At 66.3% G+C, this 56,936-nt stretch carries 50 protein-coding genes (2 of these 50 running past the window's edge); 22 read left to right on the top strand and 28 right to left on the bottom strand.

Annotated features, from left to right (window positions below):
* The 3 genes in view from ACQY4Y_RS13465 to ACQY4Y_RS13455 are tightly spaced (each overlapping or abutting the next) and all read right to left on the bottom strand, a layout consistent with a single transcriptional unit that may run on beyond the window.
* A protein-coding gene (locus tag ACQY4Y_RS13465) for a type IV pilus modification PilV family protein (RefSeq protein ID WP_428491124.1) crosses the window boundary here: on the bottom strand, window positions 1-419 show its 5' portion. It extends 10 nt beyond the left edge of the window; only the first 419 of its 429 coding nucleotides appear in the window; the start codon lies at window positions 417-419; its stop codon lies off the left edge, out of view.
* Window positions 416-1,639, bottom strand: a complete 1,224-nt coding sequence (locus tag ACQY4Y_RS13460) for a type II secretion system F family protein (RefSeq protein WP_428491123.1) — start codon at window positions 1,637-1,639, stop codon at window positions 416-418. The genes ACQY4Y_RS13465 and ACQY4Y_RS13460 overlap by 4 nt, the downstream gene beginning before the upstream one ends.
* On the bottom strand, window positions 1,636-3,333 hold the full coding sequence (locus ACQY4Y_RS13455) for a GspE/PulE family protein (RefSeq protein WP_428491122.1): 1,698 nt from the start codon (window positions 3,331-3,333) through the stop codon (window positions 1,636-1,638). Before ACQY4Y_RS13455 ends, ACQY4Y_RS13460 begins: the two co-directional genes overlap by 4 nt.
* 433 nt (window positions 3,334-3,766) lie before the next feature.
* On the opposite strand from ACQY4Y_RS13455, the gene ACQY4Y_RS13450 reads away from it, so the two are divergent.
* The gene (locus tag ACQY4Y_RS13450) at window positions 3,767-4,654 is read left to right on the top strand and encodes a ferritin-like domain-containing protein (RefSeq protein ID WP_428491121.1); all 888 of its coding nucleotides are present in this window, start codon (window positions 3,767-3,769) and stop codon (window positions 4,652-4,654) included.
* A gap of 144 nt (window positions 4,655-4,798) precedes the next feature.
* Here the strand turns inward: ACQY4Y_RS13450 and ACQY4Y_RS13445 are convergent, their stop codons facing one another.
* The 3 genes from ACQY4Y_RS13445 to ACQY4Y_RS13435 all read right to left on the bottom strand — a co-directional run bounded on the left by ACQY4Y_RS13445 (window position 4,799) and on the right by ACQY4Y_RS13435 (window position 10,258).
* On the bottom strand, window positions 4,799-7,666 hold the full coding sequence (locus ACQY4Y_RS13445; protein ID WP_428491120.1) for a bifunctional diguanylate cyclase/phosphodiesterase: 2,868 nt from the start codon (window positions 7,664-7,666) through the stop codon (window positions 4,799-4,801).
* 253 nt (window positions 7,667-7,919) lie between these two features.
* Entirely contained in the window at window positions 7,920-8,879 is a 960-nt protein-coding gene (locus tag ACQY4Y_RS13440; RefSeq protein WP_428491119.1) for a hydroxymethylglutaryl-CoA lyase, read from the bottom strand.
* A 176-nt stretch (window positions 8,880-9,055) separates the two neighbouring features.
* Window positions 9,056-10,258, bottom strand: coding sequence for an aldo/keto reductase (locus ACQY4Y_RS13435; RefSeq protein WP_428491118.1), 1,203 nt, complete (start codon window positions 10,256-10,258; stop codon window positions 9,056-9,058).
* Between the two features lie 100 nt (window positions 10,259-10,358).
* Between ACQY4Y_RS13435 and ACQY4Y_RS13430 the strand changes: the two genes are divergently transcribed.
* A complete protein-coding gene (locus ACQY4Y_RS13430) occupies window positions 10,359-10,898 on the top strand; it encodes a TetR/AcrR family transcriptional regulator (protein WP_428491117.1) in 540 nt (179 codons plus the stop codon).
* On the opposite strand, the gene ACQY4Y_RS13425 is transcribed toward ACQY4Y_RS13430, so the two are convergent.
* The 5 genes from ACQY4Y_RS13425 to ACQY4Y_RS13405 are packed head-to-tail and all read right to left on the bottom strand — an operon-like array spanning window position 10,895 to window position 15,153.
* A complete protein-coding gene (locus ACQY4Y_RS13425; RefSeq protein ID WP_428491116.1) occupies window positions 10,895-11,236 on the bottom strand; it encodes an antitoxin in 342 nt (113 codons plus the stop codon). The two genes, ACQY4Y_RS13430 and ACQY4Y_RS13425, sit on opposite strands and share 4 nt — an antisense overlap.
* A gap of 18 nt (window positions 11,237-11,254) precedes the next feature.
* Complete coding sequence (locus tag ACQY4Y_RS13420) at window positions 11,255-12,349, bottom strand: ABC transporter ATP-binding protein (protein WP_428491115.1); 1,095 nt, start codon at window positions 12,347-12,349, stop codon at window positions 11,255-11,257.
* 5 nt (window positions 12,350-12,354) lie between these two features.
* A complete protein-coding gene (locus tag ACQY4Y_RS13415; protein WP_428491114.1) occupies window positions 12,355-13,419 on the bottom strand; it encodes an extracellular solute-binding protein in 1,065 nt (354 codons plus the stop codon).
* A gap of 10 nt (window positions 13,420-13,429) precedes the next feature.
* Complete coding sequence (locus ACQY4Y_RS13410; RefSeq protein ID WP_428491113.1) at window positions 13,430-14,230, bottom strand: ABC transporter permease; 801 nt, start codon at window positions 14,228-14,230, stop codon at window positions 13,430-13,432.
* On the bottom strand, window positions 14,227-15,153 hold the full coding sequence (locus tag ACQY4Y_RS13405) for an ABC transporter permease (protein WP_428491112.1): 927 nt from the start codon (window positions 15,151-15,153) through the stop codon (window positions 14,227-14,229). The genes ACQY4Y_RS13410 and ACQY4Y_RS13405 overlap by 4 nt, the downstream gene beginning before the upstream one ends.
* Window positions 15,154-15,557: 404 nt before the next feature.
* Between ACQY4Y_RS13405 and ACQY4Y_RS13400 the strand changes: the two genes are divergently transcribed.
* From ACQY4Y_RS13400 to ACQY4Y_RS13385, 4 genes are all read left to right on the top strand, one after another.
* On the top strand, window positions 15,558-17,723 hold the full coding sequence (locus ACQY4Y_RS13400) for an amylo-alpha-1,6-glucosidase (RefSeq protein ID WP_428491111.1): 2,166 nt from the start codon (window positions 15,558-15,560) through the stop codon (window positions 17,721-17,723).
* 62 nt (window positions 17,724-17,785) lie between these two features.
* The gene (locus ACQY4Y_RS13395; RefSeq protein ID WP_428491110.1) at window positions 17,786-18,085 is read left to right on the top strand and encodes a hypothetical protein; all 300 of its coding nucleotides are present in this window, start codon (window positions 17,786-17,788) and stop codon (window positions 18,083-18,085) included.
* Window positions 18,086-18,114: 29 nt separating this feature from the next.
* A complete protein-coding gene (locus ACQY4Y_RS13390) occupies window positions 18,115-19,209 on the top strand; it encodes a mandelate racemase/muconate lactonizing enzyme family protein (RefSeq protein WP_428491109.1) in 1,095 nt (364 codons plus the stop codon).
* A 3-nt stretch (window positions 19,210-19,212) separates the two neighbouring features.
* Complete coding sequence (locus tag ACQY4Y_RS13385; protein WP_428491108.1) at window positions 19,213-19,593, top strand: VOC family protein; 381 nt, start codon at window positions 19,213-19,215, stop codon at window positions 19,591-19,593.
* A gap of 8 nt (window positions 19,594-19,601) precedes the next feature.
* Here the strand turns inward: ACQY4Y_RS13385 and ACQY4Y_RS13380 are convergent, their stop codons facing one another.
* A complete protein-coding gene (locus ACQY4Y_RS13380; RefSeq protein WP_428491107.1) occupies window positions 19,602-20,390 on the bottom strand; it encodes a class I SAM-dependent methyltransferase in 789 nt (262 codons plus the stop codon).
* Between the two features lie 176 nt (window positions 20,391-20,566).
* On the opposite strand from ACQY4Y_RS13380, the gene ACQY4Y_RS13375 reads away from it, so the two are divergent.
* A complete protein-coding gene (locus ACQY4Y_RS13375) occupies window positions 20,567-21,946 on the top strand; it encodes an MFS transporter (RefSeq protein ID WP_428491106.1) in 1,380 nt (459 codons plus the stop codon).
* A gap of 270 nt (window positions 21,947-22,216) precedes the next feature.
* Here ACQY4Y_RS13375 and ACQY4Y_RS13370 read toward each other — a convergent pair whose 3' ends face one another.
* Window positions 22,217-22,648 carry a GlcG/HbpS family heme-binding protein gene (locus ACQY4Y_RS13370; RefSeq protein ID WP_428491105.1) on the bottom strand — a complete coding sequence of 144 codons (432 nt, stop codon included), beginning with the start codon at window positions 22,646-22,648 and terminating at the stop codon, window positions 22,217-22,219.
* Between the two features lie 101 nt (window positions 22,649-22,749).
* On the bottom strand, window positions 22,750-23,946 hold the full coding sequence (locus ACQY4Y_RS13365) for an acyl-CoA dehydrogenase family protein (protein ID WP_428491104.1): 1,197 nt from the start codon (window positions 23,944-23,946) through the stop codon (window positions 22,750-22,752).
* A gap of 367 nt (window positions 23,947-24,313) precedes the next feature.
* On the opposite strand from ACQY4Y_RS13365, the gene ACQY4Y_RS13360 reads away from it, so the two are divergent.
* The 3 genes from ACQY4Y_RS13360 to ACQY4Y_RS13350 all read left to right on the top strand — a co-directional run bounded on the left by ACQY4Y_RS13360 (window position 24,314) and on the right by ACQY4Y_RS13350 (window position 27,899).
* Window positions 24,314-25,282 carry an OmpA family protein gene (locus tag ACQY4Y_RS13360; protein WP_428491103.1) on the top strand — a complete coding sequence of 323 codons (969 nt, stop codon included), beginning with the start codon at window positions 24,314-24,316 and terminating at the stop codon, window positions 25,280-25,282.
* The gene (locus tag ACQY4Y_RS13355) at window positions 25,279-26,424 is read left to right on the top strand and encodes a flagellar motor protein MotA (RefSeq protein WP_428491102.1); all 1,146 of its coding nucleotides are present in this window, start codon (window positions 25,279-25,281) and stop codon (window positions 26,422-26,424) included. Before ACQY4Y_RS13360 ends, ACQY4Y_RS13355 begins: the two co-directional genes overlap by 4 nt.
* 173 nt (window positions 26,425-26,597) lie before the next feature.
* Window positions 26,598-27,899 carry a peptidoglycan -binding protein gene (locus ACQY4Y_RS13350; RefSeq protein ID WP_428491101.1) on the top strand — a complete coding sequence of 434 codons (1,302 nt, stop codon included), beginning with the start codon at window positions 26,598-26,600 and terminating at the stop codon, window positions 27,897-27,899.
* Window positions 27,900-28,051: 152 nt separating this feature from the next.
* On the opposite strand, the gene ACQY4Y_RS13345 is transcribed toward ACQY4Y_RS13350, so the two are convergent.
* The 6 genes from ACQY4Y_RS13345 to ACQY4Y_RS13320 all read right to left on the bottom strand — a co-directional run bounded on the left by ACQY4Y_RS13345 (window position 28,052) and on the right by ACQY4Y_RS13320 (window position 37,036).
* Window positions 28,052-28,594, bottom strand: coding sequence for a DedA family protein (locus tag ACQY4Y_RS13345; protein WP_428493636.1), 543 nt, complete (start codon window positions 28,592-28,594; stop codon window positions 28,052-28,054).
* Between the two features lie 80 nt (window positions 28,595-28,674).
* Window positions 28,675-30,237: an alkaline phosphatase D family protein gene (locus ACQY4Y_RS13340; RefSeq protein WP_428491100.1), complete on the bottom strand. Its 1,563-nt coding sequence runs from the start codon at window positions 30,235-30,237 to the stop codon at window positions 28,675-28,677.
* Between the two features lie 274 nt (window positions 30,238-30,511).
* Window positions 30,512-32,137 (bottom strand): APC family permease, encoded by a 1,626-nt coding sequence (locus tag ACQY4Y_RS13335; protein ID WP_428491099.1) that lies wholly within the window; start codon window positions 32,135-32,137, stop codon window positions 30,512-30,514.
* Between the two features lie 275 nt (window positions 32,138-32,412).
* The gene (gene ligD, locus ACQY4Y_RS13330) at window positions 32,413-35,067 is read right to left on the bottom strand and encodes a DNA ligase D (protein WP_428491098.1); all 2,655 of its coding nucleotides are present in this window, start codon (window positions 35,065-35,067) and stop codon (window positions 32,413-32,415) included.
* A gap of 136 nt (window positions 35,068-35,203) precedes the next feature.
* Window positions 35,204-36,523, bottom strand: a complete 1,320-nt coding sequence (locus ACQY4Y_RS13325; protein WP_428491097.1) for an acyl-CoA dehydrogenase family protein — start codon at window positions 36,521-36,523, stop codon at window positions 35,204-35,206.
* 99 nt (window positions 36,524-36,622) lie between these two features.
* Entirely contained in the window at window positions 36,623-37,036 is a 414-nt protein-coding gene (locus ACQY4Y_RS13320; RefSeq protein ID WP_428491096.1) for a globin family protein, read from the bottom strand.
* Window positions 37,037-37,255: 219 nt separating this feature from the next.
* On the opposite strand from ACQY4Y_RS13320, the gene ACQY4Y_RS13315 reads away from it, so the two are divergent.
* The 6 genes from ACQY4Y_RS13315 to ACQY4Y_RS13290 all read left to right on the top strand — a co-directional run bounded on the left by ACQY4Y_RS13315 (window position 37,256) and on the right by ACQY4Y_RS13290 (window position 45,418).
* Window positions 37,256-37,720: an Rrf2 family transcriptional regulator gene (locus tag ACQY4Y_RS13315; protein ID WP_428491095.1), complete on the top strand. Its 465-nt coding sequence runs from the start codon at window positions 37,256-37,258 to the stop codon at window positions 37,718-37,720.
* Window positions 37,721-37,991: 271 nt separating this feature from the next.
* Window positions 37,992-39,083, top strand: a complete 1,092-nt coding sequence (gene dusB / locus ACQY4Y_RS13310; protein WP_428491094.1) for a tRNA dihydrouridine synthase DusB — start codon at window positions 37,992-37,994, stop codon at window positions 39,081-39,083.
* Window positions 39,080-40,219: a two-component system sensor histidine kinase NtrB gene (locus ACQY4Y_RS13305; RefSeq protein WP_428491093.1), complete on the top strand. Its 1,140-nt coding sequence runs from the start codon at window positions 39,080-39,082 to the stop codon at window positions 40,217-40,219. The genes dusB and ACQY4Y_RS13305 overlap by 4 nt, the downstream gene beginning before the upstream one ends.
* Entirely contained in the window at window positions 40,216-41,673 is a 1,458-nt protein-coding gene (gene ntrC / locus ACQY4Y_RS13300; protein ID WP_428491092.1) for a nitrogen regulation protein NR(I), read from the top strand. Before ACQY4Y_RS13305 ends, ntrC begins: the two co-directional genes overlap by 4 nt.
* 168 nt (window positions 41,674-41,841) lie before the next feature.
* A complete protein-coding gene (locus ACQY4Y_RS13295; RefSeq protein ID WP_428493635.1) occupies window positions 41,842-44,031 on the top strand; it encodes an ATP-binding protein in 2,190 nt (729 codons plus the stop codon).
* A complete protein-coding gene (locus tag ACQY4Y_RS13290) occupies window positions 44,021-45,418 on the top strand; it encodes a sigma-54-dependent transcriptional regulator (RefSeq protein WP_428491091.1) in 1,398 nt (465 codons plus the stop codon). Before ACQY4Y_RS13295 ends, ACQY4Y_RS13290 begins: the two co-directional genes overlap by 11 nt.
* Before the next feature lie 40 nt (window positions 45,419-45,458).
* On the opposite strand, the gene ACQY4Y_RS13285 is transcribed toward ACQY4Y_RS13290, so the two are convergent.
* The 6 genes from ACQY4Y_RS13285 to ACQY4Y_RS13260 all read right to left on the bottom strand — a co-directional run bounded on the left by ACQY4Y_RS13285 (window position 45,459) and on the right by ACQY4Y_RS13260 (window position 49,670).
* Window positions 45,459-46,271 carry an ABC transporter permease subunit gene (locus ACQY4Y_RS13285; protein WP_428491090.1) on the bottom strand — a complete coding sequence of 271 codons (813 nt, stop codon included), beginning with the start codon at window positions 46,269-46,271 and terminating at the stop codon, window positions 45,459-45,461.
* A gap of 46 nt (window positions 46,272-46,317) precedes the next feature.
* Window positions 46,318-47,157 carry an undecaprenyl-diphosphate phosphatase gene (locus ACQY4Y_RS13280; protein ID WP_428491089.1) on the bottom strand — a complete coding sequence of 280 codons (840 nt, stop codon included), beginning with the start codon at window positions 47,155-47,157 and terminating at the stop codon, window positions 46,318-46,320.
* A gap of 122 nt (window positions 47,158-47,279) precedes the next feature.
* Window positions 47,280-47,615: a hypothetical protein gene (locus tag ACQY4Y_RS13275; RefSeq protein WP_428491088.1), complete on the bottom strand. Its 336-nt coding sequence runs from the start codon at window positions 47,613-47,615 to the stop codon at window positions 47,280-47,282.
* A 45-nt stretch (window positions 47,616-47,660) separates the two neighbouring features.
* Entirely contained in the window at window positions 47,661-48,752 is a 1,092-nt protein-coding gene (locus ACQY4Y_RS13270) for a D-alanine--D-alanine ligase (protein ID WP_428491087.1), read from the bottom strand.
* Window positions 48,749-49,330, bottom strand: coding sequence for a DedA family protein (locus ACQY4Y_RS13265; RefSeq protein WP_428491086.1), 582 nt, complete (start codon window positions 49,328-49,330; stop codon window positions 48,749-48,751). Before ACQY4Y_RS13265 ends, ACQY4Y_RS13270 begins: the two co-directional genes overlap by 4 nt.
* A 136-nt stretch (window positions 49,331-49,466) precedes the next feature.
* Window positions 49,467-49,670: a hypothetical protein gene (locus ACQY4Y_RS13260; RefSeq protein WP_428491085.1), complete on the bottom strand. Its 204-nt coding sequence runs from the start codon at window positions 49,668-49,670 to the stop codon at window positions 49,467-49,469.
* Between the two features lie 18 nt (window positions 49,671-49,688).
* On the opposite strand from ACQY4Y_RS13260, the gene ACQY4Y_RS13255 reads away from it, so the two are divergent.
* The 3 genes from ACQY4Y_RS13255 (at window position 49,689) to ACQY4Y_RS13245 (ending at window position 52,827) form a co-directional block, all read left to right on the top strand.
* Window positions 49,689-50,555 (top strand): cation diffusion facilitator family transporter, encoded by an 867-nt coding sequence (locus ACQY4Y_RS13255; RefSeq protein ID WP_428491084.1) that lies wholly within the window; start codon window positions 49,689-49,691, stop codon window positions 50,553-50,555.
* A gap of 236 nt (window positions 50,556-50,791) precedes the next feature.
* Window positions 50,792-51,571, top strand: coding sequence for an alpha/beta fold hydrolase (locus tag ACQY4Y_RS13250; protein ID WP_428491083.1), 780 nt, complete (start codon window positions 50,792-50,794; stop codon window positions 51,569-51,571).
* 14 nt (window positions 51,572-51,585) lie between these two features.
* On the top strand, window positions 51,586-52,827 hold the full coding sequence (locus ACQY4Y_RS13245; RefSeq protein ID WP_428491082.1) for an LLM class flavin-dependent oxidoreductase: 1,242 nt from the start codon (window positions 51,586-51,588) through the stop codon (window positions 52,825-52,827).
* A 109-nt stretch (window positions 52,828-52,936) separates the two neighbouring features.
* On the opposite strand, the gene ACQY4Y_RS13240 is transcribed toward ACQY4Y_RS13245, so the two are convergent.
* The gene (locus tag ACQY4Y_RS13240; RefSeq protein ID WP_428491081.1) at window positions 52,937-54,349 is read right to left on the bottom strand and encodes an MFS transporter; all 1,413 of its coding nucleotides are present in this window, start codon (window positions 54,347-54,349) and stop codon (window positions 52,937-52,939) included.
* A gap of 88 nt (window positions 54,350-54,437) precedes the next feature.
* Between ACQY4Y_RS13240 and ACQY4Y_RS13235 the strand changes: the two genes are divergently transcribed.
* The 3 genes from ACQY4Y_RS13235 to ACQY4Y_RS13225 all read left to right on the top strand — a co-directional run bounded on the left by ACQY4Y_RS13235 (window position 54,438) and on the right by ACQY4Y_RS13225 (window position 55,928).
* Window positions 54,438-55,070: a helix-turn-helix transcriptional regulator gene (locus tag ACQY4Y_RS13235; protein ID WP_428491080.1), complete on the top strand. Its 633-nt coding sequence runs from the start codon at window positions 54,438-54,440 to the stop codon at window positions 55,068-55,070.
* 253 nt (window positions 55,071-55,323) lie between these two features.
* A complete protein-coding gene (locus ACQY4Y_RS13230) occupies window positions 55,324-55,602 on the top strand; it encodes a BrnT family toxin (protein ID WP_428493634.1) in 279 nt (92 codons plus the stop codon).
* Between the two features lie 56 nt (window positions 55,603-55,658).
* On the top strand, window positions 55,659-55,928 hold the full coding sequence (locus tag ACQY4Y_RS13225; protein ID WP_428491079.1) for a helix-turn-helix domain-containing protein: 270 nt from the start codon (window positions 55,659-55,661) through the stop codon (window positions 55,926-55,928).
* A gap of 261 nt (window positions 55,929-56,189) precedes the next feature.
* On the opposite strand, the gene ACQY4Y_RS13220 is transcribed toward ACQY4Y_RS13225, so the two are convergent.
* Window positions 56,190-56,936, bottom strand: the final stretch of a protein-coding gene (locus tag ACQY4Y_RS13220) for a S53 family peptidase (RefSeq protein ID WP_428491078.1). The gene runs 756 nt beyond the window's last position; the window shows 747 of its 1,503 coding nt (coding positions 757-1,503); the start codon falls outside the window, past its right edge; its stop codon occupies window positions 56,190-56,192.

The raw sequence follows: 56,936 nt of genomic DNA, 5'->3' as shown, positions 1-56,936 counted from the left end.
ACCTGCTCGGTATCCAGCCGCACGCTGCGTTCGGTGCCGCCGTCGTTCCAGCCGATCCAGACGTTGATCGCGTATAGTACCACCGGAAACGACACCGCCGCGCGGGGCCCGATCAGCCCGGCCGGGCGCAGCGCGGCGGTGCCGACCGGGGCCACCCGCAACCGATAGCGGAAGCCGCCGCCATCGCTGCCGCGCCAGTCCCCGGCCGCCAGCGCGGTGCCATGCGTGGCCGCGGTCAGCCGCGACTTCGCCCGCACGATCGCCTGGTCATACATCGATGCGGTCTGCGTCGCGTGCAGGCCGGTGCCGACCGCGCGGAACAGAGCCGCCGCGGCGATGCCGGCCACGATCAGCGCGATGATCACCTCCAGCAGGGTGAAGCCGCCGGTCGCCGCCGGCCGCGCCGGAGGCCGCGTCATCCCGAGGCCAGATTGTTCAGGCTGAGCATCGCGGTCATCAGCGAGGCGACGATGCCGCCGACCGCGACCCCCATCAGAATGGTCATCGCCGGCACCAGCAGCGCGGTCAGCCGCTGCGTCGCCAGCCGGGTCTTTTCCTCGTGGATGTCGGCCGCGCGCAGCGCCATCGGGCCAAGCTGCGCGGTTTCCTCACCCAGGCGCAGCAGATGGATGCTGCGCGCCGGAAACACCCGGGCGGCGTCCAGCGCTCGGCTCAGCGAGCCGCCGCCGCGCGCCGTCACGCTGGCCTGCTCGACCGCCGATCGTGCCGCGCGGTTGCCCATCGCGTCGCGCACGATCGCCAGCGCCGGGATCAGCGCGACGCCGTTCTGCAGCAGGGTGCCCAGCACGCGGGTAAACCGCGCCGCCGCCACCTCGCGGATCAGGCCGCCGACCACCGGCAACCGCAGCAGCGCCCGATCGGTCAGCAGACGGACCCGATTCTGCCGCAGCGCCGAACGCGCCGCGAACACACCCAGCACGATCGCCGCCAGCAGCCACAGGCCGTCGTGCTGCACGAAAGCGCCGGCCGAGATCAGGAACTGCGTCGAGGCCGGCAGCGCCACCCCGCTCTGCTCGAACATCGGCACGAACTGCGGCAGCACCTCGGTCAGCAGCAAGGTCACCGCGCCGATCATCGCCACCAGCAGCACGGCGGGATAGATCATCGCCGAGGTCACCATTGACGCCAGGGTGCGCTGGCGATCGAGCAGATCGGCGATCCGGCCCAGCGTCGGCCCCAGATTGCCGCCCGCTTCGCCGGCCCGCACCAGGCCGACATGCATCGGCGGAAAGCTCGCCGGGGTGCGTGACATCGCCACCGACAGCGGGCTGCCGTCGCGCACCGCGTCGCGCAAGCCGGTGATCGTCGGCCTGACCCGCGCCGAGGCTGTCTCCTGCATGTAGCGCAACGCGCGGTCCAGGTCCTGTCCGGCGGTCAGCATGGTCGCCAGCTCGCGCATCAGGTCGGCGACATCCTGCTTGCGCAATCCGCGCCGGCCGCCGAGATCGAGCTGCAGCAACCCCGACCAGCGCGGCGCCCGGTCCGCCGGTTCGGTGCGCACCGGCATGCTGCCCTGGCGCTGCAGCCGAGCCACCACCTCGGCCTCGGTCGAAGCGTCCATCACCCCGGCGAGGCGTTCACCGGCGGCACCGATCGCGGTGTAGCGGAACGTGGTCATGCATCGGCCCGGATGCTGCGGGTGAGTTCCTCGATCGTGGTTTCGCCGGCCAGCGCGGCGGCCAGGCCGGCGTCGAACATCAGCTCCATGCCGGCGGCGACCGCCGCGCGTTCGATCGTGGCGTGGTCGGCGCGGGCGAAGATCAGCCGCTCGATCTCGGGTCCGAGGTCGAGGAACTCGGCGATCGCGGTGCGGCCGCGATAGCCGGTCTGCCGGCAGGCGGCGCAGCCCGTCGCGTGCGACAGCATGATCGGGCGGTCGGTGGTGCGCCGGTCCAGGCCGAACCGCTCGATCAGTTCGGGTGGCGCCGGTTCGGCGCGCCGGCAATCGGGGCACAGCCGCCGCACCAGGCGCTGCGCCATGATGCCGCGCAGCACCGCGGTCAGCAGGTAGTCCTCCACCCCCATGTCGCGCAGCCGGGTCACCGCCGCGGCGGCCGAGTTGGTATGCAGCGTCGACAGCACCAGGTGCCCGGTCAGCGCCGCCTGTACCGCGATCTGCGCGGTTTCGCCGTCGCGGATTTCGCCGACCATGATGACATCGGGGTCCTGGCGCAGGATCGAGCGCAGCAGGCTGGCAAAGGTCAGGTCGATCTGGGCGCGCACCTGGATCTGGTTGATGCCCTGCAACTGGTACTCGATCGGGTCTTCCACGGTGACGATCTTGCGGGTCACCGCATTCAGCGCCAGTAGCCCGGTATACAGCGTGGTGGTTTTGCCGCTGCCGGTCGGCCCGGTCACCAGCACGATCCCGTTCGGCAGTTCCAGCGAGGTTTCGAGCTTGCGGATGACGCGCGGCGCCAACCCTAGCCTGGCGTAGTCGAACACCACGGCGGTGCGGTCGAGGATGCGCAGCACCACGGTCTCGCCGTGCAGCGACGGGATCGTCGACACCCGGAAATCGACGTCCTGACCGCGCACCGCCATCTTGATGCGGCCGTCCTGCGGCATCCGCCGTTCGGCGATATCCAGCCGAGCCATGATCTTGATCCGCGAGGTGATCGCGGCGGCCAGATGCCGCGGCGGCGGCTCTGCCTCGTGCAGCACGCCGTCATAGCGGTAGCGCACCCGCAGCCGGTCCTCGAACGGCTCGATGTGGATGTCGGACGCCTGGGTCTCCACCGCGCGGGTGATCAGCAGGTTGACCAGGCGGATCACCGGCGCCTCGCTGGCGAGGTCCTTCAGCCGTTCAGCGTCTTCTTCCAACGGGGCGTCGGCCTCGGCGTTCGGGTCGGCCTGGGTCTCTTCGGGGTACAGCCGATTGAGCGCGGTCTCCAACTCGATCGGCACCGCCACCTCGAGCCGGACCGGCAGGCCGGTGGCGACGGCGACGGCGGACTGGGTGAACCGGTCCAGCGGATCGGCGGCGGCCAGCACCAGGGTCTGGTCGTTCGCGCTGATCGGCAACGCGCGGGCGTGGCGCAGAAACCCCGCGGTCAGCCGGTCCGGCAGCACCGGGTCGATGCGCGGATAGCGGTCGGCCGAGGTGATCGGGATCGACAGCAGGCTGGCATAGGCCTCAGCCAATCCGCGCTCCGAGACCAGGCCAAGCTGGATCAGCACCGTATCCAGGCGCTGATCGGATTCGGTGGCGACGCGGCGGGCGCGTTCCAGGGTCCGCGGCGCGCAATGGCCTTGCCGCAGCAAAATCTCGCCAAGAGCGTCAAGCTCGTGATCGGTGACTGTGGTCCCCATCAAGGCCGTCCCATCCAGAGCGTCTCGCCGACGTGCCGGCTTGCATAGGCCGCGCGGCAAATCGCCTGCAAATGACAGCTCGGCGATAACATAATACGCCGGTTCGGCGCACTCGGATCAATTACACGATGCGATCACCGGCATGGCACTCGCGTCACGCCGGTCGGGTTCCGGCCAGGACTTGCGACGCCGGTCGGTTGATCCGCCGGCGTAACCCCCCCGCATCGAGAAGAAAATACTGAAATAGTTCTGCTCGTTCACTGTGTTCTGTCATAGTCAGCGCATATAGGACAGGTTTGTGACAATATTTATTCTTCGTGATGGTAATCCACCAACGCATTCACCCCGTAATTCCACCGTGACCTCGAGGCCGAGGATTGCGAGTGCCGCGCGGAGCACACCACGCCAATAATACATTGGGAGTTACATATACATGTCAGATTTCGACGAGATGAGCACAAAACTGCTCACATCAGATCGACGCAGACTACTCCGCAACGCAGGACTGGGAACCGCCTTCGCCGCCGCGTCCGGGTTCGGCCTGTTCAAGCCGACACCCGCGAAGGCCGCCGGTACCCCGACCGACGCCGATATCCTGAACTTCGCCCTCAATCTTGAGTATCTGGAGGCCGAGTATTACCTGTTTGCCGCCAATGGCACCGGCCTGTCGCCCGCCGACATCAATGGCGTCGGCACCACCGGCAGCGTGCTCGGTGGCGCAGCGGTGCCGTTCACGATCCCGGCCGTCCAGCAATACGCGAACAAGATCGCCGCCGACGAGCAGGCCCACGTGCAGTTCCTGCGTTCGGCCCTCGGCGGCGCCGCCGTCGCGCGTCCCGAGATCGACCTGGTCAATAGCTTCAACACCCTCTGGGCCGCCGCGGGCCTGGTGCCGGCCGGCGGAACGTTCGACCCATTCGCCAATGATTTGAACTTCCTGCTCGGTGCCTATGTATTCGAGGACGTCGGGGTAACCGCGTATAATGGCGCCGCTCCGCTGATCCAGTCGAAAACCTACCTCGGGGCAGCAGCCAGCATCCTGGCAGTTGAAGCCTATCACGCGGGCAGCATACGGACCTTGCTGTTCCAAATGGGCCAGGGCGCCGCAACCGCCGCGATATCGGCAGTGCGTGCCGCCGCGTCGGGCGCGGCCGACGATCAGGGCGTGGTCTGGAACGGACAGGCCAATATCACCCCGACCGACGTCAACGCGCTGGCCTTCAGCCGCACCACCACGCAAGTGTTGAACATCGTCTATCTCGGCGGTGCCAGCGGCAATTTCGGCTTCTTCCCGCAGGGCTTGAACGGAGCGATCGCCTGATCGCAGCGCGGTTCAGCGCAGCTTCCTGATGGCGGATCCGGAGTTCGTCCGCGAGGACGAACTCCGGGCCGACAACAGCATCGGCCTGATCAGTGGCGAAATCTGCCCAACAAATGAAACTATCCCCGGCCGTGTGCGGTATCGTCAGGCAGCATCCTGACGTGCGCGAGACTGCGGCGCGCTGCACATGAGGGCGGTGCACGCGGACATAGCTGAGGCGGTTTCCGAGGCGTCACCGCCGCCGCCTAACGAACCCAGGTTGTCGCGAATGAAATCCTGCACCTGTCCAGCAGGCATCGGCCGTCCCAAAAGATAACCCTGGATCTCGCTGCAACCGCGTTCGCGCAGCGCCGCCAGTTGGTCCGCCGTCTCGACGCCCTCGCCCACGGTGGCGAGGCCAAGGTTGTGGCACATGTCCAAGATCGCCTCGAGAATGACCCGAACGCCCGCGTCGTCGGCCTGGCCCTGCACAAACGCCCGATCGATCTTGATCTTGTCGAAACAAAAGCGCCGCAGGTAACTCAAACTGGAATAGCCGGTGCCGAAATCGTCCAGCGCGATCCGCACGCCCATCGCCTTGATCGCCTTCAGGTTCGCCAGCACCGCCTGGCCGTCATCGGCCAGCACCGATTCTGTGACCTCGATTTCCAGATGCTCAGGCGCCAGCCCGGCCCGCAGCAGCGACGCGGCGATATCATCCTTCAGCCCGTCGTTGTGAAGCTGCATCACCGATACGTTGACCGCGACCGGCAACCGCGGCTCCCAGCTCGCCACCGCCGCGCAGGCGCGGCTCAGAACCCATCGGCCCAGACGATCGATCAGGCCGCAACTCTCGGCCAGGCGAATGAACACGTCTGGCGAGACGAAGCCGCGCACCGGGTGGCGCCAGCGCGCCAGGGCCTCGAACCCGATGACCCGCAATGACGCGCTGTCGAATTTGGGCTGAAAGTGAACCTCCAGCGCATCATCGTCGAGCGCCCGCCGCAGGTCGCGTTCCAACAGGCGCCGATCGGTCACCGCCTGGGTCAAATGTTCGTCGAAACACCGATACACGCCGCGCCCGCCGGTCTTGGCGCTGTACAGCGCCATGTCGGCCTGATTGAGCAGCGTGTCCACGTCCAGACCGTCGCGCGGATAGAACGCGATACCGAGACTGGCCCCGATGCGGATCTGCTGGCCGTCCACCTCTACCGGGTCGGCCAGCCGCCGCAGCACACGCTCGGCGAACGGCGCGACATCGCCGGGTTCACGCAGCGTGGTCAGCAGAATGACGAATTCGTCGCCGCCCAGCCGTGCGACCACATCGGTTGCACGCATCAGCGCCTTCAGGCGGCCGGCGACCTCGATCAGAAGCTGGTCGCCGACATCATGGCCCAGCGTGTCGTTGACCGGCTTGAAACCGTCGAGGTCGACGATGATCAACGCGGTCAGATCCGGCTCGCCGGCGCCGCCATCGATGATCCGCGCCATCCGCTGGCGCAGTTCCATCCGGTTCGCCAGCCCGGTCAGCGCATCGTGATGCGCCAGGTACTGCACCTGGGCGTGCGCCAGGCGCTGTTCGGTGACGTCGGTGTAGGTTTGAACGTATCCGCCATCCGGCAGCGCGTGGGTTCGGATCTCGATGATTGTGCCGTTCTTCAGCGCGGTCTCGACCTTGTCGCTGCGTATCGACCCGGCGGCCAGGGTCAGCCCGCGGCCGGTGTCGGCGTTGACGACCCCGGTCATCAGCTCGCTCGCCCGCAACGCGACCTGCTTCATCGCCGCGTTCGCCAATTCATCGGGGCCGGCGAGCAGGTCCAGCACCCGCGGGTTGATCACCAATACCTTGCCCTGGCGATCGACCATCAGCACACCCTGGCTGATGGTGTCCAAGGTAACCGACAAAGCGCGGCGCGAGGCCAAGCTGCGGCGCTTCTGCCTGATCCAGAAGAAGCCGATCAGGCCGACCGCGCAACTGACCGCCGCTCCGCCCAGCAGGGCATCAACCCGCAGCGCCCGATACCAGCCGAACACGGTGTCGGTGTCGAAGCCGACCATCACGATCAGCGGATAATCCCGCAGATGGCGAAAGCTGGCGATATCGCTGACGTGGCCGGCGGCATCGCTGAGCCCGAGCGAACCGGTTGGATGCTCGAGCACCTCGCGCCGTTCGGATTGTGTCGTGAGGGCTTGCCGGCCGTTCACCCCGCCCGCCCAGGGACCGCCCGCCCAGGGACCGCCCGCCCAGGGACCGCTCGCCCAGGGACCGCCCGCCAAAGTGGTGCCGTTGGACGATAAGATGGAAACGAAACCGGTTCCCTGCTCCAGCGATCCGGAATGCCGCGCAAGTTCGGCGCCGCTCACCGACAACGCCACCACGCCGGCGAATGCGCCATCAAGGCCGACCAGCCTGCGGCTGAATTGGATCCTTCCCACCCCACCGTCCAGGCCGATCATCGGCCGGCCGACGAACAGATCGTCGCGCGCTGGATCGAGTTGCGCGCGGAACCGCATCCGCTCGGCGATGCTGCTGCCCGACGCCAGCGTGTCGGTGCTGGCAACCACCAATCCGGTAGCGTCGGTCATCGCGACCCGCGCCGTCAGATCCTCGGCGAAGCTTTGCGTCCGCACCCAGCGCTGAAAATCGAACCGCTCGCCCTCGGCCAGCTTCAGAGCACGTGCGCTCAACAGGATATAGTCGATCTGGCCGATCGTGCGCCTTGTGCTTTCCTCCGCAGCCCGAGCCAGGTTGCCGGTCGTGCGGACCGCTGCCGCCTTGGCGCCGCTGTATTCGTGGTGCAGGCCGGCGACGATGCCGATCCACGGCAGGATCAGGAAACAGCCGATCGCGATCAGCTCCGGCAGCGGCGTTTCGGTCTTGGAACTTGGCAACAATGACCGGATCGCGCGACCCGACCGGGCGATCGACCGACTGGCCCCGGCGAACGAATGCCACCGGCCGGTCGCCTCGTCTGGCGGTGCTCGGCGGCCGTTGCGCGGCAAACCGGCAAGTCCCAGATCGGCTGTCTGCATGCGGGAAACGAGCGCCTTGGTGATCTGTCTTCCGCACTAGCCCGGCGATTCCTAACATTCGGTTAATTTTGCGCGGAAAAATCGCGCGGCCCGAGGATGCCCCGAACTCGATGGCCGAATGACCGCAACCACCCACAACACGCGGCTGGCCGGCGCGCCCACCCACGAAGTCAGATCATGCCGTCTCGGACACGACCCAGCCACGGCGGCGCGGTCACCCCACCTCGGCCGAGGGCCGGCCAGCGATGCCGGATCAGGCGGCCTGGCGGCGGAACGCGTCCAGGCTGCCGGCATGGATCAGCTCGCTTGGCAACTGGTGCCCGACGATCTGTTCCGCCATGCGCCCGACCTCGATCAGCGCATCGAGGTCAACCCCGGTCTCGATCCCCATCTCCGCGCACAGCAGCACCAGTTCCTCGGTGCAGATGTTGCCCGCGGCCTTTGGCTGGCCGGCGAACGGACAGCCGCCCAGGCCGCCGACGGTGGAGTCGAACTCGGTCACGCCCAGTTTCAGCGCCGCATGTGCGTTGGCCACCGCCAGGCCGCGGGTGTCGTGCAGATGCAGCGCCACGGTCATGTCCGGCCAATGGTTGCGCACCTCGTTGATCACCCGCTCGATCCGCGCCGGGGTCGCCCAGCCCATGGTATCGGCCAACGAGAACAGGCTGATCGGCGCATCGGTCTGTTCGGCGATCGCCATGCCGTCGCGCAGCGTGCTGACGACCTCGGCGGGCGAGATGTCACCCTGGTAGTTGCAGCCGAACGCCGCCATCACGCCAATGCGGGTCACCGCGATGCCCTTGGACTGCTGCAAGGCGCTGTGCTTCTTCATCGCGTCGAGGTTTTCCGCCGGGCTGCGGTTCAGGTTCTTGCGGGTGAACCCGGCCGACGCGGTCAGCGAGATCGATCCATTGATCGTCAGCTTGTCCTTGAACGCCAACGCCCGGTCGAGCCCGTTGCCGTTGAAGAACAGCCCGGTGTAGTGCACGCCGGGTTTGGCGCGGAAGCCTTGCACCACCGCCTCGGCGTCGGCCCAGCCCGGCACCAGGCGGGTGTTGACGAAGGAACAGGCCTGGATGTGGCGCAGACCGGTTTCCGCCAACGCCTCGATCAGCCGGATCTTGTCGGCGGTCGGGATCGGGCCGGGTTCGATCTGGAAGCCCTCGCGGGGGCCTTCCTCGTGGATTTCGACGCGGCGGGGCAGATCGGTCATGGCGGCAGTTCCTTACTCTGTCCGGTTCAGACTGCATCCGGCGGCCCGAATTTGCCAGGGGTGGGCTCCCGTTGCCACGTTCAGTCCATGAATGCGGCGGCGTCAAACACGTTCGGCGCACGATCGAAACGCTCGTGACGGGCGAGCCGACGCAACAAATCGGCGAATGCGTCCGTCTAGCTTGGCTTAGCTGGCATGGGTCTTGACGGCGCCGAGCGCGATGCGACGGCGCTCCCGCCGAAGACGACGTTCTGGCGGCCCGCCGGCGTGAACAGGCCATACATCGTTGCCGCCTCCGGGGCGCTCGCCGCGTCCAGTGCCGCAAGTTGCTCCGCCGGCAAGTAAAGGTCGGTGGCGGCGATATTGTCGTAAACCTGGCTGACCCGGCTCACGCCCATAAGCGCGGTGTCCACGCCTGGCCTGGAAAGCACCCAGGCCAGCGCAACCCGCGCGGGCGTCTCACCCATCGCATCCGCGACGCTACGCAGCGCCTCAACGATCCGCCAGTTGCGGTCGGTGAACAAGGTGTCCCCGAAAGGATTGGCGCCATCGAGCCGCTTGTCTTCGTCGGCCCGCGTTTCGCCCGCGCCCGCGTCGCTGGGCAGTCCACCAGCGCGGGGCGCGCCCGCCTCCACGGTGGCACGGTCGTATTTGCCCGAGAGCAGACCATAGGCAAGCGGGCTCCACGGCATCACGCCAAGTCCCATGTCCTGTGCCAAGGGCACGTGCTCGGCCTCCACCTCGCGGCTGACCAGCGAGTAAAAGTACTGCAGCGCGATCGGGCCAGGCAGTCCCCGCAAGGCTGCCAAAGTCGCGAGTTTGGCGACATACCAGGCCGGCGCGTTCGACATGCCCCAGTAGCGGATTTTGCCCACACGGACGAGGCCGGCCATGGTTTCCAGCAACTCCTCTGGCGGCGTCACCGAATCCCAGACATGCGCCCAGTAGAGGTCGATGTAGTCGGTACCGAGCCGGCGCAGCGAACCCTCCAACGCTGTGTGGATGTGCTTGGCCCCGTTGCCGCCAGCAAGAGGCCCTTTCCCTGCCGCAAAGCCGGCTTTGGTCGCAACGACCAGACCACCGCGCAGTCCGCGATCCGCGATGATGGCGCCCAGCATCTCCTCGCCCCGACCGCCGGCGTAGACGTCCGCCGTGTCAACCAGGTTGCCGCCCGCCTCGACATAGGCATCGAACACCGTCTCGGCCGCCTCGCGTTGCATACCCCAACGCGCGACGCCAAAGGTCATGGTCCCCAGCGCCAGCGGACTGACGACAAGGCCTGAACGCCCCAGGGTGCGATAATCAGTTAGCGGCATCTCGAGCACTTTCATAGTGAATGATATACAACCCTGACTGGGGCCGTTGGCGCGATCTGTCAAGTGTTCTATATCGCTTGCTATGGAACAATCAGCAGCGCCTGCGGCGCGCCGGACGGGGCGACCGCTGTCTTTCGATCGAGACGCAGTGCTGGACATCGCAATGCGGCTATTCTGGGAGCACGGCTATGAAGCGACGTCGATTGCCGAACTTACCCAGAAAATGAAAATCACCCCGCCCAGTCTGTACGCGGCGTTCGGCGATAAGCAGCGTCTGTTCAGGGAAGCGGTGCATCGATATCTTGGCGGCGCCACGGCGGTTGCTCAAACGATCCAGGACGCACCGACGTCACGCGATGCCGCTCGCGATCTGCTGACCGCCGCCGCCATCGGCGACACGGCTGAGGATACGCCGCAGGGGTGTCTGCTCGCCAGTTCGATCGTCAGTGGCTCAACGGCCGCTGCAGCCGTCCGCGAAGAGCTGGCGGTGATCCGCCGCGCCATTGAGGCAGCGCTGCGATTGCGGATAGAACGCGACGTCGCCGACGAATTGCTGCCTGCAAGCGTTGATGCGGAAATGCTCGCCGGCCATGCGTTCGCCGTGGTCCAGGGAATGTCCACGCTCGCCAAGGACGGCGCCAGTCGGGACAAGCTGCTTCTTATTGTCGATGCTGCCATGACGTGCTGGCCAATAGCCGATTAATCCTGGAGGCCTGTTGACGATCGTGCAACATTCGGAATTTGCTCGTCGATCTCCGGCCAACTGGCAAGCAGTTCGAGCAGGCTGCCGGTTGGCACGGGCTCGATAATCAGCCGATCGCCGTCGCGCCTGATAGCAGCCTCTTTACCGGGGAGCTCAAATCCCACTGGAATACGAATGGCCTGGTTGCGATTGTTACGAAATAGTCGAACCTGACGCGACTCCGGATTACGCCCGGACATCGACTTCTGGTAGATGCCAAGAACATTTGCCAGCTGCCATCGCAGTTCAAGATCGAAGCGTCGTTCCGTCGGGCCGCGCCTCCGATCCCGCCGTACCATCGGGCTATTTACCGCTGGCTACTCATCCCGCACCACCCGATTGCTCGCCTCGTCCCACTCCGCCAACACCGCCTGCCCCGGCTGCAACGCAAGCGCAGCCCCCGTGCCGCCATCCTGCTGGAATGCGATCAGCCGCTCTCCCCCCGGCAGGCGCAAATAGCAATGCACCATGAACCCGCGGTAGACGACCTGCTCCAACGTCGCCACCACCGCGTTCGCCCTGATTGGCTGGCCCAAATCCTGACCCACCCGAACCGCTTCAGGCCGCACCGCCACGCTGACCCGGCCGTCCGCCACCGCCTGCCCCGATACCGTCAGGTGCAGACCATTGGCGCACACCATCCGAACCGAACCTCCCGACCGCCGGTCTGTCGTTCCTTGAAAGAAATTAGAAACCCCCAGGAAGCCAGCGACAAACCGCGTCGCCGGATGCTGATACACCTCGGCCCCAGTTCCGACCTGTTCCAGCCGTCCGTCACGCATAACCACGATGCGGTCGGCCAAGGTCAACGCCTCATCCTGATCGTGCGTCACCATCACCGTGGTGATCCCCAACCGCCGCTGCAGCAGCCGCAGCTCGACCTGCATGCTCTCCCGCAGGCTCTTGTCCAGCGCTCCCAGCGGTTCATCCAGCAGCAGCATCGCCGGCTCGATCACCAGCGCCCGCGCCAGCGCCACACGCTGCTGCTGGCCACCGGAAAGCTGCGACGGCAATTTGTGCTGATGACCGCCCAGCTGCACCAGGTCCAGCGCCTCCTGCACCCTGGCTGCCGCCGCGCGGCGCTTGATGCCGCGCATCTGCAGCCCGAACGCCACGTTCTCGGCCACGGTCAAATGCGGGAACAGGGCGTAGCTCTGGAACAGCATGCCGATGTTGCGGCGATGCACCGGAATCCCGGTGATCGGCCGCCCATTGACGAAAATCTCCCCCCCGCTCGGCTGCACCAGCCCGGCGATCATCCGCAGGCTGGTGGTCTTGCCGCAGCCGCTCGGACCCAGCAGCGCAACAAGCTCGCCCGGTTCGATGGCCAGCGACAGCCGCTCGACCGCGACCGAGCGGCCATAGTGCTTGGTCAGATCCTTGAGCCGAACGGCGGCGGGCTGCGTGTGCAATCCGCTCAGCTTCCAAAAATCTGGTTGAGCTTCTCCAGCCACGCCGGACGCCGCGGATTGACATAACCCCAGTCGCAGGCAAACAGGCCCATCGCATCCATCTTGCTGTCCGGATAGGCGATGTATTTCGCCGCCTCCGGCTTCAGATTCAGCCCGCTGATCGACGGCGCGGTCAGCGTCGCCTCGGCCAGCCCCTGCTGCACCGAGGGCTCCAGCATCCGGTTGATGAACGCCGCACCCAGGTCCGGTTCCGGCGCGCCCTTGACGAAGCTGAGGCAGTTGATGCCGGCGAACGTGCCCTCTTTCGGGAACACCATATCCAGTGGCGCGCCGGCCACCGTGTAGGGATAGACGTCCTTCGAGTATTCGATGCCGCCGACATCCGCCTGGCCCTGCGCCACCATCATCACCATCGCCGGGTTGGCGATCGTCGTCAGCACGCTCGGCTTCAGTTGCGTCAACTTGGGCCACGCCTCGTCGGCAACATACTGCGCCTGCTGCAGCGGCTTGCCGGTGACCATGCTGGCGGTCGCCACCAGCAGGTAGATGCTTTGGGTATATTGCGGCGGCGCCATCAGGAAGCGCTTCTCAAACCGTTTCTCCCACAGATCGCCGTAGCTGACGATCTTGATGTCGGTTTGCGGATTGACGAACAGCCCCCCGGTCGAGATCGCGAACGCCGCGCCATAACCGTCATTGAACAGAAAACGCTTGTACACCCGAGACAGATTGGGGATCTTGTCGACCGGCAACGGGTCCAGCAGTCCCTCGCGCTTCGCCAGGTCGATGCCGATATCGTCCATGAACATCGCGCTGTATTTCGGATTGTTCCGGGTCGCGCGCAACGCCGCGATCTGCGTCAGCGTCACCCCCTCGGTGGTGAACACGCGGCATTTGTAGTCGGTCTGAAACTGCGGAATGATGTGCTTGCGCACATATTCGCCCTGCTGCGCGCTATAGATACCGATCTGGAGCGATTTTCCCTCGGCCCAGGCGCGCGAACTCAGAATGGTGGGCATCGCCAACACCACGGTTGCGGCCTTCGCCAGAGTCCTGCGACCGATCGTCATCACCATCTCCCTACATCCCCATTGCACGCCGCAGACCGACCAACCGATCCAGAACCAGCACCACGACGATCGCCAATCCGATCATCAAGGTCGAAATGGTCGCCACCGACGGGTCGAACACGCTGCTCGCCTTGCGGTAGATCAGCATCGGCATCGGCTCGTTCTGCGCATCCGCCAGCCACATCGACACCGGGTAGTTGTCGAACGACACCATGAACGCGAACAGACTGCCCGCCGCGACACCCGGCGCGATCTGTGGCAGCGTCACCCGGCGGAACGTGCGCCAGCGCGACGCACCAAGGGTCCGCGCGGCTTCCTCCAGCGTGACATCGGCCAGCATCAGGCTGGCGGTCACGGTGCGCACGACATAGGGCGAGGTCACCAGGATATGCGCAATCAGCAGGTTCACCGGCACCGAACCCCAACCCAGCGAGGAGAACAGCTGCAGCAGCGCAAGCCCGGTCACCAGCACCGGGAAGATCAGCGGCGACAGCAGCAGCGATCGCACCACCGCAGCCCCCGGCACCGGGAACCGCACCAGGGCGAACGCCGCCGGCAGTCCCAGCAACACCGCGCCCGCCGTGGCGAAGCCGGCGAGCCACAGGCTGAACGACAGCGAAGACAGGAACTCCGGGTCTCGCAGCACCTTGCCGTACCAGCCCAAGGTGAAGCCCTTCGGCGGAAAGCTGACGAACAGCGTGTCGGACACCGACAATGACATCGTCACCAGCAGCGGCGCGGCGAGGAAAATCAGGGTCGCGACGGTGGCGGCATAAAGCGTCGCCGAGGCCGCGACTCCGCGCCCGTTCATGCCAGGTTGCGCCGCCGTTCGAGGAACCAGCTTGAGGCCAGATTGATCGCCAGCACCGTCACCACCAGAACCACCGCCACGGTGGCGCCGAACGGCCAGTCATACACAGCGGTAATTTGCTGCTCGATCAGGTTGCCCAGCATTTGGGCAGAGGTGCCACCCAGTATGGCAGGCGTGACGTAGGAACTTGCGGTCAGCGAAAACACCAAGGTAAACCCCACCGCCAGCCCCGGCAGACTCAGCGGCAGGGTAACCCGCCAGAACACCCGCCACGACGCCGCCCCCAGGGTCCGCGCCGCATCCTCAAGCTGCGGATCGATCTTCGCCAAGGCCGCGGCCAGCGGCAGCACCATCATCGGCAGGAATACGTGCAGCGAGCCGATCACCACCGCGGTTTCGGTATACAGGATCCGGATCGGCTGGTGGATCACGCCGAGCGACAGCAGCACCCAGTTCACCACGCCGGTGGGTCCATTGCCCAGCAGCAGTTGCCAGCCGTAGGTGCGCACCACGACGCTGACGATCAAAGGGGCGATCACCACGATGGTCATGATCCGCATCACCAGCGCATTGCTGCGCACCATGACGAGCGCCACCGGGTAGCCCAGCAGCGCCGCCAGGGCCGCGGTCACCGCCGCCATCCTGAGCGTCGCAACCAGCACGTGGATGTACAGGCCAGTGCCCAGGAAGTGCTGAAAATGCGCCAGCGTCAGCGGCAGCGTCACCACCCCGTCGGGCCGCTGCGTCAGCACGCTGTAGCCGAACAGCGTCAGCGCCGGGGCGATGGAGAACGCCAGCAGAAACCCCGATGCCGGCAGCAGCAGAAGCAGCCCCGCCAACCGCCCATCACCCAGCCCCAATGGCCGTGCCGACGCTCGAACGACGCGCAAGGCGGGGGAAAATACAGTGGCGGTGACCGTCATCGTTTCGCCAACACTCCGCACGGGATTTAGCCGGCCGCGCTTAGCGATCTGCAATACACATGCCACGCCACGACAACATCCGCCCGCTTCCGGCGTGCGAAGCAACGATCAACGCCACTACAACCGTCAGGATCGGCGCGTAAACCGCCACGCGCCCTGACAGCGACCAAGTGACCCGACGAACGGCACGTCATGGGACCGTGACCGCCAGGATTCCCCTCACCCGGTCAGGCCACACCGCGTTCCGTGCTTGCTTCGATCACTTCGATGTTGAACAGTGCCGTCTGACATGGTCCAAGGCCACGATATGTCCTGGGTGCCCAGCTTGACCATCCCCTGCCGTTTTACATCCGATGGCAAGCGACCGGGAACCCGGCGCGCTCCACACCGCGGAGATTTCGCCCATGCCGTTCAAGGTCCAGGTCGGCCCGCCGCAGATCGCCATTCACCAGGCCATGACGGTGCTGGTGACCGAATCCGATGGCCAGATCAACTGGCCCGGAGACAAGGGACTGTATTTCTTCGATACCAGGCTGATCAGCGCGTGGTCGGTTTACGCCAACGGCACGAAGTGGGACCTGCTGAACGGCGGCGCGGTGAACTTCGATGCCGCCCGCGTCTTCCTGACTAACCAACCATTCCTCACCGAGGATGGCCCGATCCCCTCGCAAACCCTGGCGTTCGAAATCTCGCGCGTTTTAGACCAAGGCCTGCACGAAGATCTCGACATCACCAACTACGGCCAGAAACCGGTCCGCTTTAACCTTGAAATCGCCATCCGCTCCGATTTCGCTGACGTGTTCGACGTCAAGGCCAAGCGCGACATCCGCCGTGGTCACATCAACTCCGACTGGACCGAGACCCGCCAGACCTTGCGCACCACCTACCGCAATGCCGATTTCTCCCGCTCGGTCGCGGTTTCGGTCGGCAAGAGCGATTCTCGCGCCGTGCTCGCCAACGGCCGCCTAAGCTTCGAGGTCAAGGTGCCGCCGGGCGGCCGCTGGCACTGCTGCCTGATGTATGAATTCGCCGACGGCGACAAACGCTATCACGCGCCAAAGGATTGCGCCGCCGACTCCGGACTGTCATCGCAGGCCAAGGCACATCGCGACTGGCGCGAAACGGTGTTGAAATTGCGCACCAGCAATGAAGAATTCTACCGCTTCTACCATCAGGCGATCGACGACATGGCGGCGCTGCGGCTGCCGATCGAGGGCACCGACCACATGGTGTTCCTGCCCGCCGCCGGCTTGCCCTGGTTCATGGCACCGTTCGGCCGCGACAGCCTGATCGTTTCGTTACAGAACATTCTGGTCTACCCCGAGTTCGCGCGCGGCTCGCTGGAGGTGCTGGGCGGCTGGCAGGCCAGGCAGCGCGATGATTTCCGCGACGCCGAGCCGGGCAAGATCATGCACGAGTTGCGCTATGGCGAGCTGGCGCATTTCAAGCTCATACCGCACACACCGTATTACGGCACCGCCGACGCGACGCCGCTGTACCTGGTCACCCTGCACGCCGCCTGGCGCGCCACCGGCGACATTTCGTTGTTGCAACGTTTTCTTCCCAACGCCCAGGCCGCGCTCGACTGGATCGACGAGTATGGCGACCGCGACGGTGACCTGTTCCAGGAATACCAGACCCGTTCCCCGGTCGGCTACGAGAACATGGCCTGGAAGGACGCCGGCGATTCAATGGTCTATGCCGACGGATCCCCGGTGCGCGGCCCCAAGGCGCTGTGCGAACTGCAAGGCTACGTATACGACGCCTGGGTGCGCATGGCCGAGGTTTTCGATGCGCTCAAGCAACTGGATCGCGCGCGCGCGTTGCGCCAGAAGGCGGCGGCGCTGTTCACCAAGTTCAACCAGGCATTCTGGGACGAGGACGCCGGGTTCTATGCCTACATGCTGGATGGCGAAAAACAGCGGGTGATGACCGTCGCGTCCAACCCCGGACACCTGCTGTGGTCGGGCATCGTGCCGCCGGATCGGGCCGCCCGCGTGGTCGGGCGGCTGATGCAACCCGACATGAATTCGGGCTGGGGCATCCGCACGCTGTCCTCCAAACACCCCGCCTTCAATCCCTATTCATACCAGAACGGCTCGGTTTGGCCGCACGACAACAGCCTGATCGCACTTGGTTTCAAACGCTACGGATTTAGTGCCGAGGCCGGACACATCGCGCGCGATATCAGCGAGGCCGCCAGCTATTTCCTGCTGAACCAGTTGCCGGAACTCTACGCCGGGGTACAGCGCGACGGTGCCAATTTTCCGGTGCAATACCTGGGCGCCAACGTGCCGCAGGCGTGGGCGGCGGGGTCCTGCTTCGCGCTGCTGCAGGCGATGCTGGGCATCCAGCCGGACGCACCCGCCAACACGCTGTATGTCGATCCTGACCTGCCACCCTGGCTGCCCGACGTCACCCTGACCGACCTGCGGCTGGGCAAAAAGCACCTCGATATCCGGTTTTGCCGTGATGGCGACAAGACCAGGTGGGAGGTGCTGCGCGGCGATGCCAAACTGGTCAAGTATCGCGGCGCCGTCCAGGCACGCGAAGCGCTCGGCGTGGCCTGACGCAATCGAGCCGACGCGGTCCAGATCTTCGTCGCTTCGCTCGATCCAGAAGGTAGCCGCCTATGCCTGACCCTGATCGAAACTTCAAGAATGAACAGAATCAGGCTTTGGAACATATGAAAGCGACCTTCATCGCCGCCATCGAACAGGCTTATGAGGCTTTCGCGGAAACCATGTCGGCCGCCGGGTCCGGCGAACCGCCGCCCCCCAGGCAGTTTTCCGCAAACTGCGGCGTGCACCTGGCCTGCTGCATGCACTGCGGCGCGGACATCAACCGCTTACACGGTGGCGATGGCATCAAGAACGCCGTCGATATTTCCAATCACGATTGGGGGTCCAAGTTCGAGCTACAACAGAAATAGCCAAACTATCTGCCGTCGGAGGAACACCCATGAAAATCACCAGCCACGAAACGACCACGCTGCGCGTGCCGGAAGACGACCCTCTCGCCAACATGCCCGAGCAGGCCGGCCGTACCCGCCCAGTCGTCATCCTGCGCCTGCGCACCGACAGCGGTATCGAAGGCATCGGCGTCACCTTCTACGGCGGGCGGATGACCGGAAGCCTGCGCACCGCAGTCGACGAACTCGCCACCCTGACCGTCGGCGAGGACCCGCTGCGAATAGAAATGATCATTGCCAAGCTGCGTGCCGGCACCGGCGATTCCTGCGGCCCCGGCGGCATCTTTACCCTGGCGCTGTCGGCGATCGATGTCGCGCTGTGGGATATCAAGGGCAAGGCGCTCGACCAGCCGCTGTGGAAGTTGCTCGGCGGCCATCGCAACCGGGTGGCGACCTATGCCTCGGGCTCGCTGCGCCGCGGGTTGACCGACGATCAGGCGCAGCGCGCGGCACGCATTCTGGTGCAAAAAGGCTTCACCGAAATGAAGACCCAGATGGCGCTGCCGGGAAACCCCACCCCGGCCGAGGAAGTGCGCCGCGTGCGCGTGGTGCGCGAGGCGATCGGGCCTGACGTCAAGCTGATGTGCGACATCAACCAGCGCTGGCGCCCCGAACAGGCGATCGACATCGGCAGTCGCGTCCAGGATGTCGGACTGTTCTGGCTCGAGGACGTCACCGCCGCCGACGACTACCCTGGCCTCGCCCGCGTCACCGCCGCGCTGAACACACCGATCGCCGGCGGCGAATATCTGTGGGGCATCGTTCCGTTCCGCCACATGATCGAGGCCCGCTCAGTCGATATCATCATGATCGACATCTGCCGTGTCGGCGGCGTGACGCAATGGATGAAGGTCGCCGGAATGGCCGAGGCGTTCAACCTGCCGGTGGTCAGCCACGTGATGCCGGAAATCCTGCTGCATATGGTCGCCGCCTGCCCCAACGGGCTGACCGTCGAGTACATGCCGTGGATGCTGGCGCTGTACGAAGAGACCCCGACCATCGACAACGGCATGCTGATACTTCCGGAAAAACCTGGGCTGGGGCTGACCTTCGACGAGAAGGCGATCACCGCGTTCAAGGCGTGACGGATGCTCGATCACGTCACGCTGGGCGTCAGTGACCTCGAAGCGTCGAAGACGTTCTATGACCCGATCCTGCTCATTTTGGGCGTCGCCAGACTCTACCGGGAGGGCAAGAATTTCGCTGGTTATGGTATCGGCCGAAAGGCGTTCTTCTGGATCGGAGTGAAACAGCCGCCGATCACTGGAATGCACGTTGCGTTTGCCGCTGAAAACCGGCGACTGGTGGACGCCTTCCATGCCATTGCTCTCGCTAATGGCGGGCGAGACAACGGCAAGCCTGGTACGAGGCCCCAATACCACGCGGACTACTACGGAGCATTTATCCTCGATCCCGACGGGCACAACATAGAAGCCGTCTGTCACAACCCATCGGGCGCAACCACCTAGCAGGAAGCTCACCGAACATTTGGTCGCCACGCCACCAGGGCGGAGGTTTCCACCACTTCCTCACGCACCTCCGCGAGCGCGGCGCGCACATCCGCGACCATGGCTGCCGCCTTCTCGCCGAGGCGCGAGGGCGAGGTGGAGGCCATGGACAGTGTCCGCTGCACCAGCGTCTCGACATTGAGCGCACGGCGCTCGATGACGCCGAAGCTTTCCAGGCGGGCAAAGGGTGAATCGAGCAGGATCGCCTCGTGGCGGACCCAATCAGGGTCGCGTCTGTGGGACTCTGCATTGGGGCCGTAATGGTCGCGGATGTCGTGCCAGACCTTCCGCCAGGCATTCACCGGGACCTCAGGTGCGGAATCGCGGAATAGCGCTATCGCGCCGGTGGGCTCGATCATCCGGTCGAGCCGATTGAGCGTATCCACCCTGTCCATCCAATGGAACGAGCGCCCCATGACGACCAGGTGGAAATGGCCAAGCCCAGGGTCGAGGTCATAAGAGCTGCCGGCCAGAAACCGGATGCTTGCAGCCTGCCGGGCCAGCGCGCGGGCCGTGGTCAGCATCTCCGCCGACGGGTCCATCGCCACCACCTCGCGGGCGAGCGGGGCGAAGCTGCGAGCGAGCGAGCCTGGGCCACAGCCAAGGTCGAGCACGCGGTGGTGGGAACCAAGGCCGGTGACGTCGGCGACACGGCGGATCAGCGCCAGGCTGTAGGGCACCCGCCCTCGTTCGTAGTGCGGCGCCGCGGAGCGATGCCGATCGGGGTCGAACGGAAGCGGTGCGGACGAGGGGGTCATCAGACTTCCGGAAGAATAACCTGTCACTCCTACATCCCCTGTCGCGCGGCTGTCACGCTCGTACAGGCATCTGGCGCCTGACGGGGCGAGCAGCGCGGCAGTCATCTAAGCTTCATCGTACCGCAACAGCCATGCCACGGTCGGCGACTAAGCGGGGTCGCAGAGGAGACCGCAGGATGGCCGAGGCTTTACCTTTCGCTGCACTCGACGAGCAGAAGTTCAAGCGCTTCCACTGGCTCACGTTGTTCACCACCGGCATGGGCGTGTTCACTGACGGCTACGACCTGTCGTCCATTGGCATCGTGCTGCCGTTAGTACTCGCCTCCTTCGGAGTGAATCACCTGACGGGGATCGAGAGCGGCGCGCTCGCCGGTTCGGCGCTGGTCGGGGCGGCGCTGGGTGCGTTGATTTTCGGCCCGCTGGCGCAGAACGGGCGCAAGAAGTTCTATGGCTACGACGTGATGCTGATGGCGGCGATGGCGTTTGCGCAGATTTTCGCGCCCACGCTGTGGTGGCTTATCGCGATCCGTTTTGTGCTCGGTATTGGCGTCGGTGCCGATTATGTCTTGTCGCCCACGATTATGGCCGAGCACGCCAACCGGCCAGATCGTGGCAAGCAGATCGCCATTGGCTTCGGCGTGATGTGGCAGAGCGGGGCGATGGTGGCTGCCTTGCTGTCGCTGCTGTTGATCGGGCTCGGAGTGTCGCCCGACCTGCGCTGGAGGATTGTGCTCGCGTTCGGTGCCGTGCCGGCGATCTCGGTACTGTATCTGCGGCGCAAGATGCCGGAGACGGCGCGCTACCTGGCCCGGCTCGCGGACGATCCGGCGGGTGCGGCGCGGGTGGTGGAACAGATCTCCGGCGCGCCAGCCGAACGGGTGGCTCAGCGCGACCGCCGTCCGTTCCGCCGGGTGTTTGCCGAGCATGCGCGTGCGATCTTTGGCGCGGCGCTGATCTGGATGCTGTTCGATATCGTGATCTACTCTGGCATCCTGTTCGGGCCGTCACTCATCGCCCACAGCCTCGGCATCACGCCGGCGATCTTCGCGCTGCTGGTGTCGGGGCTGTTCATCCTGCCGGCTGCGTGGCTGGGCGTGCTGCTGATCGACCGCATCGGCCGCAAACCGCTCACGATGCTCGGCTTCCTGGGTTCGGCAATCGCGCTGGCGGCATTCGCCTGGTTGCATGATGCGGCGGTCGCGGTGCCAGCGTTGGGTCTGCTGCTGTTCGGGTTATATAACGTGATGATCGTCGCGGGTCCCGGAACGACGGCGGGCGCTGGCATTCTGGGCGTTGAAGTCAGCCCGACCCGGATACGCTCGATCGGCCAGGCGATCACCGTGGTCGGCGGCCGCACCGGGGCGTCGATCTCCGCCTTCGTGTTTCCGCTGCTGTTCGGCATATTGGGCGAGCAGGGGGTGATCTGGCTCCTGGCGGCGACATCTTTGGTGGGCGCTGCTTGCACGATTTTCGTGATCCCGGAGACAGCCCGGCGCTCGCTGGAGGAGATCAACGCCGACAGCGACGTTCAGGTCGCCCGGGCCGGCGCGGACTGATCGCCAGGGCGTTGTCGGTTGAGACTGAATCGATAATGCTCCGCAACTCATTGTTCGAGAGCGCGAACCGCGCTTTTGGCGATGCCACCAAAAGCGATCGCACTCAGCGCAGCGGCAAGGCGTCGGTTGCGGTGTGTGACCAAATCCGCCATGCACCGATCCCGCTCGACGCGCGCGGCAGAAGCCTTGTCCCGTGAAGACCTGCACAGGCGATCGAGCAAGGCATGCGCGCGGCGTTGGTGCTGTGACACCGTCCCCGCGTCGCGCGCCTCAACTCGGATCGGCGGTCAATCCCGCCGCCGACAATCCCGCCAACGCAGCCGCCTCATCGTTGTCGGAACTGTCCCCGGTCACCCCGACCGCGCCGATGATCGCGTTGTCCTCGCCGCGGATCAGCACGCCGCCGGGCACTGGGATCAGCGACCCTCCCACCGCATGGGTCACCGCGGCGATGAAGTGTGGCCGCTCCTCCGCCCGCTTGCCCAAGGTGCGCGACCCCACGCCCATCGACAGCGCGCCATACGCCTTGCCGATCGCGATGTCGGCGCGCCGCAACGCGGTTCCGTCTTCGGCCGCGTAAGCCTTCAGCACGCCGCGCGCGTCCAGCACCACTACCCCCATCGGCGCCAGCGACTTCTGCCGCGAGTGCGCCAGCGCGGCGGTGATGATGGTCTGCGCCTTGGCCAAGGTCAGTTGCGTCATTGTCTGTCTTCCCCCTAAAGCGAGATCGTCAGCGGCGGAAAACGCCACGGACGTTTCGCGTAAAAATCAAGTTGTTCGGTCGACCGCCCCGCATCCGGCTGCTACAAGAACACTCCGTCCGGATCGCCGTTGAACATCGCTCGGCCGACCGCCTCGAAATGCGCGTCACGCGACTGGATCTGCTGCGACAGCGTATGGATATCGCGGAACCGCCGCTCGAATGGCGTGCCGGGAAAAATCGCCGAAGTCCCGGCCGCCTTGAACACGTAGTCGGCGACCTCGACCGCGGTGCTGATCGCGTGCGCGCAGCCAAGCCGCACGCGAACCCTGGCCGCAAGGTCGATCGGGGCAACCTCGTCGGCCCCGGCCCACACGTCCCGAAGGATTTCCACCAGCCACGCGCGCGCCGCACCAAGCTGTGCCTCCCGCCGCGCCACGTCGGCCTGGACCACCGGACTGTCGGCCAGCCGCTGCAGGCCACGCGGCGCCTTCTCCGCCGCCAGCGCGATAAAGCCATCCAGCATCGCGCGCGCGATGCCGAAGCCGACGCCGGCAACGCCGACCGCATACAGCCCCGGCATGGTGAACGCATACAACCGACCGCCGTCGCGGCGCAGGGCCGGGTCCTCGCGGGTGCCACTGTAGGCCTCCGGGACGAACAGATCGGTCAGCCGATACCCCTCCGACGCGGTGCCGCGCATGCCGATCGGGTTCCAGTCGTGGATCGGTTCGGCGTGTTGCCTGGGGAACAGCAGCGTGCGGATGGTCGGCCGGCCGAACCGGTTCAGCCGCGCCGACCCGTCCGGTTCGATCACCGCGCAGTGCGCCCCCATCCAGGTGGCCTGGCGGCATCCGCTGGCGAAATGCCATTCCCCGCTGACCCGGTAACCGCCCGCCACCGCCCGCGCCTTGTGCTGATTGGGTGGCCCCCATGCCACCCAGGCGCGTGGGTCGGCGAAGATCTCGCGCGCTGTCGGCAGCGGAATGAACGGGGCGATCAGCGCCGCGCTGTTGGCGACGAACAGGTTCCAGCCAACCGAACCGTCGTGGCGGCTGATCTCCTCGATCGCGCGCAGGTAGGTCCATGGATCGACCTGGTCGCCGCCCACCGAACGCGGCAGCAGGATGCGCGCCAGCCTGGCATCGTGGATCCGCGTCAGCAGCGGTTCGGGAATGCTCTGGCTGCGCTCGATCTCGTCCGCCGCGGCGGCGATCGCCGGCCCCAGATCGCGCGCGCCGGCCACCGGATCGATGCCGCCAGCGTCGCCGCCCATCGGGCTCGGGCTGATATGGTTCATGCAACATTCCCTGCGCCTTGGCTCCGGTGATTACCGGTCGGTCACGCCGGGCTTGTCAATCCAAGCCCCCCCGGGCGCGCGGAAGCGCGCGCCGACCGTGCCCCCCAGGCGCGCGGAAGCGCGCCCCGACCGCGCCCCCCAAGGCGCGCGGAAGCGCGCCCCGACCGTGCTCCCCCAGGCGCGCGGACGCGCGCCCCGACCGCGCGCCCTGACCGCGCCCCCATGGCGCGCTGGCATGCCCCCCCGAGGGCGCCCGGTGCCCGCCGTTGGAGTTACGCCACCGACAGCGAGGCTTGGCCGCCGGCGACGGATCGCGCACGGGATGGTTCATTGAACGGAATAGCGGCTTCCGCTACCACTGGTCGCAATGCGCCCGCTGTCGATCCTCAGTGCGGTTTTGCTAACCGCCGCAACACCCGCAGTCGCACAGGTCACCGTCGACCTGCGTGCGCTACAGGCGCTGCCCGACCACCCGGTCGCCGACCGCCAGGCCCCCTACCGCCCAACCCCTGACCGTGAAGCCTCGGACCGCCCAGCCCCGGACCGCCCAGCCTTGGACCAACAGGCCTTGGACCAACAGGCGTCGGACCAACAGGCCTCAAACCGCCAGGCGCCAAACCGCCGGGCCGCAAACAGCCAAACCCGCAGCAGCCAGGCCCCGAACGCCCAGATCTCCAACCGTGCCGCCGCCGATCATCCGGCCTCGGAACAAGCCCAGCGCACCGGACCCAGTTCACCCGCATCTTCGCCCACCCCACCCTCGGCAGCGACGCCCGGACCCGCGACCACCGACCAGACCACCGTCGCCACCCGCGATCCGGCACCGATCCGCATACCGCTCGACACTGCCCCGACGACGGCCCAGGCGGCACCGCCAGCGATGCCCGAAAACGCGCCGCAAACCGCCAGCATCACTCCGATCGCCCCGCCGCCCCCGGTCGCCGGAGCCGCCCCGCCACCGCCACCACCGGTCTCCGATAAGGCCGCCACAGCCGCCACCCCCACCACCACCGGCCTGCGCCTGACCTTCGCCCCCGGAGACGCCGATCTCAGCCCGGCCAGCGCTTCCTCGATCAAGCAACTGACCGCCGCCGCACCTACCGGCGGCTCGACCACCTTCAACGTCCTCGCCTACGCGCCGGGCAAACCGGACGACCCATCCACCGCGCGGCGGGTTTCACTGTCGCGGGCCATGGCGGTGCGCAGCGCCCTGGTCGCCGACGGCGTGCCCTCCGCCCGCATCTTCGTGCGCGCGCTGGGTGAGCAGTATGGCGACGGGCCGCCCGACCGCGTCGACCTCAGCGTCACCGGCGCCGCCACGGCGGCCATCAGATGACCCGCCCGTCCGGCTACCTGGTCCGCATGCTGGTGTTCCTGGTGGCGGTCGCCATCGTCGCCGCGCTGCTGGCGCCGGTGCTGATCACCACATTCAACAACAACCCGGTGCTGAACAGCCTGATCATGCTGATCCTGTTGCTGGGGATCGTCTGGAACCTCAACCTGGTGCTGCGGCTGCGTCCCGAGGTGCTCTGGCTGGAAACCTACCAGACCTCGCGCAGCCGGTTGGCCGCCCTGCCCTCGCCCAAGCTGCTGGCGCCGATGGCCTCCATGCTGGCGATCCGTGAAGGCCGCAGCGGCAACGCCGAGGCGCGCCATTTCACCCTGTCCACCGGTGCCATGCGAAGCCTGCTCGACGGCCTGGCCTCAAGGCTCGACGAAAGCCGCGAACTGTCACGCTACATGACCGGCCTGCTAATCTTCCTCGGCCTGCTGGGCACCTTCTGGGGCCTGCTGAAGACCGTCACCTCGGTGTCGGACGTGATCGCCAGCATGACCATGGGCAACGGCGACATGAACCTGATGTTCGAGCAGTTGAAGACCGGCCTGGCCCGCCCGCTTGCCGGCATGGGCACCGCGTTCTCCGCCAGCATGTATGGCCTCTCCGGCGCCCTGGTGCTGGGTTTCCTCGATCTGACCGCCGGCCAGGCGCAGAACCGCTTCTTCAACGAACTCGAGGAATGGCTCGCCGGCCTCACCCGGCTGTCATCCGGCGCGCTCTCGGAAGGTGAGGGCTCGGTTCCGGTCTATGTCCAGGCGCTGCTGGAACAGACCGCCGAGAACATGGAAAGCCTGCAGCGTGTGCTGACCCGGGACGAGGAAAACCGCACCCAGGTCAACCAGGCGGTGGTCACCTTGAACGAACGCCTGGGCGCCCTGGCCGATACCATGCGGGCCAACCAGCAATTGATGATGCGGATCGCCGAAAGCCAGACCACGCTGGGCCCGGCGATGCAGCGCCTGGCCACGATGCAGGGCGGCGACGAGGCCAGCCGCGGCCATCTGCGCAACATCGAGCTCTATTTGCAACGCATGCTGGCGGAAGGCGAACTGGGCCGCGCCCGCTCCACCGCGGACCTGCGCAACGATCTGCGGCTGCTGACCCGCACCGTCGCCGCCCTGGCCGAACCACAGCGCTAGAGTGCGATCGTCCGAGGTCGACCTGACCTCAGACGTGAATCGCCCTCTCAAACAATAGAGTGCGATCGTCCGACGTTGACTTGACCCCGGACGAGAATCGCCCTCTCAAACAAAGGGATAGACCATGATCAGACGCCGGTGGCCGATGCAACCTGAAACCATCAGGGTCTAGCATGGCCGCGCGCATCCGCAGACATGGCGGCAACGGACTGGACGCCTGGCCCGGCTACGTCGATGCGCTGTCCACGCTGCTGATGGTCATCATCTTCGTGCTGCTGGTGTTCGTCCTGGCGCAGGCGTTCCTGACCGTCACCCTGTCCGGCCGCAGCCACCAACTGGACAAGGCCAATCAGCAACTCTCGGCGCTGGCCGACGCGTTGTCGCTGGAACGCAGCAAGTCGTCGGACCTGCAGGTCTCGGTGTCGCAACTGGGCCAGGAACTGGCCGCCCGCTCGGCCGAACGCGACCGGCTGGCATCGCAACTGGCCGATGCCAACCTGGCCACCCAGGCCGCCACCGCCGCTAACACCCGGCTGCAATCGCAACTCACCGCCAGTTCGGCGCAAGCCAGCACCGCGCAGTCGCAACTGACCGACGCGCAAAACCAGTTGGCCGCGATGAAGAAGCAGATCGCCGATCTCGATCGCACCGTCGCGGTCGACAAGGACACCCTGCAGGCCAAGCTTTCCGACCTGGCGACGCTGGACAATCAGACCCGCGCCCTGTCCGCGCTGCGTGACGAACTGGAAAAACAGGCCCAGGACGCCGCCGCCCGCGCGATGACCGAGCAACAGCGGCGCCAGGCGGTCGAGGCGCAGTTGGGCGACGAAAAGAAGTTCGGCGACAGCGCGCGGGCACAGATCGCATTGCTCAACCAGCAGATCGATCAGTTGAAGACCCAGTTGTCCTCGATCGCTGCCAGCCTGGATCTGTCGCAGAAGCAGAATACCGTCAAGGACACCGAGATCACCAATCTCGGCCAGCGGCTGAACGTCGCGCTGGCCTCCAAGGTCGAGGAACTGCGGCAATACCGCAGCGAGTTCTTCGGCAAACTGCGGAAACTGCTCACCAATCGACCCGGCATCGCCATCGTCGGCGACCGCTTCGTCTTCCAGAGCGAGGTGCTGTTCCCGGTCGGTAGCGCCGACCTGACCGCGGCCGGGACCGCGCAGATGACCGCCCTGGCGGTGACCATCAAGGACATCGCCACCCAGATCCCGCCCAGCCTGCACTGGATTCTGCGGGTGGACGGCCATACCGATCCGCAACCGGTGAAGGGCGGCCAGTTCACCTCCAACTGGCAGCTTTCGGCCGCCCGCGCCATCACGGTGGTGAAACTGCTGATCGCCGACGGCGTGCCGGCCGATCACCTGGCGGCCACCGCGTTCGGCGAATACCAGCCGTTCGGACCCGGCGACACGCCCGGCGCCTACGCCAAGGACCGCCGTATCGAGCTTCGCCTCACCGACGGTTAAGGCCATCGATTGCAAATCGACGAATGGGCTACCCGCCTGACCGACCGGGGGATGAGGGAACAACGGGGTGCGCTTTCGCCGAACGCGGATTCCCCGTCCTAGGCGCCACAAGTCAAACCCATGCGCGCGAAGGTCGACGATACTGGCGGCAGTCAATGGCGCCGGTGCCGAAGCCGATGCCAGAGAAAAGCCCCGATCGCCACCACGATCGCGGCGACGATCACGAGGTCGAAGCGGTGCATCCATGCCTTCAGACGGGGATCGCTGTCCCAGCGTTCGCCGAGTTTCATCCCGATATATGCCAGCGCGAGGCACCAGAACCACGAGCCCACGAACGTATAAACATGGAAGCGCACGCGGTTCATCCGCGCGATTCCGGCCGGTAGCGCGATGAAGGTGCGCACGATCGGCAGCAGCCGTCCGATCAGGACGGTGATGCTGCCGTAGCGCTCGAACCAGCGGTCCGCCCACTCGATCTCGCTGGGATTGAGCAGCAGCCGCGTGCCCCAGCGCTCAACCAGGGGCCGCCCCCCGCGGGCGCCAACCTCAAAGGCGATCGCCGAACCGATGTTGCAGCCCACCGCGCCGGCGGTGGCGGCCAGGAACAGGCTGAACCGGCCGGTTGACACGAGGTAGCCGGCAAACGGCATGATGATTTCCGACGGCAGCGGTATGCAGGCGGATTCCAGCGCCATGAGCGCGACGACCCCGGCATAGCCGCCGGCGGAGATGGCGGTCACGATGGCGCCGCCGAACCATGTCATCAGACTGGCAATCATCGCCTGGGATTCTTATGGACCAGTTCGTGAGTGATCTCAGCCGCGCCCTGGTTGCGACGAATGCGCGTCAGGCCAAAGTTATGGTCAACGCAATACTCGACCAGCTGGACGCGCAGCCGGCGCGCGATCCGGAAACGCCGGCCGAGGACGGTGTGCACCACCGGGCCGGCCGCGGGTGCCTGGCCGATACCGGAGGTGATCAAGGTCGGCACGCGACCGCCGCCGCGCTCGACGATGTCCATCCGCGCGCCGACATGCAGATCGCCGCCAATGAAGCTGACCGCGTGCCCGCCGCGGCGGACGCGCAGCACGGCACGCAGCAGCGCATCACGCTCCCGGCGCACCAGGTGGTTGGCCCAGTTGTCGCGGACATCGGTGAGGTCCTTGAGGTGGAACGATCCGGTGCTGCCCAACCCGAACAGGACCGCACCGGCGACGTCGACCAGCGCGTGCAGGTAAACCAGCAGTTTACTCCCGCCCGAGCTGGGTTCGCCCCGTTCGGGAAACACTTTCAGCGTGGCGGCCCGGCCTTTCCGGAACAGGCGGATATCGTCCCGCCTTCGGCCGAACATGACCTGGACGATGCCCCGGTTCGGCATCGAGACCACCGGCAGCGGCACGACAACGACGAGCGAGTCGGTCCTTGAGTCGAGACCGCTAAGGAGGTTGCGCAGCACTGTCCATTGCTCCGCCCCCAATACCGGCAGGCGGCGGCCCCAAGCATCACGCGCGCCGCGGTTGTCCAGCACCAGCAGCGTCGCGGCCCCGCACGTGAACGCGAACGGCACTGCTCGGCGCGTGCCCGGCTTGAGGAAGGCGGCGCCATCGATGCCGGGGGTTGCGGGATTGCGGATGTGCTGGAAATGCCAATAGGCCTGCCGCGCATCCTCGAAGAACGCTTCGTAACGGGCGCTGATCGGCCGGCCGCGTGGGTAGCGGCGGGCCAGGGTCGGGCTGTCGCCGGGGTCCGAACCCCATCCGTTGCGGATCTCGTGGTCGTCCCACATCATGTAGGTGGGTACATTGGCAAGGATCTCGGCGACCGGAGTGCGTGACCAGAAACGGTGGTAGATGTCGGCCATGCGGCGCCGTCGCTCGTGCCGGTCGAGGTCGAGCGGCAGGTTCCAGAGGTCTTCAACCTCGTCCATGTAGACCTGATCGCCGAGCAGCACGAGGAAGCGCAGGTCGCCCCGGTGCACCCGCTGGGCCAGCAGGTCCCAGGCGCCCGGGTTCGAGCGGTCGCCAGCGACATGCAGGCTGTCGCAAGACGCGGAGGCGAACAGCAGCTCCGTCCGGTCCCCCGGCGGCGGGAAGGTGCGCATCGAGCCCTGTGCGGCCACAGCGCAATCCGGTCCGCGTATTGCGTAGCGATAGAGCGTGTCCGGGACGAGGCCAGTTGCGTCGGCGATCGCGGTGCCGAATTCGGGGACGCCGTCCTCGGTCGGCCGGAACGGCACCGTGGGGCCGCCTTCCAGCTCGAGACGATAAGGACCGCCATCCGCGGCGATCCAGATACACGTCGTGGTGTCCGTCGTGTGGCCGACGATGGGGCCGAGCATCAGCAGGGCGGCTCTCCGACGCTTTCAGGTCGCTGACGCGCGCCGGCCTTGCGTGCGAGTCCCGATGTTGGCGAACCGGGGTTCCGTTGCCGGGGTGCCAGGACCGACCTCGGGTCGAGTGTCGTTGGACGTCTCGGTCATACGTCGGCTCCGGATGACAATGGCGCGGCCTGCTGATTCAGGCCCATCTCTAACGAGCGCAGTCGATCAGCGATGGGCAGGCTGTTATTGAGGCCACCGCACGGCTTTGAGGTTGGGCCGCGCCTTGACCGGATCACATCGTACGTTCGATTTGGGCCAGGATTCTGCCTGTCTCCTCGGAAGGAAGCGACGAGCGCTTGGCCAGTTCGATCACCACGAGGCTCCAGACGGCGGTCACGGCGACGGCTGGCCAGAAGCCGAGAACGCCGTAGCCGCCGAGATCGTGACCGCCCAGCGCCGAAATGATCCACATGCCGCCGAACCACGCACCCAGCCACCACATGTGGTCCCAACCGAAGTTGGCGCCTGGCTCACGCGCGGTCAGGTAGAAGTAGGCCAGATAGAGTACGAAGATGATCAGAACGATCGCAAACATCCAAGACACAGTGGCAAACCCGCTCCACAGGATGATCAGGTCGCAGCAGATGAACGCAATCGGGGCGAGGACGCTCGCCGCCAACAGGCGGAACGGGCGCTGCAGATCGGGATGATCACGGCGCAGGATCAGCAGCACGATCGGTCCGAGACCGTAGGTGAGCGCGGTGATGTCGCTGATGTAGTCGACCATCTTCTGCCACGCCGGGAACGGCAGAAGGAAACTCACCCCCACGACCCACATGACCGCCACTGAAACCCAGGGTACCTGTCCGCTGTTGAGCTTGGTCAGCACCCGCGGGCCGGCTTTCATTTCGCCGTTGGCGAATAGGATTCGTGAGCCACCCGTCACATAGATGAGGCCGGTGCCGGCCGGCGAGATGGCTGCATCGATGTAGAGCAGGGTCGCCAGCCAGCCGAAGCCGAGCACCATGGCGAGGCCGGCGAAGGGACCTTTGACGCCAGGGAAGTTGAGCTTCCCCCAACCGTTGGCGATATCCTGCGGCTTGATGGACTTCAGGAAGCCGATTTGCAGAAGGATGTAGACGACCGCCGAAAGCAACACGGCGCCGATCACCGCCAGTGGAATGTTGCGGCCGGGATTGGCGCTTTCCCCACCGAGGTCGATCGCGGTTCGAAAGCCGAGAAAGCTGAACACAATCCCCGCGGCAGGAAGGGCGAGGAAGAGGCCGTTGGGATCGTAGCTGTTTGGTGCGGCGGTCCAGACGCTTGCGCCTCCGGTCCAGAGCGGCCCGACCTGATGAGCACCCGCGACGATGAGAACGATTGCGGTCAACAGCGGCACCGCGATCTTCCACCAGGTAATCGTATTGTTGACGGTCAGAAGCCAACGAATGGCCAGAAGATTCAGCAGTGCCAGGAGGCCGACCAGGACCGCGCAGGCAACGAAGCCGGTCGCCGTCAAGACGCCGCCGCTGCCGACGAGATGGGGGTAAAGGTTGTTGGCATATGTCACAATGCTTTCCGCTTCGACTGCGGGCACCGCGACATAGGAGAGAAACAGCATCCAGCCCCAGACCCGCCCCAGGCCTTCGCCGTGGCTCGCGTGGCTCATATGAACGAGCGCACCTGAGCGGGGAAACAGCGAGGCGAGCTCTGCAAAGCAGAGAGCAATAAGCATGATAATGACGGCGCCGAGGACCCAACTCCACACGCTGAGCGGTCCGGCGATCTTGGAAGCATGAAGCGCACCAAACAACCAGCCGGAGCCGATCATGCTGGTTGTGCTCGCAAACAGCAGACCGATGATGCCGGCGTCGCGACGAAGGCCCTCCCCTGTCGCCGTTCCGGATGAAGTTGACATAACGGAGACTCCCCTCGCGGCTGATGTTCGTTGATAGGCCACCCTGCACTGGTGAATAAACGTTCACAAGCTACCCCGGAAATTGGCTGACGCTGTGATCGGTCGGCGCTTCGTGCTGGCGTGTCGGCGACCTCGACGCCGCAGGTGAAAGTTATCCCCAACGACCTCAGGCAACTGGTCTTCGCCCTTCGGTCGTCGCCAGGTTTTTGTGGCCGCCATGACCAACGTGGATGAAAACGGGCAGCACCGGCGATCTGCTTTGGCAATCGGCGCCGTCAGCGTTGCTTCGGCGTCTTCGCGGTAACGATCTTCGCCGCCCCCGTCGGCCGAACCGCGCGCTTCGGCTTGGCCTCACCCTGGGCCGGCCCCGGCAAGCGCCGCCGCTCGCGCTCGAAATCCGCCCAGGGATCGGCCGTCAGCTTCGCCAACCGCCCCGGCACCGTGTTCAGCGTGAACGCCCCCGGATCGAGCTTCGCCGTCACCTCGCGCCACGCCAGCGGCGTCGCCACACCGGCGCCTGGCCGCGCCCGCGGGCAGAACGAGGCCACCGCGGTGGAGCCCAATCCGTTGCGCAGCCAATCGATCAGCACCCGGCCCCGCCGGTCGGCCAGCTTGACATGCGCCAGATATTTTCCCGGATCGGCCGCGCTGACCGTCTCGGCAAACGACCGGCAAAACGCCCGCACCGGGTCCCATGGCTGCTCGGGCACCAGCGGCACCACCACGTGCAGGCCCTTGCCGCCGCTGGTGCGGCAGAACGAGGCGAGCCCGATCTCCTCCAGCCTGTCGCGCATATCCAGCGCGGCGGCGACGATCGCGGCCACGCCGACCCCTTCGCCGGGATCGAGGTCGAACACCAACTGGTCGGGGTGCAGCGCATCGGCCTCGGCAGCACCCCAGACGTGCAGCTCGATCGCCGACATCTGCGCCATCGCCATCAGCCCGGCCAGCCCGTCGATCGCCAGGTAGGGCGCCTTGTCGGCCGCCCCGTCGCGCACCCCGGGCGGCATCGTTCCGTGACCGTGCTTCTGGAAGAAATGCTCGCCGTCGATGCCTTCCGGGCAGCGCACGATCGCCAGCGGGCGCCGCGCCAACCCGGGCAGAGCGTGATCGGCCACCGCCTGCCAATAGCCGGCCAGATCGCGCTTGCTGATGCCCGGCCACAATTCCCGGCCCGGGTGGGTCAGCGTCACCCCCTCGATCGTCTCGGTGCGCGCGCTTGGCGCCTTGGCGGTCACGATGGCGCTGCCGCCGCGCGCTGCCGCCGCCCGGACCTGGCGTTTCGGCGGCACGGCGATGGTCGGTGCCCGCTTCGCCGACCCCGCGTAATCCTTAGCCGCGACGGTTCGGCGTTCCGCCTCGGGATCGGCCGGATCGCGCACCACCTGGTCGGCCGGCTTGTCCTCGCGCAAGCCCAGGAACACCGCGTGCCGCACCCGCCCAGACCCGGACCAGGTGCTGAAACTGATCTCCGCCACCAGCTCCGGCTTCACCCAATGGATGGTGCGCTCCAGGTCCTCGCCGGCCAGCATCAGCGCCGCGGGCGCACCCGTTCCCAGCCCGTCCAGCCGGTCCCGCAACAGCGCCAGGGTCTCGTCCGAGAAGCCGGTGCCGACGCCGCCGGCATAGTGCAGCGCGCCGTCACGGTCATGGTAGCCCAGCTGCAGCGATCCCAGCCCGGTGCGGCTGCCGGCCGGTTCGGTCCAGCCCAGCACCAGAAGTTCCTCACGGCCCTGGCACTTCAGCTTCAGCCAGTCGTGGCTGCGCCCGGACCGATACGGGGCGTCGGCTTTCTTGCAGATGACGCCTTCCAGCTTCATCTTGCAGGCGGCCTGGCGCATGCGCTCGGTGTCGCCCTGATGGTGGTCGTTGTAGCGCAGCATGCCGCGCCAGGTGTCGATCCCCCGCAGCCGCTGCTTGCGATCATGCAGGCCGCTCGGCCGCAGGTCCCAGCCGTCCAGATGCAGCAGATCGAACAGATAGTACACCAGGGTCTGATCGCGCCCGCCGGACAGTGCCGCCTGCAACGCCGGAAAGTTGGGAACCCCGTCACGGTCCAGCGCCACCAGTTCGCCGTCCAGCATCGCCTGCTCGACGTGCAGCCGGCCCACCGCCCTGGCCACCGCCGGCAGCCGGTCGGTCCAGTCGTTGCCGTTGCGCGTCAGCAGCCGCACCTTGCCGCGGTCCAGCGACGCCAGGATCCGATAGCCATCCAGCTTGATCTCGGTCAGCCAACCGTCGCCGTCGGGGGGTGCCTCAGTGACCGAGGCCAGCATCGGTGCCTGGTTCTCGGGCAGCTTACCGCGCACCGCTCCCGGGATGGTCGACTTTCTGGCGGCGCGGCCGGGCTTTCCCGGCGCCGGGATGGCGACTTCCAGCACCAGGGCGTCGGCGCCCGTCTGTTCATCGCCATCGTGGCCCTTGATCAGCAGCCAATTGTCCTGGTGGCCGCGCTGGCCGGCTTTCGGCTTCAGCCGGACCAGGGTGAACTTGCCGCGCAGCCGCTGCCCGGACAGCACAAACTTGATCTCGCCGTCGCGCAGCCCGGCATCGGCGTCGATCAACGGCTCCCAGGTGCCGCGGTCCCAGGTTTCCACGCTGCCGGCGCCGTACTGCCCATCCGGAATCGAGCCCTGGAAGTCGGCGTAGTCCAGCGGATGGTCCTCTACGTGCACCGCGATTCGCTTGTCGGCCGGGTCCAGCGACGGCCCCTTGCGCACCGCCCAGCTCCACAGCACACCATTGTGCTCCAGACGAAAATCCCAATGCAGCCCGGCACGGTGCGCCTGGTGCTTCTGCACCACGAAGACCGGCGCCCGCGTCCCGGCCTTCGCACGACCCGGCCGCGGTTCGCCTGTCGACGTAAAATCGCGCTTGCGGCGGTAGCTCTCGATGCTGTTGTCGCGTGAGGATGCGGCCGATCGGGGCATGCGCGTGGCTTCCAGGGGCAAAGCAACCGAAACGGAGGCTGTTCGACTCGGTTGCCTCACGCAAGGCCCAGCCATGCCACGCCGCTTGCACAATCATCGCTCACGGGCACGCCGCACCCGTGAGCGCAGACCGCCGTCAGGCCACCAGTTCCAGCCCCGCCCCCTCCATCGACTTCTTGAAAGTGATCGGAGCGCAATCGGCAAACGCCCGCGGATCGAAATCCGGGTCCATCATCACGCCCCAGATCTTGCGCATCTGCATGCCGATATTGCCCGCGTCGTAGAGCGGAAATACCGCCGCCTCCCGCAGGTAGCGCTCCAGCGGATGTTTCTTGTCCAGTGCATTCACGCCCATCGCCTGCATCGTCTTGAACACCGCCGTGAACAGCAATTCACCGCTGAACACCTTCGACATCGCACCGATCGCGTGACCCTCGGAATCATACTTGTCCAGATAATGCGCCGCCTTCCAGGAAAACGCCCGGCACGCCTCGATCTTCATCGCGGTATCGGCCAGCAGATAGCCCACCGCCTGATGGCTGATGATCGGCCGGTTGCCGCCGGCGGTATAGGTCTTGGACCAGTCCAGCACATATTCGTAGGCCGAACGAGCAACCCCCACGGCGGCGATCGCCGCCACCGGACCCGACCAGGTGAACGCCTTGCTGATGATCAGGTCGCCGTTGCCCTGGGCGAACAGATTCTCCTCCGGCACCCGTACATTGTCGAAGATGATCGAGTTGTTCTGGCACAGCCGGTGGCCCAGCTTCGAGATCGGCTGCTCGAACGACAGACCGGGGGCGCCGCGCGGCACCAGCACCGCGCTGAGGCCCTCCTTGCCGCCCTTGTTCGGGTCGGTGCGGACAATGCAGACATTGACGTTGGCGCCTTTCAGGTCCCACCCGCCGGCATTGCAAGGCCAGTATTTGCGGCCATTCAGCACATACTCGCCGCGCCCCTTGTCGTGTGTCGCGGTCAGGCTGATGCCGGCGCTCTGCCCGGCCGGATGATCGAAATTCGCCGTCCCGCCAGGCGTGCCCGCGGCCTCGCTGACGGTCCAACCGGCCAGATACTCGCCGGTCGGATCACTTGTTGCTTCGCCGATCCATTTACGCTTCTGCTCCTCCGACCCAAACCAGGCCAGCGGCATCAATCCCAGGCCGTTGACCAGCAGGATCGTCGCGAAACCCGGATCGACCGCGGTGATCTCCTCCGCCACCAGTTGCAGATCGACGTTGCTGACGCCGCCGCCGCCATAGTCCTTCGGCAGGAAACCCATGGCAAAACCCAGTTTGTAGGCCTCGCGATACGGCCCGCGCATCATTTCGAAGGCCTTCTGCGTATCGGGTTCGAGATCGGCTTGTCGGACCACCGGCTCCAGACAGTCTTTGGCGAACGCCCGCGCCGACCGTTGCAGCTTTTTCTGCGCGTCAGTCAATTCGAAGTCGATGGCCATGGTGCCTCACTCCGGGTTTGGGGGTTGTCGATTCGCATCACGGCGGCTCGCCGTCGACACCCACCCTAACCTGCAACGCATATGCCAGTTTGAGGCGTCTCAGGACGCCGCGGCAGCCGCATTCTTCATGACCCCGGCCAGGGTGCCGTAGCAGACTGTCCAAGCCTCCCGGGCCGGCGGATCGAATGCCTCGCCAAGCCCCTGTTCCAGCGTCCACAGCAGCGCCGTGCCGACCGTCTCGTAATCGGCGTCTTTCACACCGTAGCCGGCATGGCGTTCGCCAAGCTGGCTAACCGCTGGAACAATGGTCTCGATCTGATCCAGGTTGGCGACCGCAGTGCCGATCATCGCCATCAGTTTTCGCCCCTGTTCCGCCATGTCAGCCTTGAACAGCCGCCGCAGGTTTGGATCCAATTCGAATAGACGCCGGTAGAACAACGCCGCCACCGCGGGTGCGTCGGGGCTGATCTTCGCGTAACTGTTCCTAACCAGGGTCTTTTGCTCATCGGTCACCACACAATCCTTTCCCAATGTCTCGTGTTCGCTTCAACGCCGAGTTCATAGTTGCAGACGACATGCCAGTTTGGTTGCTGATCCCGCGACTGTTTGGCGACGCCCCGACGCCGCCATGCTAAACCGCCAACCCATCGCCGATCCCGCCCATCGCCGACCCCGCCCATCGCCGACCCCGCCCATCACCGACCCCGCCCGCAAGCGGCCCCGGAGAGCTGAATGCGACTGACCCATCACACCGACTACTCGCTGCGCACGCTGATTTATCTCGCGGTTCGGCCCGATCACCTGATCTCGGTCGGTGAGGTGGCCGAGGCCTACGGCCTATCAAGAAACCATCTGATGAAGGTCGCCAACAATCTGGCCGCCGGTGGCTACGTCCAGGCGGTCCGCGGCAACCGCGGCGGCATTCGGCTGGCGCGGCCGCCGGCAGAGATCAATATCGGCGCCGTGGTGCGCTACACCGAACCCGACATGAACCTGGTGGAGTGCTTCTGTCCCGGCGGCGCCTGCCGCATCGAAAGCGCCTGTCTGCTGCGCTCAGCCCTGCGCAGCGCGCTTCGAGCCTTCCTCGACGTGCTGGACGGCTATTCGCTCGGCCACCTGCTGCAATCGCGACCGCTGCTCGAGGAACTGCTCAGCGCATCCGCGATCTCGACGACGCCATCGTTGCGTATTTTGTAGCCACTTTGATAACCTCTGGACGGCAATTGCCCAATATCAGTCATTTTTAGATTAATAATTCATCAAATGCCTGAACAACGGCATAGATCTGCCCCTCCAATCGCAAGGAAGCCACTCGGCAGCCTCTGTTCAGCCCGCCATCTCAAGGCGGGGTCGGTGCGCTGACCCTTCGCACAAAACAGTGATTCCCGGCCGCGCATCCCGCGCCGATGCCTCAGGCAGACGATCCCTCATTGCGCCCCGCCGAGCGTGTCGCTAACTTGCCCAAATCATGGGCAACTGTCGTTCACACATCACACCTACTGCCCTCGGAGCGGTCGAACTGGCCCCGATCGACCTGGGCCAGGGTCTCAAGATTGACACACCCGTCATCCTCGCCCCGATGTCGGGCGTCACCGACCGACCATTTCGCCGCGCCGCCAAACAGCTCGGCGCCGGCATGGTGGTGTCGGAAATGATCGCCTCCTGGGCGATGATCCGGGAAAACCAGAAAACCCTGGGGATGGCCGAAATCGATGGCTGCGGCGGCATCTCCGCGGTCCAGCTCGCCGGCTGCGACCCCGCCGCCATGGCCGAGGCCGCACGCCTCGCCGTCGGCAACGGCGCCCACCTGATCGACATCAACTTCGGCTGCCCGGTCAAGAAAGTCGCCGTCGGGCAGGCAGCCGGCTCCGCCCTGATGCGCGACGAACCGGCCGCGGCGGCGATCCTGGCCGCCACCGTCAAGGCCGTGCCGGTGCCGGTGACCCTGAAGATGCGCATGGGCTGGGACCACGCCAGCCTGAACGCCCCCCGCCTGGCCCGCATCGCCCAGAACGCTGGCATCCGCATGGTCACCATCCACGGCCGCACCCGCCAGCAATTCTATACCGGCACCGCCGACTGGGCCTTCGTCCGCCAGGTCAAGCAGGCGGTCGCCATCCCGGTCATCGTCAACGGCGACATCCTCACCGAACACGACGCCGCCACCGCGCTGGCCCAATCCGGCGCCGATGGCGTAATGATCGGCCGAGGCTGCTACGGCCGGCCCTGGTTCCTCGCCCAGGTGGCCCACTACCTGCGCACCCGGCAGCGCCTGCCCGACCCCTCCCTGGCCCAACAAAAAGCCATCCTGCTCGGACATTACCACGCCATGCTGACCCAGTTCGGCAGCGGACCCGGCGTCCGCCTGGCCCGCAAGCATTTGTCCTGGTACTCGCGCGGCCTGCCCGCATCGGCCGAGTTCCGCGCCACCATGAACCGCCTGCCCGACGCCGCCGCGGTGCTGGACCTGATCGATCGCTTCTACGACCCGCTCATCGCCCGCGGCCTGACCCGATCCGGCATCGAGCAAGATGCGGCGCCGACCGCGGCAGCGGCATGAGCGCGGTGATCACCAAAGCCTCCCGCCTGCTGGCCGGGCGCGGCGGCCGCGCCACCACGGATGCCGCCGTCATCCTCAGCGCACTGCCGGTTCCGGTGGTCCTGCTCGACGCCGACAACCGCTTCCGCCACGCCAACCACGCCGCCGAACAGTTCCTCGGCATCTCCGCCGCCTGGCTCGCCCAGCACCGCCTCAGCGACCTGCTGCCGCCCGACAACCCGCTGTTCCTGCTGATCGAGCAGGTGCGCAACACCGAGGCCACCATCGCCGACCACGACCTCAACCTGGACAGCCCCCGCCTCCACAAGCGCGGCATCACTGTGCAAGGCTCGCCGCTGCCCGAGGAACCCGGTTCCATCCTGCTGGTCATGCAAGACGCCTCCACCGCCCGCGCGCTCGATCGACAGTTGGCATTCCGCGGCGCCGCGCGCAGCGTCTCCGGCATGGCGGCGATCCTGGCGCACGAGGTGAAGAACCCACTCTCCGGCATCCGCGGCGCGGCGCAACTGCTGGAATCCAGCGTCGGCCCGGCCGATCGCGAACTCGCCGAACTGATCCGTGACGAGGCCGACCGCATCCGCGAACTGGTCGACCGCATGGAAGCGTTCGGCGAAAAGCCGATCGCACGCACCGCGGTCAACATCCACCGCGTCCTGGAACACGTGCGCAAACTCGCCCAATCCGGCTTCGCCGCCCACATCCGCTTTCAGGAACACTACGACCCCTCGCTGCCGCCGGTCTGGGCGAACCGCGACCAGCTCGTCCAGGTGGTGCTGAACCTTGTGAAGAACGCCGCCGAAGCCGCCACCCAGGAAGGCATCCACCACCCCGAGATCATCCTCGCCACCGGCTTCCAGCACGGCATGCGCGTCGCCATCCCCGGCAGCACCGAACGCATGGACCTGCCGCTGTTCGTCGCCGTGCGTGACAACGGAAACGGCATCCCCGAGGACATCCGGCCGCATCTGTTCGAGCCGTTCGTCAGCTCGAAATCGAACGGCAGCGGCCTCGGCCTGTCGCTGGTGGCCAAGATCATCGGCGACCACGGCGGCCTGATCGAGGTCGACAGCCGCCCGGGCCGCACCGAGTTCCGCCTGCACCTGCCGGTGGTCAGCGAGAAAGACGCCGATCAATGACCCTGCCCACGGTGCTCATCGCCGACGACGACCGCTCGATCCGCACCGTGCTGACCCAGGCGCTGGGCCGCTCCGGCTACCAGGTGCGCAGCACCGGCAATGCCGCCACCCTGTGGCGCTGGGTGGAAGACGGCGAAGGCGACCTGGTGATCACCGATGTGGTGATGCCGGACGAGAACGGCCTCGATCTGATCCCGCGCATCAAGCGCATCCGCCCGGAACTGCGCATCGTCGTCATGAGCGCCCAATCCACCCTGATCACCGCGGTCAAGGCCACCCAGCGCGGCGCCTTCGAATACCTGCCGAAACCGTTCGACCTGCGTGAGCTGCTGTCGGTCGTCGGTCGCGCCCTGGCAGCACCGTCGGAACCGACGTTCAGTCCCCCCGAACCCAAGGACACCGACGAACGCCTGCCGCTGATCGGGCGCAGCCCGGCGATGCAGGAAATCTACCGCACCATCGCCCGCCTCACCACCGCCGACCTCACCGTCATGATCAACGGCGAATCCGGCACCGGCAAGGAACTGGTGGCCCGCGCCCTGCACGACTACGGCAAACGCCGCAACGGCTCGTTCGTTGCCATCAACATGGCCGCGATCCCGCGCGAACTGATCGAAAGCGAACTGTTCGGCCACGAGCGCGGCGCCTTCACCGGCGCCACCAACCGCTCCCAGGGCCGCTTCGAACAGGCCAACGGCGGCACCCTGTTCCTCGACGAGATCGGCGACATGCCGCCCGAGGCGCAAACCCGCCTGCTGCGCGTGCTGCAGGAAGGCGAGTTCACCAGCGTCGGCGGCCGCCAGCCGATCAAGGCCAACGTCCGCATCATCGCCGCCACCCATCGCGACCTGCGCACCGCGATCCGCCACGGCCAGTTCCGCGAGGACCTGTTCTACCGCCTCAACGTGGTGCCGATCCGCCTGCCGCCGCTGCGCGAACGGGTCGAGGACACCGCCGTGCTGGCCCGCCACTTCCTGGACCGCGCGCGGGAGGACGGATTGCCGGCGAAAAGCCTCGACCAGGGCGCGGTCGACCGGCTGAAGCAGCATGGCTGGCCAGGCAACGTGCGCGAACTGGAAAACCTGATGCGCCGAATGGCGGCGCTCTGCCCCGACGAGGTGATCGGCGCCGAAGTGGTCGAGGCCGAACTGGCCGATCCGTTGCCCACTCCGGGCCCCGCCGCCGCCACCCAGGCGGCCAACGGCCCGGAAACCCTGGCAGGCGCGGTCGAGCGCCACATCAAGGAGTTCCTCTCGGCCCACAACGATGGCCTGGGCGTCACCGACGTCTACGACAAGATCATCGCCGAGGTGGAACGCCCGCTGATCCGCCTGACGCTGGCCGCCACCCGCGGCAACCAGATCAAGGCCGCATCGATGCTGGGCCTCAACCGCAACACCCTGCGCAAGAAAATCCGCGACCTGGAAATCCCTGTCGTGCGCGGCCTGATGTAATGCCCGCGCCCCCACAACCCGCATCGCCGCAGCGCCGGTCCCCACGCGGAACGCCCAATGGCTGACGACCTGAACGTCTCCACAGGCAACACGGCCCCGCAGCGCACCGTGATCCGCGATGTCATTTCGGAACCGAGACTGTCTGTCCTCGGCCGCCTGGGCGACATCATGCTGGGCAAGGTCGTCACCCTGGTGCTGACCATCCTGGCGCTGATGGTCGGCCTCGCCACCTTCATCATCCTCGCCCGCGGCTCCCCGCTCGGCTGGAAGCCCGGCGTCAGCGTCGGCCTGGTGCTGGCCAACCTCTCGGTGCTGCTGCTGCTCGGCACCGTCGCCGCCGGCCGGCTGACCCGGGTCTGGGTCGAGCGCCGCCGCGGCTCCGCCGGATCGCGCCTGCACGTGCGCCTGGTGTTCCTGTTCAGCGGCGTCGCCGTCGCCCCCACCATCGTCGTCGCCTGCTTCGCCGTCGCGTTCTTCCATTTCGGTATCAGCGCCTGGTTCAACGACCCGGTGCGTGACAGCCTGGAAGAGTCGCTGCAGGTCGCCCGTGGCTACCTCGACGAACACCGCAACAACATCCGCGCCGTCGCGCTGGAAATGGCCAACGACCTGGCCCGCGCCGGTCGTTTCATGTCGGCCGACCCGACCGTGTTCGCCGAGGTGCTGGACACCCAGACCACGCTGCGCGGCTTGACCGAGGCGGTGATCTACGAACCCAGCAGCGGACAGGTGCTGGCCGCCGCCGGCATGTTCGTCGGCATGGGGGTCGAGGCGCCGCCGCAATCGGTTACTCAGCAGGCGCTCAACGGCGACGTCGTGGTGCTCAATGCCGGCGACGGCACCCGCGTGCGCGCCGTGGTCCGGCTGGAGTCCACGCCACCGCTGATGCTGATGATCGGGCGCCCGATCGACCCATCCATCCTGTCCTACATGAAGCGCACCGAACAGGCAGTCTCGCAATACCATCGGCTGGATGAAAACCGATCCTGGCTGCAGATCGCCTTCGCCTGGATCTTCGCCATCGTCGCCCTGCTGGTGTTGCTCGCCGCCGGACTGATCGGCCTGATCATGGCCAACCAGATCGCCCGCCCGGTCGGCATGTTGATCAGCGCCGCCGAACGGGTGCGCAGCGGCGACCTCGGGGTGCGGGTCAAGGAAGCCGCCACCGGCGACGAGCTCGCCGGCCTGTCACGCGCGTTCAACCGCATGACCGGACAGCTCGCCGCCCAGCGCACCGAACTGATGGACGCCTACAGCCAGATCGATGAGCGACGACGGTTTACCGAAACCGTGCTGTCCGGCGTCTCCGCCGGCGTCATCGGCCTCGACGGCCAGGGCCGCATCGAACTGCCGAACCGCACCGCCGATGAACTGCTGGGCCTCGATCTGCTCGCCGCCATCGGTCATCCGCTGGCCGAGATCGTGCCCGAGTTCGCCGCCCTGTTCCGCGACGCCGCCGCCTCGCCCGACAAGGCCTGCACCGCCGAGATCCAGGCCGGCCCGAAAGCCCATCGCCGCATCCTGCTGGTGCGCATCGGCGCCGAACTGTCGGGCGGACGCACCGACGGCTTCGTCGTCACCTTCGACGACATCACCGAACTGCAATCGGCCCAGCGCAAAGCGGCTTGGTCCGACGTCGCGCGCCGCATCGCCCACGAGATCAAGAACCCGCTGACCCCGATCCAGCTTTCGGCCGAGCGTCTGAAACGGCGTTTCACCAAGGAAATCCAGTCCGACCCCGACACGTTCTCGCAATGCGCCGACACCATCATTCGCCACGTCGGCGATATCGGCCGCATGGTCGATGAATTCTCGGCATTTGCCCGCATGCCGCAACCGGTGATAAAACCCGAGGATATCGGCCGTGTCGCGCGCGAAGCCCTGGTCTTGCAGAAGACCGCGCGTCCCGGCATCGAATGGACCACCGATATTCCCGAACGGGGACCAGTGGTGCCCTGCGATCGGCGCATGATGCGTCAGGCGCTGACGAATTTGTTGCAGAATGCGGCTGACGCAGTCGCTATGTCAGACGGCCGAGACGGCTCTGGCCATATCGCGTTGACAGTGCAAGACCTGCCGGACGCGACGCTGATCAGCGTCGCCGACGACGGCATCGGCCTGCCAAAGGAAGACCGTTCGCGGTTGACCGAACCATATGTGACACACAAGGCGAAGGGAACCGGTTTGGGACTGGCGATCGTGAAAAAGATCATGGAAGACCATGGCGGCGCGCTCACCCTCGATGATCGGCCCGACCGTCCGGGGGCAGTGGCCAGCCTGCTGTTGCCGCGCCATCCCCAGGCGCTGCCGTCAGCCGGCGCCCGCGGCGAGATGACACAGGTGCCGCATGGCGCATGAAATCCTCGTCGTCGACGACGAACCCGACATCCGCCTGCTGATCGAGGGCACCCTGCGCGACGAAGGCTACGAAACCCGCGCCGCCGGTGACGCCGAGGCGGCGATCAGCGCGTTTCGCACCCGCCGCCCGTCGCTGGTCATCCTCGACGTCTGGCTGCAAGGCTCGCGCATGGACGGGATCGCCATCCTGGAAACCCTGCAAAGCGAGAAGCCGCACGTCCCGGTGGTGATGATCTCCGGCCATGGCACCATCGAGGTGGCGGTCGGCGCCATCCAGCACGGCGCCTACGACTTCATCGAAAAACCGTTCCAGACCGACCGCCTGCTGCTGGTGGTGCGTCGCGCCCTGGAAGCCGCCGCGCTGGCGCGGGAAAACCAGGAACTGCGGCTGCGCGCCGGCCCCGAGGCCACCCTGACCGGTGATTCCGGGCTGATCGGCCAACTCCGCTCCCAGGTCGAGCGGGTGGCCCCGACCGGATCCCGCGTGATGGTCTCGGGACCCGCCGGATCGGGCAAGGAAGTCGTCGCCCGGATGATCCACGCCCGCTCGCGCCGCGCCGGCGGACCGTTCGTGGTGATGAACTGCGCCACGCTCAACCCATCACGTTTCGAAGAAGAACTGTTTGGCCTGGAGGCCGGCAACGATCCCAACTCCCAGCCCCGGCGGGCCGGCGTGCTGGAGCGCGCCCATGGCGGCACACTGCTGCTCGACGAGGTGTCCGACATGCCGCTGGAAACCCAGGGCAAGATCGTCCGCGCCCTGCAGGACCAGACTTTCGAGCGCCTGGGTGGTTCGTCCCGCGTCAAGGTCGATGTGCGCGTGCTGTCCACCACCAATCGCGACCTGCAGAACGAGATCGCCGCCGGGCGGTTCCGCGAGGACCTTTACTACCGTCTCGCGGTCGTTCCGGTGAAGCTGCCGGCATTGCGCGAGCGCCGCGAGGACGTGCCCAACCTGGCGCTGCTGTTCATCCAACGCTCGGCCGAAAGTTCCGGCATTCCGGTGCGCGCGCTGTCGGCCGACACGCTGGCGGCGCTGCAGGCCTATGACTGGCCCGGCAACGTGCGCCAGTTGCGCAACCTGATGGACTGGCTGCTGATCATGGCGCCCGGTCACGCCGGCGACCCGATCCGCGCCGACATGCTGCCGCCCGAAATCGGCTCGCGTGCCCCCGCGCTGCTCAACATCGACCCCACCGCCGACATCATGTCGCTGCCGCTGCGCGAAGCCCGCGACCTGTTCGAAACACAATACTTGCACGCGCAACTACTTCGTTTCGCCGGCAATATTTCACGCACCGCCCAGTTCGTCGGCATGGAGCGCTCGGCGCTGCACCGCAAGCTGAAGCAGTTAGGGGTGAACTCGGACGAACGGGTCGGCGGGTAGAGAACTTCGGCTGTGGGAGTTGCAACCCCGGCAACGCAGGTCAGGCATCCACCCCAATCCGCCGCCGCCACAGTAACGCAATCGCCCCGAGCACCACCGCAACCACCGCCACGATCACCGTCGCCAGCGCATATATCTCCGGCGTCACCCCCAGCCTGGTGGCGGAAAACACCACCATCGGCAACGTCGACGCCCCCGGCCCCGAGGTGAAACTCGCTACCACGACATCGTCCATCGACAGAGTGAACGCCAGCAGCCACCCCGCCACCAGGGCCGGTGCCATCAGCGGCAGGGTAATCACCGCGAACGCCTTCCAAGGCGGCGCATACAGGTCCATCGCCGCCTGCTCCAGCGTCTCCCCGGCATCCACCAGCCGCGCCCGCACCACCACCGCGACATAGGCGACCGACACCGAGGCGTGCGCCAGTGTCACCGTCCAGGCGCCGCGACCGGCCGGCCAGCCGATCACCTGCTGCAACGTGACGAACAGCAACAGCAGCGACAGGCCGGTGATCACCTCGGGCAGCACCAGCGATGCGGCCAGCGCAGCCTCGAACAGCAGGCGGCCGCGAAACCGGTCAAACCTCGCCAGCGCGAAACCGGCCGCCGCTCCCACCACGCAAGCGATCGTCGCCGACACCACGGCGATCCGCAGCGACAGCCAGGTGGCGTCGATCAGCGTCCGGTCATGCCACAGAGTGGCATACCAGCGCGGAGAAAACCCCGACCATTCGGTCACCAGCCTGGAATCGTTGAAACTGAAAATGACCAGGAACCCGATTGGGGCGTACAGGAACGCGTAGCAGGCGATCAGCCACCCGATCAGCGGCGCCCGCCGCCCAACCCCGGTCATCGCGGCGAACCGGTCCGCTCCGCCCAGGGGGCCGCCGGCTGATCGGTCACAGCAGCAACAACAGTCCAAGCGCCACCGCACCCGCGGCGATGCAGTAATAGGCAAACGGATTCAACGCCCATGAGTCCTGCTGACGGAAATACCGCATCAGGAACGCCGTGCTCAGCAGCGCGGTAACCCCGGCCACCACCGCCGCCAGCACCGACATTCCCAGCACGCCGTGCGCCACGTGCTCGTGCATCAGCTTCGGCACCTCCAGCACCGTGGCGCCCAGGATGATCGGGGTCGCGATCAGGAACGAGAAATGCGCCGCGCCCTCGTGGTTGATGCCGCGCAGCAGGCCGCCAACGATGGTCGCGCCGGAGCGCGAAATACCCGGAATCAGCGCCGTGCACTGCCAGCAGCCGATCGCCAGCGCGTCGCCCCGAGACAACGTCGCAAGATCCCGGTTGAAGCCGCCACGGCCACGCAGCCGCTCACCGAACAGCAACAGAAATCCGTTGACGATAAGGAACGATGCCGCCACCACCGGCGAGCCGAACAGGCCGCGGACAAACTTCTCCAACAGGAACCCGGCGATCACCGCCGGGATCGTGGCGATCACCACCAGGACGAACACCCGCCGGCTCTCCGACACCTGGTGCGGGTCGCCGATGCCCAGCACCCCGGTGATGATCGCCCACCAGTCGCGCCAGAAGTAGCCCAGCAGCGCGGTCGCCGTGCCAAGGTGCAGCATCACCAGAAACGGCAGGAACTCAGCCGAACGCTGATCGATTCCCCAATGCAGCAACGCCGGCAGCACCACCGCGTGCCCCAGGCTGCTGACCGGAAACAGCTCCGTCGCCCCCTGCAGGATCGCGATTACCAGGGCTTGTAGGATGTTCATGCGGTCGCTCCGGCCGTGTAGGCATGGCAGATTAACGAAATGATGTACTCATTGCAGTACCGGAATTCATCGTCCGGCCCGACCATTCGCCGCTCGGGCAGCGAGTCGCAACGCACCCCCTGTTACCCAAGCCCACGCGCGATCGCCAGCAGCTCACGCAGATAGTCCGCCCCGTTCCCAGGATGCGCCGATACGCCAATCCGCGCTCGGTAATCCCCCGCCAGATCGGCATAATCGGAGATCGCGTCCGATTCGCCCAGCCAGTTGCCGATCGAGCGCAACTCGGTCCACAGCGCCGCATGATCGTTACGTTGCAGATCGTCCGCCAATCGCTCCAGCAAACCGGCCGCGACGGCGCTGGCAGCATCACCGGGGTCGGCGTCAACCCTTCGCCGCCGCCACTCGGCGGCGCGCCGCAATTCTTCGATTTCAGGCGGCTCGGAGACATCATCGCCCATTGCGGCCGCTCCAGCGCGAGCCGCCCGGCAGCGACAAGACACGCATCAATCGTTCAGCGGATACAGCGCCATCAAACGCCGTTGGTTCATCCAGTCGCGATACATCCGCCGCACCCCCGAAGACGAAAAGCCGCGCCGCCGATTGGCCGCGCCGATGCGGAACGCCGCGCCGTAATGAAAGAACTGCGTCCGCCACGCGTCCCACAGCTTGGTCGACGGATCCCAGATATGCGTCGCCTCCGATCCCACGCCGTTGATCTCGATCACCTTGAAGCCGGCCCCGCGCCGCAGCTGCGCGGTCGAGCTGAACCGCACGTCGATCCGCCCGAAGTAGAACTCCGGCACCGACCGCGCCAGACGCTCGATCGCCGCGGTCAGCGCCGGCGTCACCAGGCCGCCACCGTCCTGGAAGATCGAACCCTTGCAGTGGTTGCCGACGAACACCAGCTGCACCGCCTCGCCCAGCGCCGGCACCGACTCCAGCCGATCCGCCAGCCGCGCCAAATACAGATGCGGCACCAGCCGCGCCCGCTCGTCCGCCAGGATCAGCGACCGCAGCGTGGACCGCCCGTCACCCACCACCACCGGCGGCGTCTTGATGGTGACCGAGGTGATCCGGCCCCGGGCTTCGTCGGGGCGGCGGACGTAGAAGATACCGGCTTCGTTGGCTTCCTCGACGAAATGCTGCAGCACCACGGTCTCGCCGGGCGGAAACGCCGCCAGATAGCGGTCCATCCCGCCGCGGTCGCGGATCAGCCGCACCCCGGTGCCGTTGCAGCCGATATCGGGCTTGGCCACCACCGGGTAATCCACCCCCAGCGTCCGCATCGCCGCTTCCGCCGCGTCGCCGGCGTCGGCCTGGGCCACCACGCCACAGGCCGGAGCCACCAGAGCCTGCCCCTCGGCACCCACCTGCGACAGGATCGACAACTTGGATTCGCCGCACAGTCCCCCCGTCGTGATCCGTGGATTGGCCGCCGTCGGCAGGCTGAAATCGCCGTGCCGCAGGCCCAGCAACACCCAGTGCATCACCACCGGCGTGTAGAACAGCCAGCCCGGCCAGAACTCGAAGAACGACAGCGGGCTGCCGCGTTTTTCGGCGACAAGCGGAACCGGGACGGCGGTGTCCAAACTCATCGCCGCGCGCCCTGCAGGCCGGCCACCGCGACGCGGCCGGCCACGATGATGAACACGACAAATCCCGCCGCGCCGGCCCAGCGCCAGGCCCCCAGATGATCCATCAGGAAATGTCCCACTCGTAGCGAGGTGGCGAACAACAGACTGGTCCAGCACGCGGTGGCGACCACCGCCGCCATGGCGAACTGCCGCAGATCGGCGGCGACGAAGCCGCACGTGGTGTAGGTCGGCAGCCGCAGCCCCGGCAGGAACCGGCTGACCAACACCACCTTGAAGATCCGCCCCGATATCCACGACCGGATCACCTCCTGCCGGCGCGGCGGCAGTTGCCGGGCAACCCAGGGGATGCGCGCCGACAGCCGGCCCAGCCCATAGAGGCCCAGGTCACCTAGCACGATGCCGACATACAACGACGCCAGCGCCAGCCATGGCGACAGCCCACCACTTTCCACCTGCATCGCCGCCGCTACCGTCGCGGCGTCCTCCAGGATGAAGGTGCCGAGGATGATCGCCACCGCCTGGAACAGCGCGGAGTGGCCGGCTAGGGCCAGCAGGGAGGAGATCGAGCTGGCCAGCATACCCGGCGCGATAGCCTTTCCGTGAGATGGACAGAGAACCACCCAGATGGGCGTGGCGATGGGCAAACCTCATCACCAATTCGTCACCCGTGAGTGGCACGAGCGAAGCTGTCATGGCAAGATAGCCACCATGAGTCTACCCGACGCGCCCCAGCACGATCGCCCGAACGCGCCCCAGCACGATCGCCCGAACGCGCCCCAGCACGATCGCCCAAACGCGCCCCAGCACGATCGCCCAAACGCGCCCCAGCACGATCGCCCGAACGCGCCTTCGCACGACCACCTGAGCGCGCCTTCGCACGACCACAACCGCCACGATCACGCCCACGGCGGCGGCCACCACCACGCCCCGGCCCGAATGGATACCGCCTTCGCCATCGGTGCCGCGATCAATACCGCCTTCGTGCTGGCCGAGGTCGTGTTCGGGCTGGCCGCCAACTCGGTCGCCCTGGTCGCCGACGCCGCCCACAACCTGGGCGACGTGCTGGCGCTGCTGCTCGCCTGGGGCGCCGCCTGGCTGACCCGACGCCCGCCCACGGCTCGGCGCACCTATGGCTGGGGCCGCAGCTCCATCCTCGCCGCGCTGATCAATGCCGGCGTCCTGCTGATCAGCGTCGGCGCCATCGGCTTCGAGGCGATCCGCCGCCTGCTGGACCCCGAACCGGTCGCCTCCGGCATCGTCATGGCGGTCGCCGCCGTCGGCATCCTGGTCAACGGCGGCACCGCCCTGCTGTTCATGCGCGACCGCGACAGCGATCTGAACATCCGCGCCCAGTTCCAGCACCTCGCCGGCGACGCGCTGGTCTCGATCGCCGTGGTCGCAGCCGCGCTGGCGATCCGGCTCACCGGCCTGACCTGGATCGACCCGCTCGCCAGCCTCGCCGTCGCCGGCGTCATCGTCGCCGGAACCTGGAGCACGCTGCGCGAATCCCTTGATCTCTCGCTCGACGCCGTACCCGCCCGGCTCACCCAGCAGGAGATAGCCGACTGGCTCGCCGCGCTGCCCGGCGTGCGCGAGGTCCATGATCTGCACATCTGGGGCCTCAGCACCACCGAGACCGCGCTGACCGCCCACCTGGTGTGCGATCCTGGCACCGCGCCGCGCAGCCTGGACGAACTCGCCGCCGCCCTGCATGACCGCTTCCACATCGGTCACACCACCATCCAGATCGAGACTGAGACCGAGGCCGCCTTGTGCCGCCTTCGCCCGGCAGGCGTGATCTGAAATCGTCCAGCGGACGTGGTCCGAAATCGCCAGCGGGCGTGGTCTGAAGCCACCCAGCGGACGTGGCGGGAAGCCGTCCGGCGGACGTGGCGGGAAGCCGCCCGGCGGACGTGGTGCGAAGCCTCCCGGCGAGCGCGGCCGGAACCCACCCAGCGGGCACAGCCGGACCGGATTGGACAGATCACGCTACCGGTGAGTATCCTCGAACGCGAAATCGGCCGAAGAGGACACCAAGAATGAGCGTCGTTTGGACCGACACGGTCAAGGAAATCGCCGGCACCAAGCTGCATGTGTCGCGCGCCGGCAAGGGACCGCCGGTGCTGCTGTTGCATCACGATATCGGCACCGTCGACCGCCTGCCATTCTACGACGCGCTGGCGGAGAAATTCGACGTTCTGATCCCGCACCACCCGGGCTGGGGCAAATCCGAACGCCCGCAATGGATGCGCCATCCACGCGACATCGCCGCGGTGCACGCCTGGCTGCTGACCGAGCTCGACCTGTCCGGCGTGTCGCTGGTCGGCCTGGGCTTTGGCGGCTGGATCGCCGCCGAAATGGCAAGCCTGGCGCCACGCGACTACCACAAGCTGGTGCTGGTCGGCGCCATGGGGATCAAGCCGCCCGAAGGCGACATCGCCGACCAGTCGATCGTGTCCTACATCGTCTATCCACGCTCCGGCTTCCACGACGAGGCGGCGTTCGCCGCGGTCTACGGCGACGTCACCACCGATCAACTGGAAGCCTGGGATATCGCCCGCGAAATGAGTTTCCGGGTCGCCTGGAAACCCTACATGTACAGCCAGACGCTGCCGCATCTGCTGGGCGGCGTGCAGTCGCCGGCACTGATCGTCTGGGGCGACGACGACCAGATCGTTCCGCTCAGCGCCGGACAGGCCTACGCCAGGGCGCTGCCCGTCGCCACCCTGACCACCATTCCGGCATGCGGACATTTCGCCGAAATGGAAAAACCTGATGCCGTCGCCAAGCTGGCGATCGATTTCCTGTCTCAGCGCTGAAGGAGGCTTCCGCCATGCACATGATGTACTTCACCGAACAGCCGATGTCGGCCTACGACGCCCAGGCCGGCCTCGACTTCGGCGCCACCGCGCTGAACTTTTCCAACAGCCACTACGATCCGGTCGCCGGCAGCCGGCTGTATAACGAATACCTGGAAGAATACATCCTGGCCGAACAATCCGGCGCCGACGGGATCATGCTGAACGAGCATCACAACGCGCCGTTCTGCATGCAGGCCCGCACCAACATGTTCGCCTCGATCCTGGCCGCGGTCACCGACCGGGTGAAGATCGTCATCCTCGGCAATCCGCTGCCGCTGACCGAAAACCCGGTCCAGCTCGCCGAGGAACTAGCGATGATCGACATGATCTCCAAGGGCCGTCTGGTATCGGGCTTCGTGCGCGGCGGCGGTCAGGAACAGCTCGCCAACGGCGTCAACCCCGCCTTCAACCGCGAGCGCTTCATGGAGGCGCACGACCTGGTGCAGAAGACCTGGACCCAGCACGGACCGTTCCGCTGGGAGGGCACCCACTACCAGCAGCGCGTGGTCAACCCCTGGGCGCTGCCCTTGCAAAAGCCGTATCCACGGGTGTGGATACCGGGCGTGCTGTCCAAGGAAACCGTGATCTGGACCGCCCAGCAGCGCTATCCCTACATCGCGCTGAACACCTCGATCGAGGCGACCAAGACCATCCACGAAACCTACGACAAGGCCGCGGCCGAGGTCGGCTACACCGCCGGGCCGGAAAATTTCGGCTACCTGATCCGCGTCCACGTTCAGGACACCGAGGAAAAAGCCCTGCACAACGCTCGGCAATTCATGTGGATGCAAGGTGAATTCACCGGTCTGGCAAATCCGGTCTGGGCCAACCCGGCGGGCTACTTCTCCCCGTCCGGCCGCCGCGGCTTCGTCGAATTCGCCGTCGGGCGCGCCAAGAACCCGCGCGGTCAGCCGACCTTCGAACAACAGGTCGCCGATACCATGATCATCGCCGGCACCCCAGACCAGGTGATCGAGCGGCTGAAATATCTGGTCAGGGAAACCCGCCCCGGCATCATGGCGGTCTGGGGCAACGACGGCACCGTCAGCAAGGACGACCGCCGCCGCTGCATCCAGTTGCTGTGCGGCGAGGTCATGCCGGCGGTCAAGCAATACGCCGCCAGCCTCGGCCTGAAGGACCCATGGGAGGCCGACGCACCGGTGCATCTGCGCTACTCGACAGACATCGCCCGCCACAAGGTGGCGGCGGAGTAGTCTGTCGCTTTGGGTGGCACGCGGTAATCCCGCTGGCTAGCCGGCGCGCCTGTAGGCTGTGTATGCCTGAAGCTAGTGGGAAGCCGACATCGCGCGCGCCGAGATCAACTTAATTAAGGTCCGGGGCGCGGGCGGCAAGCGGTGAACCCACGCGCCAAGCGGTAATGCATGCCAGCGCCGCCACCGGCAGTGCGGCGAGGAACACCCAAAGCCCGGCGGTTCGTGCCGCGGGCGTGGAGAAGCCATGGGCGAACCCGGCGAGATTGGCGACCGCCGCGGCCATCGCCGAACCCGCTGCCGCCCCGGTCAATCGCACTGTAGCGATGCCGGCCCCTCCAATGGCGCGTTCCTCGTCGGAGAGGTCGCCCAGGATGGCTTGGCTTATGAACGAGTAGGACAGGCCGAACCCCGCACCGATCAAACCGCTGGCAACAACGACCCAGGCGAGATCGCTGTCAACGAAGACCAACGCGCAGCATGCCAACCCAACAAAGATCAGTAAGACGCCCCCACGAATGAGACGGTTCGGCCATTTTCCGGTGAGTCCCGCCACTGGAAGGGACACAGCGGTCCAGAACAGGGCCTCGGCACCGACCACATACCCCGCGGCCAGCGCCGAGAGACCCCGTAAGGTCTGCAGCACCGCCGGCCCATAAACCAACAGCCCCATGGTCGCGACGTAGAGCAGGAAGATCGTTGCATACCCAGCGCCATGGACGGTGCGGGGATCACCCGACCCGTGCGGGAAGAGGCGCACGTCGCGGCGCGCGTCCAGCTTTAGCGCGAGCAGGAACGCAGCGACGCCTAGGCCGATGAACGCGGTCGTGCCGACGAAGTCGCCCGTGAGATCCGCGACGGCGATCAGGATGATGCCGACGCCGATCATGCTGAGTGGCCGCCATGCCACCCGATCGGTCGCGGCCGCCGCGTTGCCGGCCGGCAGCATGACCCAGGCGGCAGCCGCGACGATCGCACCTTGGACGGCGAACAGCCAAAACACCGCGCGCCAGGAGCCGGCGTCGGCGAATAGACCGCCCAGCATGGGGCCGATCAGAACCGCCACACCCCAGACCGAACTGATCGCACTGTAGACGCGCGGCAACAGGCGGTTGGCGAACAGCAGTCCGATCGCGACCGAGGAGAGGCCGGCGAGCCACCCGCCGCCGACACCCTGCAAGATACGCCCCGCAAGGAACGTGAAAATTTCCGGAGCCACGGCGCTCAACGCGCATCCGCCCGCATAAAGTAGGGCGGCCGCCACTGTCGCAGAGCGCAGACCAAGCCGCAGGGCCAATACGCCGGAACTCGCGGCCGCCAGCACCGAACCCATCAGGTAACCCGACGTGGCCCAGCCGAAGTAGGCGTATCCGCCGAGAGAGCGTCCGATACTCGGCATGATGGTCGCGGCGATCAGGCTGTCGGCGGCATTCAGCCAGACAGCCAGGCAAATCAGCACGAAGCGCGGCAGGCGGCCCTCGGCCAACACGTCCGTCCAGCTTCCGGCCGTTTGACCTTGGCTCATTTGACAACCCCCCAGTTGACAAATTAGCCGATAGACGGGCTGACGTATTTTTGCAATGCTTTCCTTGCCAAACTTAACAGGAGGGGTGTTGCAGTCGACATCTGACCAGCTGCTGTTTGAATTGAAGACCCGCGGCCCGGCGACGACTCGCGATCTCGCCGCACGAGCACGGATCACGCGTCAAGCGGCTCGGGAGCATCTGACGAAACTCGCGGGCGCAAAGCTGGTGGACCACACGAGGACCGCCACCGGGGTTGGGCGACCGGGTCATAAGTGGTCTCTGACGGAGAAGGGCCACGGCCGTTTTCCCGATACCCACGCCCAAATGACAGTCGAGCTGATCGAGACGATTCGCGGTGAATTCGGTGAGGCTGGGCTTACCCGCATGCTTGCCCGGCGGGAGCAAACGATGGCGGAAAAGTATGAACAGGCGCTGCGGGGCGCCGAAACCCTGGAACAGCGTTTGGCAGGGCTGGTGCGGCTTCGGTCCGCGGAGGGGTATATGGCGGACGCCTCGTACCTCGACGACGGGACCTACGTCATGGTGGAAAACCACTGCCCGATCTGCGCCGCCGCTGCCGCTTGTCAGGGTTTCTGCCGTTCCGAGCTCGCACTGTTTGCGCGGCTCCTCGCGCCGGCGCAGGTGGAGCGCGCCGAGCACCTGCTCGCGGGTTGTCGACGCTGCTGTTATGTTGTCACACCGGGCGGCCAGGGTCACTAATAGCAGTCTGATCATCAATAGCGGCTCAGCTTCGGATGGGCAGACGGGCAGCTGGGACTGAACAACGTGGAGCTTATGGACTACTACTGATGCAAGTAGGCGACTTCATGCTCAAACTCCGTTCATTTCACAACGAATAGCGCCAGGGGCTGGGCATCAGCCTGGGTGATGGCTTTGCGGTGGCGGACGGTCTGTTCGGCCGCGTGTTTCGGGACTTGACAGCTAGACGGCAGTGCCGTATCGTACATTGGGCATGGAGATCAGCTTTGATCCCGTAAAGGACGCCGCGAACACTCAGGAGCGTGGCATTCCCCTGGCATTCGCGGCGGTTGTCCTGGCGCATGCCGTCGGCGAGATCGAGGATATCCGCAAGGATTACGGCGAGGTCCGCCAGCGGGCGTTTGGCGAGGTCGAAGGCAGATGGTTCCAGTGCGTCTACACGCTGCGCGGCAAGGTGCGGCATATCATCACCGTTCACCGCATCGAGGAAAGGAGGGTCAAACGATGGCTAAATCTGTGCGGACGACGGTGACGCCGGAGACACACAAAGACATCATCCGGTCGGTCGACTGGAATCGGGTCAATAGCATGACCGAAGCAGAGATCGCGCAGGACATCGCTCACGATCCCGACGCAGCGCCGTTCGCCGATGCCGACGGCATGGCGTTGCGGGTCCAAATGATCCGCAAAGGGCTTGGCCTGTCGCAGAAGCAGTTCGCCGCACAGTTCCACATCCCGCCGGCCACGCTCAAGGACTGGGAACAGGGCCGGCGGCAGCCGGATGCGGCGGCATGGGCTTATCTCAAGGTGATCGACGGCGAACCCGCGGCGGTTCGGCGCGCCCTGAAAGCCGCCTGATCCGCGTCCAATCGCAGGACAGCGAAAAAAGGTTCATCGGTCTGCCAATTCGGTCTGGCGAGATACTTCTCGCCGTCCGGGCGGTGCGGGTTTGTCGAGTTCGCCGCCGGCCTCGGATCGGAAGGACTCATGGAAATGGCCAACGCACCAGTGCATCCGCGCTATTCGACGGACATCCCCCGCCCCAACTTGGCGGCGGAGTAACGTTTAAGGAGCGGGCTGGGGCTTTGCTCCAGCCCGGCCATACGCGGCTGGCTAAGTTCACGCGACGAGTTGGCTGCTTTTTATCGCTGCCAGGATCGCGCTGCCATTGGGTGACCCCAGACCGGTCACCGGGTCCCAGCCGACGGTGCAGCTATAGCCGTTGTTATTACCCTTGACGATGTCGGTAAACGTCTTCGGGTTCGCATACAAGGTCGCGTTGAGGAAGCCCAAGTTCTTGCCCACCGATTGATTGCACAGCGCGATCAACCCCGCCCAAAGCGGCGCCACCGCGCTGGTGCCGCCGACAACCGTATCCTGCCCGTCGACCGCGACGTTGTAGCCGGTGACCGGGTCGGCAACGCCGGCGACGTCGGGCACGCCGCGGCCGGTCTGGCTGTTGCCGCTCTGCCAATCCGGACGATTGAAATGGGTGCTGTAGCCCCCGCCGGTGGCACCCCCCTGGGCGCCATCGTTCCAGGCGACCTCGGCTCCCCGGCGCGGCAGCCTGGTGCCGCCACACCCCAGAACATGCGGGCTGGAGGCGGGGAAATCCACCGTCAGGGCGCCTTGCGCATCGCCATCCGTCGCGCCGCTGTCGCCTGATGCGGCACAGATCGTGATGCCCAGGCTGGCGGCGGTCTGGAACGTCTGGTCCATGGCGTCGATATCCTGCCCGTCCCATCCGGTTTCCGGGCCGCCCCAACTGATCGAGATCACCGAGGGCGAGCGCGTGGTATCGTGCACCGCGGCGCTGACCGCATCCAGAAAACCCCGGCTTTGCGGCGTACTGAAGTAGACCGCGAT

This window comes from Rhodopila sp. (assembly GCF_965277165.1).
GTDB lineage: Bacteria > Pseudomonadota > Alphaproteobacteria > Acetobacterales > Acetobacteraceae > Rhodopila.
This window is presented reverse-complemented; position numbering and strand designations above follow the sequence as displayed.

Bases quoted from the DNA above. Each gene is read 5' to 3' on its own strand.
- ACQY4Y_RS13460 (WP_428491123.1), bottom strand. From the start codon at position 1,639: ATGACCACGTTCCGCTACACCGCGATCGGTGCCGCCGGTGAACGCCTC.
- ACQY4Y_RS13455 (WP_428491122.1), bottom strand. From the start codon at position 3,333: ATGGGGACCACAGTCACCGATCACGAGCTTGACGCTCTTGGCGAGATT.
- ACQY4Y_RS13450 (WP_428491121.1), top strand. From the start codon at position 3,767: ATGTCAGATTTCGACGAGATGAGCACAAAACTGCTCACATCAGATCGA.
- ACQY4Y_RS13445 (WP_428491120.1), bottom strand. From the start codon at position 7,666: ATGCAGACAGCCGATCTGGGACTTGCCGGTTTGCCGCGCAACGGCCGC.
- ACQY4Y_RS13440 (WP_428491119.1), bottom strand. From the start codon at position 8,879: ATGACCGATCTGCCCCGCCGCGTCGAAATCCACGAGGAAGGCCCCCGC.
- ACQY4Y_RS13430 (WP_428491117.1), top strand. From the start codon at position 10,359: ATGCGGCTATTCTGGGAGCACGGCTATGAAGCGACGTCGATTGCCGAA.
- ACQY4Y_RS13425 (WP_428491116.1), bottom strand. From the start codon at position 11,236: ATGGTACGGCGGGATCGGAGGCGCGGCCCGACGGAACGACGCTTCGAT.
- ACQY4Y_RS13415 (WP_428491114.1), bottom strand. From the start codon at position 13,419: ATGACGATCGGTCGCAGGACTCTGGCGAAGGCCGCAACCGTGGTGTTG.
- ACQY4Y_RS13410 (WP_428491113.1), bottom strand. From the start codon at position 14,230: ATGAACGGGCGCGGAGTCGCGGCCTCGGCGACGCTTTATGCCGCCACC.
- ACQY4Y_RS13405 (WP_428491112.1), bottom strand. From the start codon at position 15,153: ATGACGGTCACCGCCACTGTATTTTCCCCCGCCTTGCGCGTCGTTCGA.
- ACQY4Y_RS13400 (WP_428491111.1), top strand. From the start codon at position 15,558: ATGCCGTTCAAGGTCCAGGTCGGCCCGCCGCAGATCGCCATTCACCAG.
- ACQY4Y_RS13395 (WP_428491110.1), top strand. From the start codon at position 17,786: ATGCCTGACCCTGATCGAAACTTCAAGAATGAACAGAATCAGGCTTTG.
- ACQY4Y_RS13390 (WP_428491109.1), top strand. From the start codon at position 18,115: ATGAAAATCACCAGCCACGAAACGACCACGCTGCGCGTGCCGGAAGAC.
- ACQY4Y_RS13385 (WP_428491108.1), top strand. From the start codon at position 19,213: ATGCTCGATCACGTCACGCTGGGCGTCAGTGACCTCGAAGCGTCGAAG.
- ACQY4Y_RS13380 (WP_428491107.1), bottom strand. From the start codon at position 20,390: ATGACCCCCTCGTCCGCACCGCTTCCGTTCGACCCCGATCGGCATCGC.
- ACQY4Y_RS13375 (WP_428491106.1), top strand. From the start codon at position 20,567: ATGGCCGAGGCTTTACCTTTCGCTGCACTCGACGAGCAGAAGTTCAAG.
- ACQY4Y_RS13370 (WP_428491105.1), bottom strand. From the start codon at position 22,648: ATGACGCAACTGACCTTGGCCAAGGCGCAGACCATCATCACCGCCGCG.
- ACQY4Y_RS13365 (WP_428491104.1), bottom strand. From the start codon at position 23,946: ATGAACCATATCAGCCCGAGCCCGATGGGCGGCGACGCTGGCGGCATC.
- ACQY4Y_RS13360 (WP_428491103.1), top strand. From the start codon at position 24,314: ATGCGCCCGCTGTCGATCCTCAGTGCGGTTTTGCTAACCGCCGCAACA.
- ACQY4Y_RS13355 (WP_428491102.1), top strand. From the start codon at position 25,279: ATGACCCGCCCGTCCGGCTACCTGGTCCGCATGCTGGTGTTCCTGGTG.
- ACQY4Y_RS13350 (WP_428491101.1), top strand. From the start codon at position 26,598: ATGGCCGCGCGCATCCGCAGACATGGCGGCAACGGACTGGACGCCTGG.
- ACQY4Y_RS13345 (WP_428493636.1), bottom strand. From the start codon at position 28,594: ATGGCGCTGGAATCCGCCTGCATACCGCTGCCGTCGGAAATCATCATG.
- ACQY4Y_RS13340 (WP_428491100.1), bottom strand. From the start codon at position 30,237: ATGCTCGGCCCCATCGTCGGCCACACGACGGACACCACGACGTGTATC.
- ACQY4Y_RS13335 (WP_428491099.1), bottom strand. From the start codon at position 32,137: ATGTCAACTTCATCCGGAACGGCGACAGGGGAGGGCCTTCGTCGCGAC.
- ligD (WP_428491098.1), bottom strand. From the start codon at position 35,067: ATGCCCCGATCGGCCGCATCCTCACGCGACAACAGCATCGAGAGCTAC.
- ACQY4Y_RS13325 (WP_428491097.1), bottom strand. From the start codon at position 36,523: ATGGCCATCGACTTCGAATTGACTGACGCGCAGAAAAAGCTGCAACGG.
- ACQY4Y_RS13315 (WP_428491095.1), top strand. From the start codon at position 37,256: ATGCGACTGACCCATCACACCGACTACTCGCTGCGCACGCTGATTTAT.
- dusB (WP_428491094.1), top strand. From the start codon at position 37,992: ATGGGCAACTGTCGTTCACACATCACACCTACTGCCCTCGGAGCGGTC.
- ACQY4Y_RS13305 (WP_428491093.1), top strand. From the start codon at position 39,080: ATGAGCGCGGTGATCACCAAAGCCTCCCGCCTGCTGGCCGGGCGCGGC.
- ntrC (WP_428491092.1), top strand. From the start codon at position 40,216: ATGACCCTGCCCACGGTGCTCATCGCCGACGACGACCGCTCGATCCGC.
- ACQY4Y_RS13295 (WP_428493635.1), top strand. From the start codon at position 41,842: ATGCTGGGCAAGGTCGTCACCCTGGTGCTGACCATCCTGGCGCTGATG.
- ACQY4Y_RS13290 (WP_428491091.1), top strand. From the start codon at position 44,021: ATGGCGCATGAAATCCTCGTCGTCGACGACGAACCCGACATCCGCCTG.
- ACQY4Y_RS13285 (WP_428491090.1), bottom strand. From the start codon at position 46,271: ATGACCGGGGTTGGGCGGCGGGCGCCGCTGATCGGGTGGCTGATCGCC.
- ACQY4Y_RS13280 (WP_428491089.1), bottom strand. From the start codon at position 47,157: ATGAACATCCTACAAGCCCTGGTAATCGCGATCCTGCAGGGGGCGACG.
- ACQY4Y_RS13275 (WP_428491088.1), bottom strand. From the start codon at position 47,615: ATGGGCGATGATGTCTCCGAGCCGCCTGAAATCGAAGAATTGCGGCGC.
- ACQY4Y_RS13270 (WP_428491087.1), bottom strand. From the start codon at position 48,752: ATGAGTTTGGACACCGCCGTCCCGGTTCCGCTTGTCGCCGAAAAACGC.
- ACQY4Y_RS13265 (WP_428491086.1), bottom strand. From the start codon at position 49,330: ATGCTGGCCAGCTCGATCTCCTCCCTGCTGGCCCTAGCCGGCCACTCC.
- ACQY4Y_RS13255 (WP_428491084.1), top strand. From the start codon at position 49,689: ATGGATACCGCCTTCGCCATCGGTGCCGCGATCAATACCGCCTTCGTG.
- ACQY4Y_RS13250 (WP_428491083.1), top strand. From the start codon at position 50,792: ATGAGCGTCGTTTGGACCGACACGGTCAAGGAAATCGCCGGCACCAAG.
- ACQY4Y_RS13245 (WP_428491082.1), top strand. From the start codon at position 51,586: ATGCACATGATGTACTTCACCGAACAGCCGATGTCGGCCTACGACGCC.
- ACQY4Y_RS13240 (WP_428491081.1), bottom strand. From the start codon at position 54,349: ATGAGCCAAGGTCAAACGGCCGGAAGCTGGACGGACGTGTTGGCCGAG.
- ACQY4Y_RS13230 (WP_428493634.1), top strand. From the start codon at position 55,324: ATGGAGATCAGCTTTGATCCCGTAAAGGACGCCGCGAACACTCAGGAG.
- ACQY4Y_RS13225 (WP_428491079.1), top strand. From the start codon at position 55,659: ATGACCGAAGCAGAGATCGCGCAGGACATCGCTCACGATCCCGACGCA.